This is a genomic window from Streptomyces sp. NPDC038213 (assembly GCF_055600495.1).
Genome location: NZ_JBVJYM010000017.1, coordinates 115,344 through 156,475 on the forward strand (window position 1 = coordinate 115,344; position 41,132 = coordinate 156,475).

The 41,132-nt window shown below is 74.5% G+C and carries 27 protein-coding genes (1 of these 27 only partly in view); 15 read left to right on the top strand and 12 right to left on the bottom strand.

Annotated elements, in window-relative coordinates:
- The 3 genes from ACZ7JZ_RS22835 to ACZ7JZ_RS22845 all read right to left on the bottom strand — a co-directional run.
- On the bottom strand, positions 1-626 hold the start of the coding sequence (locus ACZ7JZ_RS22835; RefSeq protein WP_470942137.1) for a pyruvate dehydrogenase. The gene continues 1,117 nt to the left of window position 1, outside the view; 626 of the gene's 1,743 nt are visible here — the first part of the coding sequence; it begins with the start codon at positions 624-626; its stop codon lies off the left edge, out of view.
- Positions 627-805: 179 nt separating this feature from the next.
- Positions 806-1,699 carry a protein phosphatase 2C domain-containing protein gene (locus ACZ7JZ_RS22840; protein ID WP_470942139.1) on the bottom strand — a complete coding sequence of 298 codons (894 nt, stop codon included), beginning with the start codon at positions 1,697-1,699 and terminating at the stop codon, positions 806-808.
- 1,585 nt (positions 1,700-3,284) lie between these two features.
- Positions 3,285-7,067: a S8 family peptidase gene (locus ACZ7JZ_RS22845; protein WP_470942141.1), complete on the bottom strand. Its 3,783-nt coding sequence runs from the start codon at positions 7,065-7,067 to the stop codon at positions 3,285-3,287.
- A 211-nt stretch (positions 7,068-7,278) separates the two neighbouring features.
- Between ACZ7JZ_RS22845 and ACZ7JZ_RS22850 the strand changes: the two genes are divergently transcribed.
- The gene (locus ACZ7JZ_RS22850; RefSeq protein ID WP_470942144.1) at positions 7,279-8,262 is read left to right on the top strand and encodes a helix-turn-helix domain-containing protein; all 984 of its coding nucleotides are present in this window, start codon (positions 7,279-7,281) and stop codon (positions 8,260-8,262) included.
- 93 nt (positions 8,263-8,355) lie between these two features.
- The gene (locus ACZ7JZ_RS22855; RefSeq protein WP_470942147.1) at positions 8,356-8,838 is read left to right on the top strand and encodes a DUF456 domain-containing protein; all 483 of its coding nucleotides are present in this window, start codon (positions 8,356-8,358) and stop codon (positions 8,836-8,838) included.
- Positions 8,839-9,200: 362 nt separating this feature from the next.
- Here the strand turns inward: ACZ7JZ_RS22855 and rsgA are convergent, their stop codons facing one another.
- The 7 genes from rsgA to ACZ7JZ_RS22890 form a co-directional block, all read right to left on the bottom strand.
- Complete coding sequence (rsgA, locus tag ACZ7JZ_RS22860) at positions 9,201-10,367, bottom strand: ribosome small subunit-dependent GTPase A (protein WP_470942149.1); 1,167 nt, start codon at positions 10,365-10,367, stop codon at positions 9,201-9,203.
- 293 nt (positions 10,368-10,660) lie between these two features.
- Positions 10,661-12,127, bottom strand: coding sequence for an NAD(P)/FAD-dependent oxidoreductase (locus ACZ7JZ_RS22865; protein WP_470942151.1), 1,467 nt, complete (start codon positions 12,125-12,127; stop codon positions 10,661-10,663).
- Between the two features lie 102 nt (positions 12,128-12,229).
- Positions 12,230-13,909: a helix-turn-helix domain-containing protein gene (locus ACZ7JZ_RS22870; RefSeq protein ID WP_470942153.1), complete on the bottom strand. Its 1,680-nt coding sequence runs from the start codon at positions 13,907-13,909 to the stop codon at positions 12,230-12,232.
- Positions 13,906-15,726 (bottom strand): phenylacetic acid degradation protein PaaN, encoded by a 1,821-nt coding sequence (gene paaN, locus ACZ7JZ_RS22875; protein WP_470942156.1) that lies wholly within the window; start codon positions 15,724-15,726, stop codon positions 13,906-13,908. Before paaN ends, ACZ7JZ_RS22870 begins: the two co-directional genes overlap by 4 nt.
- 572 nt (positions 15,727-16,298) lie before the next feature.
- Positions 16,299-17,210 (bottom strand): SDR family oxidoreductase, encoded by a 912-nt coding sequence (locus tag ACZ7JZ_RS22880; RefSeq protein ID WP_470942159.1) that lies wholly within the window; start codon positions 17,208-17,210, stop codon positions 16,299-16,301.
- Between the two features lie 106 nt (positions 17,211-17,316).
- On the bottom strand, positions 17,317-18,537 hold the full coding sequence (locus tag ACZ7JZ_RS22885; protein WP_470942162.1) for an FAD-dependent monooxygenase: 1,221 nt from the start codon (positions 18,535-18,537) through the stop codon (positions 17,317-17,319).
- Between the two features lies 1 nt (position 18,538).
- The gene (locus ACZ7JZ_RS22890; RefSeq protein WP_470942165.1) at positions 18,539-25,858 is read right to left on the bottom strand and encodes an amino acid adenylation domain-containing protein; all 7,320 of its coding nucleotides are present in this window, start codon (positions 25,856-25,858) and stop codon (positions 18,539-18,541) included.
- Positions 25,859-26,055: 197 nt separating this feature from the next.
- On the opposite strand from ACZ7JZ_RS22890, the gene ACZ7JZ_RS22895 reads away from it, so the two are divergent.
- A complete protein-coding gene (locus tag ACZ7JZ_RS22895) occupies positions 26,056-26,838 on the top strand; it encodes an alpha/beta fold hydrolase (protein WP_470942168.1) in 783 nt (260 codons plus the stop codon).
- A 148-nt stretch (positions 26,839-26,986) separates the two neighbouring features.
- Here ACZ7JZ_RS22895 and ACZ7JZ_RS22900 read toward each other — a convergent pair whose 3' ends face one another.
- Positions 26,987-28,195, bottom strand: a complete 1,209-nt coding sequence (locus ACZ7JZ_RS22900; RefSeq protein WP_470942171.1) for an MFS transporter — start codon at positions 28,193-28,195, stop codon at positions 26,987-26,989.
- A gap of 128 nt (positions 28,196-28,323) precedes the next feature.
- On the opposite strand from ACZ7JZ_RS22900, the gene ACZ7JZ_RS22905 reads away from it, so the two are divergent.
- Positions 28,324-29,217: a LysR family transcriptional regulator gene (locus ACZ7JZ_RS22905; RefSeq protein ID WP_470942174.1), complete on the top strand. Its 894-nt coding sequence runs from the start codon at positions 28,324-28,326 to the stop codon at positions 29,215-29,217.
- 88 nt (positions 29,218-29,305) lie between these two features.
- Here ACZ7JZ_RS22905 and ACZ7JZ_RS22910 read toward each other — a convergent pair whose 3' ends face one another.
- A complete protein-coding gene (locus ACZ7JZ_RS22910) occupies positions 29,306-30,439 on the bottom strand; it encodes a YihY/virulence factor BrkB family protein (protein ID WP_470942177.1) in 1,134 nt (377 codons plus the stop codon).
- A gap of 17 nt (positions 30,440-30,456) precedes the next feature.
- Here ACZ7JZ_RS22910 and ACZ7JZ_RS22915 point away from each other — a divergent pair, with 17 nt between their 5' ends.
- The 11 genes from ACZ7JZ_RS22915 to ACZ7JZ_RS22965 form a co-directional block, all read left to right on the top strand.
- Positions 30,457-32,136, top strand: coding sequence for an acyl-CoA dehydrogenase family protein (locus tag ACZ7JZ_RS22915; RefSeq protein WP_470942184.1), 1,680 nt, complete (start codon positions 30,457-30,459; stop codon positions 32,134-32,136).
- Between the two features lie 280 nt (positions 32,137-32,416).
- A complete protein-coding gene (locus ACZ7JZ_RS22920) occupies positions 32,417-33,709 on the top strand; it encodes a GAF domain-containing protein (protein WP_470942189.1) in 1,293 nt (430 codons plus the stop codon).
- A 13-nt stretch (positions 33,710-33,722) separates the two neighbouring features.
- Complete coding sequence (locus ACZ7JZ_RS22925) at positions 33,723-34,313, top strand: GNAT family N-acetyltransferase (protein WP_470942191.1); 591 nt, start codon at positions 33,723-33,725, stop codon at positions 34,311-34,313.
- Between the two features lie 92 nt (positions 34,314-34,405).
- Positions 34,406-34,489 carry a putative leader peptide gene (locus ACZ7JZ_RS22930; protein WP_470942214.1) on the top strand — a complete coding sequence of 28 codons (84 nt, stop codon included), beginning with the start codon at positions 34,406-34,408 and terminating at the stop codon, positions 34,487-34,489.
- Between the two features lie 200 nt (positions 34,490-34,689).
- Positions 34,690-36,384 (top strand): nitrite/sulfite reductase, encoded by a 1,695-nt coding sequence (locus tag ACZ7JZ_RS22935; protein WP_470942193.1) that lies wholly within the window; start codon positions 34,690-34,692, stop codon positions 36,382-36,384.
- Positions 36,381-36,560, top strand: coding sequence for a hypothetical protein (locus ACZ7JZ_RS22940; RefSeq protein ID WP_470942195.1), 180 nt, complete (start codon positions 36,381-36,383; stop codon positions 36,558-36,560). The genes ACZ7JZ_RS22935 and ACZ7JZ_RS22940 overlap by 4 nt, the downstream gene beginning before the upstream one ends.
- The gene (locus tag ACZ7JZ_RS22945; protein WP_470942198.1) at positions 36,557-37,264 is read left to right on the top strand and encodes a phosphoadenylyl-sulfate reductase; all 708 of its coding nucleotides are present in this window, start codon (positions 36,557-36,559) and stop codon (positions 37,262-37,264) included. Before ACZ7JZ_RS22940 ends, ACZ7JZ_RS22945 begins: the two co-directional genes overlap by 4 nt.
- Positions 37,265-37,299: 35 nt before the next feature.
- Positions 37,300-37,845 (top strand): adenylyl-sulfate kinase, encoded by a 546-nt coding sequence (cysC, locus tag ACZ7JZ_RS22950; protein ID WP_470942217.1) that lies wholly within the window; start codon positions 37,300-37,302, stop codon positions 37,843-37,845.
- Complete coding sequence (cysD, locus tag ACZ7JZ_RS22955) at positions 37,842-38,783, top strand: sulfate adenylyltransferase subunit CysD (RefSeq protein ID WP_470942200.1); 942 nt, start codon at positions 37,842-37,844, stop codon at positions 38,781-38,783. Before cysC ends, cysD begins: the two co-directional genes overlap by 4 nt.
- Before the next feature lie 2 nt (positions 38,784-38,785).
- Positions 38,786-40,123, top strand: coding sequence for a sulfate adenylyltransferase subunit 1 (locus ACZ7JZ_RS22960; protein WP_470942204.1), 1,338 nt, complete (start codon positions 38,786-38,788; stop codon positions 40,121-40,123).
- Positions 40,124-40,359: 236 nt separating this feature from the next.
- A partial coding sequence (locus ACZ7JZ_RS22965; protein ID WP_470942207.1) for an ABC transporter substrate-binding protein occupies positions 40,360-41,132 on the top strand: 773 nt, incomplete at its 3' end.

Here is a 41,132-nt window from a genome sequence, read left to right on the forward strand (position 1 = left end):
CAGAACAGCGTGACCCGCTCCGCCCCGTCGACCAGCCGGGCCAGCTCCTCGATCTCGGCGTCCCCGGGGCGCACCGAGGGCCGCGCCGTCACGAGGGCCGTGTCCACCGGCCCGTCGGGGGCGGGCTGGGCCGCGATATCGCCCGGCAGGGCGACCACGCTGACCCCGCTCCGGCCGATGGCGTGCTGGACGGCGGTCTGGAGCAGCCGGGGCATCTGGCGGGGGCTGGAGATCAGCTCGCTGTAGTGGCTGCACTCGCGGAACAGCTGGTCGGGGTGGGTCTCCTGGAAGTACCCGAGCCCGATCTCGCTCGACGGGATGTGGGAGGCGAGGGCCAGCACCGGGGCCATGGAGCGGTGGGCGTCGTACAGCCCGTTGATCAGGTGCAGGTTGCCCGGCCCGCAGGATCCCGCGCAGGCCGCGAGCCGACCGGTGACCTGCGCCTCCGCGCCCGCGGCGAAGGCCGCCGCCTCCTCGTGCCGCACCTGGATCCACTCGATGCCGCCGGTGCGGCGGATCGCGTCCACGACGGGGTTCAGGCTGTCCCCGACCACCCCGTAGAGCCTGCGCACGCCCGCGCGCACGAGGATGTCGACGAACTGCTCCGCCACGTTCTGCCTGCCCATGCGGGGCCCCTTCCGGTACGGGTCCCCGCGCCGGAGTCCGCCGGGACCGCGTCTCCCATCCACGCACGGGCCGCGCGGATGCGCCTGTCGGGAGGCGCGGGGGCGGGACCCGGGTACGGCGTACGGGTACGGGTCCCGCACGGGGGTCCCGCACCGGGGTCCGGCGTTCGGCGTCCGGCTCAGGTCTCCCAGACGGCGGCGGCCGTCCGGTCGTCCGCATACCCCTTGATCCGCAGGGTGGTGTCCGCGAGGAAGGCGGCGAGTCCGGGCGGCGGCTCCCCCGCGGCCCCCCAGCGGGCGGCCAGCGCCGCCGGGAGGGCCGGCTCCTCGCGCATCGGCCCGGCCAGTCCCCCGGTACACAGCAGCAGCGTGTCCCCGCTGCGGGCCACGGAGGCGCGGAAGCGGAAGCCGCTGGGGGGCTCGGCGGGGCCCTCCAGGTCCTGCCAGCTGCCGTCCCGCAGGCGGAACAGCCCGCCCTCGCCGGTGCCGAAGGCGATGCGGGTACGGCATTGCGGGTCCACCGGCAGCAGCAGGCAGCGCAGCCCGGCGGGCGGCGGGGCGTCGGTGGCGCGCAGCCGCCCGTACCCGCGGTCGGCCAGCCGCTGGAGCCCGGAGCGCAGGTCGTCGCGGCGCCCCGCCCGGATGTCCGCCCCCAGCCGCTCCTGGCTGCGGCCCACGGCCCCGGCGATCCACCGGCACAGCTCGGCGTCGGCCTCGCCCGCGCCCTCGGCGGCCCGGTGGCCGCCCGCGGCGGCGATCAGGACGAGGGCGTCGTCACCGGTACCGAAGCGGGCGGTGAGCAGGAAGTCCCGGCGCGGCTCGCCGCGGAAGCGGGCCGAGTCCCCGCGCACGGAGACCGTCCGCAGCGTGTACGCGCCGTGCCGGGCCCCGTCGAGCACGGTGTCGGGGACCAGCGCCTCCAGGTCGGCGGCGTCGGCGTACGGCAGGGGTCCGGGCTCGCCCTCGTAGGTGGGCGGCCGCGGCCCGAGGTACCCGACGTCGTACCGGTCCTCCCGCTCGGGCGGCACCGGCACCTCGGGCGGCCCGGCGGGCGGCGGCGGGGCCACGGTCACGTCCCCGAGCGCGTAGGCGGTCCCGCCTTCCCCGGGCCCGGCCTGCGCCGGAATCCGGATCCGCGCCCCGGCGACACCCGGCGGCGGCCCCGCGGGCGGCGGCGGGACGGAGGACGCGGCGGCTCCCCCGCCCGCGGAGCCCGTGACCGCCCCGGAGGGCGCAGGGGGCACGGCCGGGGGCGGCGGGGCCACAGGCGGGGCTGCGGGAGGAGCCACGGGCGGGGCCACGGGGTCCGCTCCGGCCCCGTCGGCCCCCTTCCGGACCCGCGCGTCCCCGAAGGCGGCCCCCAGATCGGGCAGGGTGGGCGGCCCCACGGCCCCGTACGCCCCGCCACTCCCGACGGGCGACACGGGCGGCCCCGGCGGGGGCGGCGGGGGCGGGGCGAGGGGGCGCTCCGGGCGCGCCGGGGAGTCAGGGGCGGAGGCGGAAGCAGGGCTCGGAGCGGGGGCAGGACTCGGGGCCGGGGCAGAGCCCGGAGCGGACGCGAAGTCCGGGGCCGACGCAGAGTCCGGAGCGGACACAGAGCCCGGAACGGGCGCGACATCCGGGGCCGACGCAGAGTCCGGGGCCGCGGACGGGGCGGGTGGTGTCGGCTGCCGCGGTTCCTCGCGCGGGGACGGCTGGGTGGGGACCGTCGGCGCGAGGTGCTCGGTGCGGGGCGTCGGGCGGGTGAGCGGGGCCGTGAGGCGGACCGCCGACTCGAAGCGGGCGTCCAGGGTGTCCGCGGCTTCGCGGGCGGGGCCGCCACCGTCCGCAGCACCGCTCGCACCACCGGGACCTGCGTCGTCCTCCGCGGCGGTTCCGCCGGCCGTTCCCCGGCCGGGGAACGCGGACGCGGGCGCTCGCGGGGCTTCCGCAGGACCCGGGCACCCGGGGGCGGGGGCCTGGGGCCCGGTCGCACCCCGCCCCGATCCACCTGAGCCGGTGTCCGCCGGGGCAACCGCTTCGTAACCGGTCCGCGAAAGGTCGGTCCCCTCCTCGCGGCCGGGTTGCTGCGGCGCGCTTGCCTTCGGGCCGGTGCTGCCCGGGCCGGTCCCGGACGGGCCACCCGTCCGCGGGTCGTCCCCGCGGGGGTCGGGCGCTGCGGAGCGGCCCGCTCCGACACCTCCCCCGGCTCCGCCGGACGCCCCTGCACCGCCGGAGTCGCCGAGGTCCCCGAAGTCCTCGAGGTAGGCCTCAAGGTAGGCGGGGTCCTCGCGGTCGGCCCCGCCGCGGTCGGGACCGCCGGGACCGGGGCGCCCCCGGCCCTCCGGGCCGCCGGGCCCCGAGGGGGGCGGGGGGTCGGGGAGGGGCCGGGGGGCACCCGGGGGTGGTTCCGGGGGCTGGTCCTCGTAGAGGCGCTGCCACCAGTCGTCCGCGTCCGCCTGCTGACTCATGCCCTTATTGTCGGCCGCAGAAGGCGGGTGAAAACGGGTCATCCGGAAAATCCGCGGCGGGCCCGCGGGACCGCTGGGGGCGCCGGGAGGGGGGCCCGCCATCGGAACCCGGAAAGCAGTGGTCCGCCGGGCAGCCCCACCCCCCACGGGAAGGTCGCCCGGCGGACCCGTCTGGGTGCGCCGCCTCCGGACCGGGGTCCGGGTGCCGTCAGCCGCGCACGTCGTAGGCGCGCTGGACCGTCTGGGTGACGGAGGCGCCCTTGGTGTCGGTCAGCTCCACGCGCAGCGACACCTGCCGGCCGGCCGCGCCCGCGTGGTCCACGACCGCCGTCCACGTGCCGTCCGGCCGGGCCGAGGTGCGCGCCCGGGTCCAGTTCTCACCGTCGTACGAGTACGAGAGCCTGGCCGACGCGAGCGAACCGGGGGTGTATCCCGCGTGGCCGCTCGCGCTCAGTGCGATGACCTGTCCGTCGGCCGCCGCGAGGGTCTTCAGGCCGTCCTCGGGGAGGCTGATCCCCGGGAACAGCACCGGCAGGCCCTGCGAGTACGCGGACTCGTCGAGCGCGGAGCGGAAGGCCCACGTGGTCTCGACGGCGGTGGACCGCTGCCACACCCGGGCCGGGGCGCCGAACTTCTGCACCGTCTGCGTCAGTTCGTACCGGCCCTCGGCCGCCGGGACCTCGAAGACGCCGGAGGGGTAGGGGCTGTCGCCGATCTGCTCGCCGTCGCGCTTGAGGACGAGGTTGCCGATGTCACCGAAGGAGCCCGGCTGGGCGTAGTGGCCGCTGTCGCCCCACATCGCGGAGGCGAAGCCGATCAGGTTGCCCTGCCGCTCGGCGGCGAGGACCCGCTTGCCGGAGCTGTCGCGGGGGGCGACCGGGCCGACGACCCCGTCGTACCAGCGCTCGGAGCGCACCGAGCCCTTCGCGTAAGTGCGCTGACGGTCCGTCATGAACTCTCCCCAGGGGAAGCTGGAGGAGACGAGGTGGTCCCAGGCGGTGTCGCCCGCGGTGTAGAACTCGGTGCGCCGCGAGGGGGCCCTGACCGTTTCGAGGGAGCCGAAGAAGGCGGCGTGGCCGAGCGGCCGGTAGGCGCCGGCCAGGTCGGGGTAGTCGGCCGCGACACCCATGGACCCGTACGAGGCGTGCACCGCGCCCAGGTCCCGGTCGCGCACCCGGTAGGTGCGGTCGGTGAGGACGGGGCCCTTCTCGACCTGGGCGAGGTTGTAGACGTACGGGCTGGCGGCGGTGGCCTTCCAGGCCAGGGTGACCGGCCCGCGGGCCAGCTTCGCGAGCAGGGCCGCGGCCTCGGTGTCCTCGATGGTCAGGGCGGGCAGGGAGCCGCCGCCGTACCCGGTGAACGCGGCCCAGCGGCCGGGCGCGTCCCGGTGGGCCAGCACGGCCTTCGCGCCGGCCGCACGGGCGTCGCGCGCCACCTCGTACAGCGAGCTGTCCGCGGCCTTCACCAGGACCACCGCGCCCGCGGCGCCGGCGGCGGCCAGCTCCTCGGGGCTGCCCGCCCCGGCGTCGACCAGCCGGGCGCTGCCGGTGCCGTCGAGGTTGTCGCTGGCCGTGGACGCGGTCAGCGGGTGCAGGACCGGTCCGCCGACGGCCTTCAGCTCGGAGACGAACGGGGCCCCGGCCCGCCAGTAGCTGCCGAACTCGAACTCCCCTTCCCGGGCCCGGCCTTCGACGGAGGCGTAGAAGCCGCGGATGGTGCGGCCGCCCATGGCGGTGCCGGCGTGCAGCCAGGTGTCGTCCCAGCTGCGGGCGAAGGAGAGGGTGGTGGAGCGGTGCTCGGCGGGCCGGTCGGCGGCGATCCGCAGCCGGGCGGCCCTGCGGGCGTCGAGCACGACGGTGGTGTCCCGGCGGACCTCCACCTGCGGGCGCCCCATGTACGTGAGCGAGTCGACCAGTTCGGCGCCCTCGCCCGCGTCAGGGGTGGCGACGAAGGCGGAGAGGAAGTAGGAGCCGGGGCGGATCCGGTAGACCTGGTCGGCGGCGCCCTCGTTGAAGCGGCGCTCGCCGCTCGCGTCGTCGGTGCCGATCACGTCGAGCGAGGAGGGCCCGGCGGCGGGCTTCCCGGCCCGGTCGAGGAGCTTGACGCGCAGGGTGACCGTCTCGGGCTGCACGTACAGGGAGAACGGGGTCGAGACGCTGAGGCCCGCGCCGGTGGCGAGGATCCGCCCGGTGACGTCCCCGTACTGGGAGCGGTCGAGCCGGGCCGCGGGGTCGAGGGCCAGCGGGACCTTCACGGTGGCCCCGGCCGGGACGGTGACCGCCGGGCGGTCGAGGCGGGCGATCCGGCTGCGGACGGCGGAGCCGTCGTTTCCGGTGACGCGCTCCACGGACAGGCGCAGGGTGACGGGCCGGGTGCCGTGGTTGGTGTACGGGACGGAGACGGCGGTCCGGTCGCTGCGGTCCTGCGGCCAGTGGTACGTGCCGCCCTGGACGGCGGGGGCGCTGGTGACGGTGGCGCCGAGGGCGGCCTTGACGTCGAGGCGCCCGGCCCCGGTCTCGCGCACGTCGCCGGGGACGGCCGGGTTCGCGGAGCCCGTCAGCGCGGCCTTGATCTGCGGGCCGGTCCAGTCGGGGTGGCGCTGCTTGAGGACGGCGGCGGCGCCCGCGACGTGCGGGGTGGCCATCGAGGTGCCGGACATGCCCTGGTAGGCGTACACGCCCCGGCCGCCCGCGGCGGCGGCCGAGATGCCGACTCCGGGGGCCGCGATCTCGGGCTTGAGGGTGTGGGCGAGTCCGGCGGGGCCGCGGCTGGAGAAGGGGGCCGTCGCATCGTCGCGGTCCACGGCGCCGACGGTCAGCGCGCTGGGCGCGCAGCCGGGGGCGGAGACGGTGTTGTGGCCGGGGCCGGAGTTGCCCGCGGCGATCACGAAGAGGGCGCCGGAGCTCTGCGAGAGCTGCTCGGCGGCGGCGCTCAGCGGGTCGGTGCAGTCGGTCTGCGAGGGGTCGCCGAGGCTCATGGAGACCACGTCGGCGCGCTGGGCGACGGCCCACTCCATGCCGGCGATGATCCAGGAGTCCAGCCCGTAGCCGTAGTCGTTGAGGACCTTGCCGCTCAGCAGCTCGGCGCCGGGGGCCACGCCCTTCTTCGCCCCGCCGCTCGCCGCTCCGGAGCCGCCGACGGTCGAGATGGTGTGGGTGCCGTGGCCCTGGCGGTCGTCGGCGGTGTCGGAGTCGGTGAAGTTCTCCGCGGCGGTGATGCGGCCCTTGAGGTCGGGGTGGCCCAGGTCGCTTCCCGTGTCGAGGACGGCGACGCGGGCGCCCCTGCCGTCGTAGCCCGCGGCCCAGGCGGCGGGGGCGTTGACCTGCCGGGTCGAGCGCTCCAGGGTGGCCTGCACCTTGCCGTCGAGCCACAGCTTGCGCAGCCCGCCGGCGGCCTTGGTCCGGGCGGCGCCCGGTCCGGCGACCTCCGCCCAGAACTCGGCGGCCCGGGACTTGTCCGCTGCCAGTGCCACGCCCCCGATGGAGTCCAGGACCAGCCCGCGCTCGGCCCCACGGGGCGCGGCGGGGGCCCGCCGGGAGACGTCCACCGAGCCGTCGTACACGGCGATCAGCGGCAGCTTGCGGGCGTGCGCGTCGTCGTAGCCCTGCCGGATCAGGCCGGTGACGTTGAAGAGCTCCTCGTCCACGCGGTCCGCCGCGAGCGCCGCGACGGCGCCCTGCGGGTACACGTACAGGTCCTTGCCCGCCTGCCGGGTCTGGACCAGCGGCTGGGAGCCGTCCGGACGGGGCATCGCCGTGGCGGCGGTCCGGCCGGAGGCGTCGGTGGCGACCAGGATCCGGTCCCCCGTGACGAGGGTCACGGTGACGGGCCCCGCGGGCTTTCCGGCCGCGGACCCGCCGGCGCCGCTTCCGACGAGCGGTCTCTTCCCGGACTCCCCGTCGCGCGGCTGTGCCGCCGATGGAACGGCAGCGGTGACGGCGAGGGCCACGGCTGCCGCCGCTCCCACTGCCGTACGCGATATCGGGCGCATCGCTCTCCCCAGGTCAATTCCGGCCAACTGCGGTATTGCACGGCAAAGCAGCCGCGTAAATGGCTTCTGGCCAGCGGATGTTGGTGCTGCGGTGGCGTCACCTTGGCAGAGGGGCGGGGGGTACGGTGATGATGTCCCGAGGCGGGTTTGCGCCGTGGCCGTTTCCCGCCAGGCGCCCGTCACGGGACAGCTGCGAAATGGGGTGGGCCGGATGTTGGGTGCGATAGGTCTGGACGAGGGGCAGGAGTCCGCCTACCGGGCGCTCGTGGCGCTGGGCGCGGCGGAGGTCCCCGACCTCGCCCACCGGCTGGCCCTGCCCGTACCGCAGACCGAGCGCGCCCTGCGCCACCTGGAGCGGCACGGCCTCGCCGCCCAGTCCTCCGCCCGCCCCGGCCGCTGGGTGGCCGCACCGCCCGGGGTCGCCCTGGGAGCCCTCCTCACCCAGCAGCGGCACGAACTGGAGCAGGCGGAGCTCACGGCCGCCCTGCTGGCCCAGGAGTACCGCGCGGAGGCCTCCGAGCCGGCCGTGCACGACCTGGTGGAGGTCGTCACCGGCGCCAGCGCCGTCGCCCACCGCTTCGTACAGCTCCAGCTGGGGGCCGCGGAGGAGGTCTGCGCCCTGGTCAGCGGCCCGCCGCAGGTGGTCTCCGGCACCGACAACGAGGCCGAGGAGCAGGCCGCGCACCGCGGGGTCGAGTACCGGGTCGTGATCGAACGCGAGGTCCTGTCCACCCCCACGGGCCTCACCGAGGCCTCCACGGCCCTCGGCCGCGGCGAACAGGTACGGGTCGCCGCTACCGTCCCCACCAAGCTCGTCATCGCCGACCGCTGCCTGGCCATGGTCCCGCTGACGGCCCGCGGCGCCCACGCCGAGCCGGCGGCCCTCGTCGTCCACGCCAGCGGGCTGCTGGAATCCCTGATGGGCCTCTTCGAGGCGGTCTGGCGGGAGTCCCTGCCGCTGCGCCTGGGCTCCGGCGGCGCGGTGGCCCCCGAGGAGGCCGCCCCGGACACCACCGACCTGGTGGTCCTCTCCCTCCTCCTGGCGGGCATGACGGACGCCAGCGTCGCCAAACACCTCGACCTGGGCCTGCGCACCGTCCAGCGCCGCGTCAAGGGCCTGATGGAACTCACGGGCGTCACGACCCGCATGCAGCTGGGCTGGCAGGCGTACGAACGGGGCTGGGTGGCCCGCTAGACAGGTCCCTCTGAGCCCTGCCGCACCCTGCCGGCCCCTCCCGAGCCCCGGCGCCCGGTCGCGGGCGGCGCGGCTCTACACAAAACTGGGCAGATGGATCTGCCTCAGCCATACCTGGTGGGTCTGGTGATGCTGTTCGGGGTCCTCGGCGTGATGGTGCCGGGTGTGCCGGGGACCTGGCTGGTCTGGGCGGGGCTGCTGTGGTGGGCCCTGCACGAGAACACGGGCCGGGCCTGGGCCCTCCTGGTGGGCGCGACGGCCCTGCTCCTGGTGGTCCAGGTCGTGAAGTGGCTCCTGCCGCCCCGGCGCCTGCGCGGCACGGCGGCCAGCCGCCGCATGGCCGTCTGCGCCTGCGCCGGCGCCCTGCTGGGCTTCGTCCTGGTCCCCGTCCTGGGCGCGGTTCCGGGCTTCATCGGCGGCATCTACCTCTGCGAACGCCTCCGCCTGGGCACCAGCGGCGAAGCCGCCGCCTCGACCCGCACGGTCATGCGCTCGGTGGGCACGAGCGTCCTGGTGGAACTCTTCGCCTGCATGCTGGTCACGGCCGCCTGGCTGGCGGTAACCCTCTGGGCCTGAGCCCGGCGCACTCCTGTGCCCCCAGCCCCGCCGAACGGCACACAGAACACGGCAACCAGCCCGGGGCACACCCGGCACACCACCCCACCACTCCACGCCCCACAGGCTCGCCGGACGGCCCGGAGGCCGCCGAGACACCCCCGCCACGTAGCGATCCGCCGCGGCCTGTCGCTAGTGGTCGTTGGTCCTTCCGCCCGGAGGGTGGGGGCCCAGGGGAACGGGATCAGCTGGGCCCCCACCCTCCGGCGACGGCTCCCGTCCCCCTGGGCGTTCCTTTTCGGGGGGGGCGTCCCGACAGGCAGTCATGCCGCCCCTGACAGGGCGCCCCGCCCCGCCCCACCCCGCATGGCCCCCCGACCCGCCTAAGCCGACGGTCCCCGCTTCGCGGCGTAGTTGGCGCGGCCCTCCGCGGACTTCTGCTTCCAGTCGCGGCGGATCTCCGACCTCAGTCGGGCGTCCGTCTTGGCGACGATGCGCTGGTTCTCGCGCAGCAGCTTGCGGTAGCTGTCCAGGCGGCGCTGCGGGAGTTCGCCGCTGTCCAGGGCGGCCAGGACCGCGCAGCCCGGTTCGCGCTCGTGTGCGCAGTCGTGGAAGCGGCACTGTCCGGCGTACTCCTCGATCTCGGAGAACACCTGCCCCACCCCGCTCTCCGCATCGAAGAGCCCGACCCCGCGCAGCCCCGGGGTGTCGATGAGCACTCCCCCGCCGGGCAGCAGGAGGAGGTTGCGGGTGGTGGTCGTGTGGCGGCCCTTGCCGTCGACGTCACGGGTGGCCTGTACGTCCATGACCTCCTCACCCAGCAGGGCGTTGGCGAGGGTGGACTTGCCGGCTCCGGAGATGCCGAGGAGCACGCTCGTGCCGCCCGCGACCACCGCGGAGAGCACGTCCATGCCCTCTCCCGTGTGGGAGGAGACCGTGAGGACGGTGACCCCGGGGGCGGAGCCCTCGACGTCCTCGACCAGGTGGGACAGCGTCACCGGGTCCGGGACCAGGTCCGCCTTGGTGAGGACCACGAGCGGCTGGGCGCCGGACTCCCAGGCCAGGGCGAGGAAGCGCTCGATCCGGCCGAGGTCGAGCTCGACGGCGAGCGAGACCGCGATGATCGCGTGGTCCACGTTGGCCGCGAGGATCTGGCCCTCGGAGCGCTGCGAGGAGGTGGACCGGACGAAGGCCGTGCGGCGCGGCAGGTAGACCCGTACGTACCGGGGGTCGCCGCCCGCCGGGTCGACTGCGGCCCAGTCGCCGGTGCAGACGACCCGCAGCGGGTCGTGCGGGGTGACGAAGGCGGTGTCGCCGCGGACGACGCCCTCCGGCGTGACCACGTCGCACTGGCCGCGGTCCACCCGGACCACGCGCCCGGGCAGCAGGCCCTGCGCGGCGTACGGGGCGAACTCGGCGTCCCACTGCTCATCCCAGCCGTAGGGGACGAGGGCAGCCGTGAGGACGGAGGAGCCGGGGGCACCGGAGGGGTCAGACGAAGAGGAGGACGAAGAGGAGAGAGGGGAAGACGGCAGCGTCTTGGAAGACAAGGGGAACCCTTCGGAGGGCGGCCCCGGCTTCGCGCAAGCGGTGTGTGGGTGTCAGCCGGAGACCACGGAGGTGGGGATGAAAGCTCGGATGCGGGCGGGGCCCTGCGTGGCGACAGTCATCGAAGTCCACCTCCTGGTTCGGGTTCGTGCGCCGCTGCGGCGTACGTCTCGGATGGTACGGGGACACGACGACCCGCCGCCAACTCTTTTTCCGACCACTCCACCCCAGCCCCACCCAGCCTCCAGCGTCGCTCTCCCCCTCAGCCCCAGCCCCAGCCTCTCCCCCCAGCCCCTCAAAGCCTCAGAAGCGACGGATCCGCCGACACCAGCTTCTTCACCAGCCCCGGAACCCGCAGCCCCCGGTCCTCGCGCCCTTCGACGGCCCGCAGCGCCGGGAGGGCCAGCCTGGCACCGGGGTAGCGCAGCGGCTCCGGCGGGATGACCCCGGCGGGCTTGCGGGTGAACGCCGACTGCGACCACTCGTCCTTCGTCCCGAGGACCATCGAGGCCAGGACCTTCGCCATCAGCCGGGAGGGCCCCACGCCGTCGCCGGAGTAGCCCGCGGCATAACAGGCGCCGGGTACGGACTTCAGCCGTCCGGCGAAGGGCAGGGAGGTGACGGAGTACTCGACGGGGGCCGTCCAGGCCGCGTCCACGGGTGCGGAGGCCAGCTCCGGGAGGATCCGCGCGAGCTGGCCGTGCAGCTCCCGGGGCCGCAGCGCATCACCCCACAGGGTGCTGGCCCCGCTGTTGCCGTACGCGACCCCCGAACCGCCCTTGCCGAAGACGAGCCGGCCGTCGAGGGTCGTGCGGTAGTAGTTCAGGCGGCGGCGGGCGTCGCAGACGGCGGTGGGGCCGGTCCAGCCGAGGGCGGCGAGGCGGTCGGGCACGGGGGCCGTGATCAGGGTGTCGCTGGCGACGGTGACCATGCGCCGCCCGAGGTCTTCGAGTTCGCCGGCCCAGGCGTTGACGGCGAGGACGACGTGGTCGGCGCGGATGCGCCCGTACGGGGTGGAGGCCAGGGTCCGGGTGCCGCGCGGGCCTTCGGCACGCAGGGCGGTGAGCGGGGTGTGCTCGTGGATGCGCACGCCGGAGTCGAGGGCGACGCGGCGCATCCCGCGGACCAGTTCGGCGGGTTGCAGGGTGGCGCAGCCGGGATCGACCACGGCTCCGTAGTGGCTGCGGGTGCCGATGGCGGCGCGGGACTCGGCGGCGGAGAGCTGGCGCAGGGGTTCGACTCCGGCGCGGTGGAGGTCTTCGAGGGTCTGCTGCCAGGACCCGCGCTGTGCGGGTGAGGAGGCCGCCCACATCCAGTCCCCGCGGCGGTGTCCGGCGTCGATGCCGTGGGTGTCGGCGAACTCCAGTATGTCGTCGACGGCTTGGGCGGAGGCCTCACCGATCCGGCGGGCCTCCTCGGGTCCGCCGAGGGCGACGAGGCTGCTGAAGCGGGCCCACATCGGCATCAGGTAGCCCGCGTTGGCCCCGCTCGCGCCGCCGCCGCAGATATCGGCATCGATGAGGACGATGTCGGTGCCGGGGGCGCGGCGGAGGATCTCCAGGGCCGTCCACAACCCGGTGTAGCCACCCCCGACGATGCAGACGTCGCAGGTGAGTTCGCCTCGGAGGTACGGGGTCGGCGAACCGTCGGCAGGCGAGTCGGCGCTTTCGCCGGCGAGTGCATCGCGCAGCCAGGGGGTGCGGCGGGCGGGCGGCGGGGCGGTGTGGTGGGGCCAACTGCGGGACAGGACGAGCTCGTTCACGGGTGTGCGCTCCGCTTTCGGGTCACGGGACGGGGTGGAGGAGATGAAGGGGACGGGGACGGAAGGACGGAAGAAGGCGAGAAGAAGAGGCCCCGTACCGGGTCAGGCCCGGCGGCGGCCCGCGGGCGGATGGGCCGGGGCACCGGGGGCCAGCCGCTGGGCGGCGGTGAGCAGGTCGATGCGCGAGCTCACGCCGAAGATCTTGAAGAGCTTGCGCAGGTGGTAGTTGACCGTGTGCGGGGAGAGCCCGAGGCGCCGGGCGATCTGCTGGTTCGTCAGACCGTCTGCCACCAGGTGCAGTACGGCGCTCTGCTGATCGCTGAGCCCTGCGGGCTCCGCCGGACGGCGGGCGGCCGGCGCCCCGGCCTCCGGCCCGGCCGGGACCTCCTGCGGGGGCTGGGGCTGGGGCTCCGGCTCCGGCTCCGGCTCCGGCTGGGACGGGCCCTGAAGCTGCGCCTGCGCCAGGCGCTGCGGCACCGTTACGTCGTACCCGGCCACCCACCCCGCCCCGGCACCGGCACCCGGACCCGCACCCGCACCCACACCCGCACCCGCACCCGCACCCCAACCCTCCCGCCTCGCCGCCCGGACCGCCGCAGCCTCGCGCTGGAGGGCCAGGCGGACGGAGGTGGGCACGGTCTCGACGATGAGGGTGCGGATCAGCGGGTTGAGGAACACCGCCCGGGTGCCGTCGTTGCGGACGACCCCGGTGGCGCCGACCTCCTCCAGGACGGGCAGCAGGGCGGAGACCGAGGTGCGGAGCATCAGTGCGAGCTCCTCGTAGAACACCTCGTCGCCCAGGACAGCTGCCACGCAGAGGAGTTGGCGGCAGCTGCCCGAGTAGCGGGCGAGGGTGGAGCGGACGCGGGCGGACAGGCGGGCGGGCAGCTGCCGGGTGAGCAGGAGGGCCTCACCGTCGGATATCCGTATCCCGCCCTCTTCCTGAAGACCCGTCAACAGCTCGATGAGCAGCCGGGGATGGCCCCCCACCCGGTCCACGAGCTGGACCAGCGAGGGGGACGGGGGCGCGCCCAGCACGTCCTGCGCCAGCCGCAGGGTGGGCGAAGGCTCCAGCGGTCCGAGGACCAGGTGCTCCTGCCGGACCGCGGCCGGATCGCCGCCCGGCCGCAGCTCGGGCAGCTCCGGCGCCTCACCCGGCCGGTGGGCGACGATCCAGACCGCGCGGCCGCCGCCGGGCGGCTCGCGCAGCATCCGCCGGGCGGGCTCGGTGCGCTCCGCCGGGTCGGCCGGGGAGCGCACGTCGTCGGCGAGGACGAGCAGGGGTCCGGGCGCGGCGGCGCAGCGGCCGGGGCGGACGGGGGCGCGGCCCCCGGTGCGGTGGGGGTGCCCGGTGCGCCGGTCGCGGGCCGCGGCGGCGGGGTGGGCGTACGGGTGGGCGGGGGCGTGCGGGGCCGCGGGGCCCGTCAGGTAGCCGAGCCGGGCCGCGAGGGCGGCCGCCTCGCGCAGCAGCCGGGTCTTCCCGGTGCCGGGCATCCCCTCGACGGTGAGGACGGCGCTGCCCGTGGTCCGCCCGTACTCCAGCACCTCGCGCACGAGCCGGAGCTCGCGGTCCCGGCCGCGCAGCGGCTGCCCGGCGCCGGGACCCGGTCGGGGGCCGGCGGCGCGGGCGGCACCGGGACCATCGGGAGCACCGAACCGCCCAGAAGTGCCAGGAGCACCGGAAGTACCGGACGTACCGCCGGTACGGAGCAAGGGGTACGGGACGGGATACGGGCCGGGGTCCCGGCGGGCGTACGGGCCGGGGTAGGGGCCGGGGTTCACCGTGTACCGCCGTAGCGCCGTACCGCCACCGTGCGGAAGCGTTCCGCCACGAAGGCCCCGTCGCAGTAGACCGCGTTGCCCGAGGGGTTCATGCCGGTCGCGTGCAGGTCGGAGTAGACGGCGGACTGGGAGACGTACCAGTCGCCGGTCAGGTTGAGGGAGAGCATCACCCCGGCTTCGGCGCAGGCGGCCGTGACCGCGGCCTCGACCGCGGGCGAGGTGGAGTACAGGCCCGCGGACAGCGATCCGCACTCCTGCGCGGTACGGGACAGCAGCGCGACGGCGTCGGAGGCCGAGTCCACCGCCACCGCGAAGGCCACCGGCCCGAGCCGTTCGGCGAGCAGCACCTCCCGGTCGGCGGGACGGCCGGCGTCGAGGCGGACCACCACCGGGGTGCGGACCACCGCCTGCGGGTACTGCGGGTGGCGGACCGGGCGGGAGGGCACAGCGACCGGTCCCAGCGCCCCCGAGCCGGCCTCCTCCACGCGGGCGAGCACGGCGGGGCCGAGGAGGGCGCCGAGGATCCCGCTCGCGGCCGCGTCGTCGGCGAGCAGCTCCGCCAGGGCCGCACCGAGGTCGGCGAGCACCTGGTCGAAGGACTTGTGGCCCTCGTCGGTGGCGATGCCGGTCCGGGGGATCAGCAGGTTCTGCGGGCTGGTGCACAGCTGGCCGCTGTAGAGGGCGAGGGAGAAGGCCAGGTTGGCGAGCACGTCCCGGTAGTCGGCGGCGGATTCGACGATCAGGGTGTTGACCGCGGAGGTGGCGGTGTGGACCCGGGCCTGCCGGGCGTGGGCGCGCAGCCAGTCCCCGAAGGCGGTGGTGCCGCTGTAGTCGACGATCCGCACCTCGGGGCGCAGCGCGAGCCGGGCGGCCAGCTGCTCCCCCGGGCGCTCGGCCGCGAGGCAGACCAGGTCGGCGGGCAGCCCGTACTCCGCGAGGACCTCGCGGACGGTGGAGACGGTCAGGGCGAGGGGCAGGACGGCGCGCGGGTGCGGTTTCACGAGGACGGCGTTCCCGGTGGCCAGGGAGGCGAAGAGGCCGGGGTAGCCGTTCCAGGTGGGGAAGATGCTGTTGGCGATGAGGAGGGAGACCCCGCGCGGGACGGGGGTGAACTCCTTCTCGATGCGGATGGCCGCGCCGTCCGCGCCACCCGTGGGCTTGGCCCACAGGGCGGTGGCGGGGATCCGGCACTGCTCCTCGTACGCGCAGGCCACGGCCTCCAGGCCGCGGTCCAGGGCGTGCACGGCCCCGGCGTGGAAGGCCATGAGGGGGCTGTGGCCGCTGGTGTGCACGGCCGCCTGGGTGAGCTCGTCGCGGCGGTCGTGGAGGCGGTGCAGGATCTCCAGGCAGACCGCGGCCCGCGCCTCGGGGCCGAGGTCGCGCCAGGCGGGCATCGCCGCGGCCATCGCGGGCAGCAGGACGTCGGGGTCGCTGTGGGGGTAGGCGGTGCCGAGCGGCCCGGCGTACGGCGATTCCTCGCCGCCGTCGGCGGGTGCGGGGCCGACGGTGCCGTCCCGGCCGGGCTGGCCGAAGTCCGTCGGGCGTGCGAGGAGGCGGCGGAGGGCGGCCGCGGCCTCCGCCGGCGCCTGCGGGGCGAGGAGGGCGGCCGGGTCGTCGGGGTACGGGGACCAGTGCCCGCGGGTCCGGACCGCCTCGCGGGCCCGGTCGAGCACGGGCCGGTGCCGGGAGATGAGGCGCGTGAACACGCCGCCTGCGCCATGGCCGCCGCCGCTGCCGTCGCCTCTGCCGCTGCCGCTGCCGTCCCGGCGGGCGGGGCTGGGGGTGGGGGCGGGAAGGGTCTGCTTCGTTCGTGCCATGGATCCTCATCCTGGTCGTAGGGGGGCACCCGAAACACAGCCACTCAAGTCATCGCCGCCGACTTGACGGAGTCTGGGCGGGCGGGCGCGGGCGGGCGGCCCGCCCGGGGGGTGCCGGACGGGCCGGCGGGGCGCAAAGGCCCTGCCGGGGCGGGGCGGACGGCGCCCCGGCCCGGGGTGCGGCGGGCCGTGTGACGGTGTGCACAGCAACGGCGGGCGGACGGCGTTTCGGCCAGGAAACTGACGCGAAGCGGTGGGGCGGGTGCGGGGGCACTCGGGGACGAATGGCCGGAACCCGCCGCCGGGCGGGCCGGGGGTCCGGGCGGTGGGGGCGGGGGTTCCGGGCGGTGGGGGCGGGGTTCCGGTCGGTGGGGGCGGGGTTCCGGTCGGCGGGGGCAGGGGTCCGGGCGCCAGGTGGGCGGGGGCGGAGGCGGCCCTCCCGGGCAGCCCGCCGCCTGTCGGGCACCCGGCAGACTCCCGCGCACCCGGCTGCCTGTCGGGCCAGGGCAGGGTCATACCCCGGCTCCGGTCGACCGCAGCCGCCGCGCGCCCCCACCCGCTCCCCTCCCCCGCTATTCCGTGATCGGACGCAGGTAGCGGTCCAGCGCCGTGTCGGGGAGGACGCGGGCGAGGATGCTGACCGTCCGGGCGTCCCGGCCCACGCGGTAGCGGGGGCGGGGGCGGCGGGCGGTGAGGATCCGGCTCACCGTGCGGGCGAAGTCCTCGGGGCTGGTCCGGCTCTCCCTCGCCTGCTGCTCGTTGTGCTGGAGGAAGCGGTTGAAGGGGGTCCGGTACAGCTCCGCGACCGGCTCCGGTACGCCGTCCATCGCGGCCCGCGCCACCTCCGAGACCTTGCCCCAGATCGGGGTCATGATGGCGCCGGGCTGGACCACGGACACGTCCACGCCCAGCGGCCGCAGCTCCCGCCGCAGCACGTCCGTCAGTGCCTCCTTCGCGAACTGGGCCGCCGCGTAGGCCCCGAGGAAGGGGATGGCGACGCTGCCCAGCCCGGAGGTCACGTTGACCACCCGGCCGCGGGTGCGCCGGAGCTGAGGCAACAGGGCCTGCGTGACCGCCAGTTGGCCGATCACATTGGTGTCGAGCTGGCGGCGCAGCTGCTCCGGGGTCACGCACTCCAGCGGTGCGGAGACGCAGATGCCCGCGTTGTTGACCAGTCCCCAGAGTCCCGCCTCGCCCGCGGCCTCCGCGATCTGTCCGGCGGCCCCGGCGATGCTCTTCTCCTCGGTCACGTCCAGCCGTATGGGCAGGACCCGGCCGGTGGCGGCGGCCGCGGCGAGTTCCAGGCCGTCGGCCTCCCTGCGCACCCCGGCGAACACCCGGAACCCGGATTCCGCCAGCTGGAGCGCGCAGACCCGGCCGAGGCCGGAGGAGGCCCCGGTCACGAGGACCGCCCGGCCCCGCGGGGACAGCCCACCGGGCGGCGTCCGGCCCGCGCCGACCGGCTCCGTCGCTTCGTCCGTCACGTGATCTCTCCCCTGCGCAGGCGTACTCGGCGGTCTGTAGCGGCCCTGGTGGCCCTGGTGGCCGTGACGGCCGTGACGGCAGTGGCGGCGCGCAGCGCGGACGCGGTCATGCGGCCGCACCCGCACCCGCACCCGCACCCGCACCCGCACCCGCACCCGCACCCGGGAACGTGAGCGAGTCCTCCAGGGTGCGGACCAGCCGCCGCCTCGGCAGGAAGCGGAAGTACGCGTCCCGTACCGGCCGGCGCACCGGGTCCTCCGACTGCTCGAAGGTGCTGATGCCGCGGGAGGCGGCCACCATGCCCCGGGTCCGCTCGCGCCGCTCGTCCTCGTACCGGCGCAGGGCCCGCGGCAGGTCCGCGGCGCCCTCCAGGGCCCGGCCGAGGACCACGGCGTCCTCGATGGCCATGCCCGAGCCCTGGCCCAGGCTGGTCAGCATGGGGTGGGCGGCGTCGCCGAGCAGGGTGACCGGGCCGCGGCCCCAGCGCTCCAGGAAGGCCCGGTCGCGGGAGGGCACGGCGATCACGGACTCCTCGGGGGTGACCCGGATGGCGTGCTGGACCTCGTCGGCCCAGCCGGCGTAGGTCTCCAGGATCTCCGCCTTGTCGCCCTTCCAGTCGGCGGAGCGCTCGGCGGGCATGTTCTTCGTACCCCACCAGTAGAGGAGGCCGCCCCCCATGTCGACGAGTCCGAAGCGGCGGCCGCTGCCCCAGTAGTGGGTGACCGAGCCGGGGGCGAACCGCGGATGCGAGTACGGGACCACCGCCAGCCAGCAGATGTAGCCGCTGTCCTGGGACTCCTCGGGGCCGACGAGCTGGCGGCGGACCACCGAGTGGAAGCCGTCCGCACCGATCAGGACGTCCCCGTGGGCCTCGGTGCCGTCCGCGAAGCGCACCCGCACCCCGTCGGCCGGGTCCCCGCCGGTCTCGAAGCCGGTGGCGGTGGCGCCGGTGAGCAGGGGGATGCCCTCGGCGGCGGCCAGCAGGGCCTGCTGGAGGGCGGAGCGGGTGATGAGCACGCTCGGCGCCCCGATCCGGCCGATGATCTCCGGGAAGGGGAACTCCCTGATGAGGCGGCCGGAAGCGGTGCGGACGTGGTACGACTCGAGGGCGCGGCCGTGCCGTTCGAGGTCGATGCCGAGTCCGAGGGAGTCGAGCGCAGCAACGGCGTTGCTCATGACGGACAGGCCGGAGCCGGCGGTGCGCAGTTCTGCGGCGCGCTCGTGGACCTCGACGTCGAGTCCGGCCCGGCGCAGGGCGATCGCGGCGGTGAGCCCGCCGATGCCGGCGCCGATGACGAGTGCCTTCTTGCGGGGTGCTGATGCCATGTCAGTGTCCGATCAGTTCGGTGACGACCCGGACCATGTGGGCCACGTGCGGCTCTTCCATGATCGTGAGGTGGTCGCCGGGTACGTCGACCACGTTGAGCCGGCCGCTGGTGCGCTCGCGCCAGCCGTTGGCGGGGTCCTGGTGCATGCTCTCGATGGCGGTGTGCATGGAATTGAGTACGCCGGGCAGGGGCTCGGAGGCGTGGATGAGGTCCATGTCCTGGTCGACCACCTCGGGCCGGTAGGCGAACGCCGCCTTCCAGTTGGCCTCGTAGACGTGGAAGAGCCTGCGGACCACGGCTCCGGTGGCGCCCGCGGGGAGTACCCCCTCGTCGATGGCGAGCTGGGCGATGAAGTCGAACTTCTCCTCCAGCGTGGTCAGTTCGGCGGGGATGAGCTCCAGCGGGGAGTCCCCGCCGCGCTGGAGCCACAGCAGCTCCCAGAAGAACCAGCCGAGCAGGGCCTCGTCCCCGGTGGTCAGCCGCCGCCCGGGGTTGAGGGCGGTGGTGTCGAGGAGGACGAGCCGGGCTATCTCCTCGCCCGCGGCCCGGAGTTGGCGGGCCATCTCGAAGGCGACGAACCCGCCGAAGGACCAGCCGCCGAGGACGTACGGCCCGCTGGGCTGGATCCGGCGCAGGGCGGCGATGTAGCTGGCGGCGATGTCCTCGACGCTGCGCAGGGGTTCGGTGCCGGGGTCGGATCCGGCGGCCTGGAGGGCGTAGAACGGCTGCCCCTCGTCGAGGTACTTGGCGAATCGGACGTAGCAGAGCACGTTCCCGCCCATGGGGTGGACGAAGAAGACCGGGCGCTTGTCGCCGGCGGGCCGGATGGGGACGAGCGGGTCGAAGGCGGTGCGGGCGCCGCCGGCCCGCAGGCGGGTGGCGAGTTCGGCGACGGTGGGTGCGGCGACGAACTCGGAGAGCGGGATGTGGATCCCGTACCGCTGCTCGATGAGGACGACGAGGCGCATCGCGGTGAGCGAGGTGCCGCCGAGGTCGAAGATGTTGTCGTGGACGCCGAGTGCGGGCAGCTGGAGGAGGTCGCCGAGGATCTCGGTGAGGGTCTGCTCGTAGCCGTCGCGCGGCGCCGCCGCCGCGGTGGCGGATCCGGTGCCGGTCAGGGGCCGGGCGCGCAGGGCCGCGTCGTCGCGCTTGCCGCTGGGGGTGCGGGGCAGGGCGTCGATCCACTCGATGTGCGAGGGCGCCATGTACTCGGGCAGGACCGTGCGCAGCTGTGTGCGCAGCAGCTTCAGGTCCGCCCCGGCCGGATCTCCGGTGAGGAAGGCGGCCAGGAAGGAGTCGCCGCCCTCGCGCCGCCGGGCCACGACGGCGGTCTCCGCGATCCCGGGGTGTCCGGCGGCGAAGCGGTCGATGGCGAGTTCGACCTCGGCGGGTTCGACGCGGTAGCCGCGCACCTTCACCTGGGAGTCGGCGCGCCCGAGGCAGACCACGTCCCCGCCGGGCAGGGCGAAGCCGAGGTCGCCGGTGCGGTAGAGGCGCTCGCCCGTGCCTGGCCGGAAGGGGTCGGGGAGGAAGCGCTCCTCGGTGAGGTCGGGGCGGCCCTCGTAGCCCTCGGCGAGGCAGGCGCCCGCGAGGTAGAGCTCTCCCTTGACCCCGGCCGGCACCGGCTGCATCCCCGCGTCCAGCACCAGGACGCGGGAGCCGGTGACGGGGCTGCCGATGGGCGGCAGGGCCGGGAAGCGGGCGGGGTCGCCCTGCATGGTGTGGGTGGTGACGACGTGGGACTCGGTGGGTCCGTACTGGTTCTCCAGGAGCACCCCGGGCAGAGCGGCGCACAGGGCCCGGATCTCCTCGGTGACGCGCAGCTGCTCCCCGGAGGACAGCAGGGCCTTCATCGCGCGGGGTACGAGCCCCAGGGCTGCCGAGGTCTCGGCGAGCTGCTGGAGGGCGACGTACGGCAGGCAGATCCGCTCGACGCGCTCGCGGTCGAGGAGGCGCAGCAGGGCGGGCATGTCGCGGCGCTCCTCCTCGGTGAGGACGAGGAGGGTGCCGCCGCCGCAGAGGGTGGAGAAGACCTCCTGGAAGGAGACGTCGAAGCTCAGCGGGGCGTACTGGGCGGTGGTGCCGCCGACGGCCCCGCTGGGTACGGAGTTCTGCCAGGCCACCAGGTGGGCGAGGGAGCGGTGGGGCATGGCGACGCCCTTGGGGGCGCCGGTGGATCCGGAGGTGAACAGGACGTAGGCGGTGCTGTCGGGGGTGATGTCGGCGGTGGCCTCGGCGGGGATCCGCGGCAGCCGGGGGGCGCCCGCGGGGCGTTCGGCCAGCAGCTCGCGGGCGGACAGCACGGTGGCGTGGGCGCCGAGTGCGCCGGCGGGGCCCCGGGCGCCGCCGGGTGCGGCGTCGGTGACGATCGCGAAGGGCCGGGCGGCGGCCACCATGGCGGCCAGCCGCTCGGCGGGGTAGCCCGGGTCCAGCGGCACGGTCGCGGCCCCGGCCCGCAGGACGCCGAGGAGGACGGCGACGGTCTCCGGGGAGCGCTCCATCGCGATCCCGATGCGGTCGCCGGGGCGGGAGCCGCGGTCGAGCAGTTCGCGGGCCACGCGGTCGGCGGCGCGGTCGAGTGCGGCGTACGTCCAGGCCGTGCCGGTGCCGGTGCCGGTGCGCAGGGCGGTGGCGCCGGGGGTGCGGGCGGCCTGCGCGGCGAAGGCGCGGACCACGTCGGGGGCGGGATCCGCGGCCGCGGCGGCCGCTGCGGTGCCGGGCTGCTCCCCGCCGGTCCGTGCGGCCGCCGTGAGGAATCCGAATCCGGCCTCCTCCGCGGGCCGTTCGGTCATGCGGCGCAGGATCGCGGTGAAGCGGTCGGCGTACAGGGCGGCCTGGGACTCGGTGAAGGTCTGGCCGTGGTGGTCCATGCGGAGCCGGATGCCGTGGTCCACGGGATCGGTGAACACGTTGACCAGCAGCTGGAAGTTGGTCTCCTCCCAGGTCTGGAAGGAGTGCAGCCGCACTCCGGGCAGCACCAGCACCTCGGCGAGCTGCCGGAAGTGGATGTAGTTGAACGCGGTCTCCAGTACGGCCGCGCCGCGGTCCTCCTGGATGGCGCTGAGGGGGTAGCGGCGGTGGGCGTGGCTCTGCTGCTCCTCGCGGAACGCGGCCCGGACCACGTCGGTCCAGCTGCCGGCGGCTGCATCGAGGCGGACCGGCATGGTGTTGAGGAAGAGGCCCGCGGTGCGGTCGGCGTGCTCGACTTCCGGGCGGCCGTGGGTGACCAGTCCGGTGGTGACGTCGGCGGTGCCCGAGAACAGCCTGAGGGTCAGGCAGTGCGCGGCGAAGAGCACCGATTTCAGAGGCAGTTTCTGCTCGCGCCCGAACTCGCGTACGGAGTGTGACAGTTCCTCCGGCAGGTCCACGATCCGGGTGATCTGGGCCTCGGGGGCGGGGGCCTCGTGGGGGCGGAACCCCTCCAGGCGCAGGAGCGGGGCGCCGTCGAGCCGTGCGCGCCAGAACTCCCGGTCCGCCGCGGACTCCAGGGCGGCGCGTTCGGCGCGCACGTGGTGCGCGGCCGTGGGCAGGGCGTGCTCCGGTACGGGGCCGATGGGCAGGCCGAGGGTGTGCAGGTAGTCCTGGAGGAGTTCGCGCACGAGGTTGGCGACGCTGCCGCCGTCGAGGATCGCGTGGTGGAAGCTGAGGACGAGTTCGACGGTGCCGTCGAGGACGTGGGCGCGCAGGTGGTGCAGCGGTGCCTGCTCGAACACGTAGCGGTGGTAGCGCCGTTCGTCGACGTGGGCGGCTATCGCGGCCTCCGCCTCGGCGGCGGGGCGGCCGCGCAGGTCGCTGACGGTGAGGGCCTGCGGTACGGCGGCGGCGGGGTCCACGATCTGGAGGGGTTCGGAGTACCCGCCGAGGTCGAAGGAGGAGCGCAGCGCCGGGTGGCGGGCGGTGAGCCGGCCGAAGGCGGCGCGGAAGCGGGGCTCGTCCCAGGGCAGGCTGAGCGAGTAGCGGAACACGTCGTGGTAGACGGCGGAGTGCTCCTCGGTGCGGCTGTGGTAGAGCAGTCCGAGCTGGAGCCGGGTGAGGGGGTGGGCGTCCTCGCGGCCCTCCAGGCGGGCCCGGTCCACGCCCGAGACCAGGGCGAAGGGCTCCAGGTCCGCGGCCGGGGCGCCGCCGGGCGCGGGGCCGGTGGCGGCGCGGGCGGCGAGGGCGGCCACGGTGGGGTGCTGGACCAGGTCGGTGGGCGAGAAGTGGATCCCGGCCTTCGCGGCGCGGGCGTGGACCCGCAGGAGGGTGATGGAGTCGCCGCCGAGGGCGTAGTAGTCCTCGTCGGTGCCGACGGTGTCGCGTCCGGTTTCGAGGACCTCGGCCCAGATCCGGGCGAGGGCGGCCTCGGCGGGGGTGCGGGGGGCGGCTCCGGTCCCCTGCGGGGCGGCGGCCGCGGGGTCGGGCAGGGCGCGGCGGTCGGCCTTGCCGTTGGGGGTGAGCGGCACCCGGTCGATCCGCAGGAAGTACGTGGGCACCATGAACTCGGGCAGGACCGAGGCGAGTTCGGTGCGCAGGCGGGCGGCCCCCGGGTCCTCTTCGGGGTCACAGGCGTAGTAGCCGACGAGGACGGCGCCGCGGCCCGCGGTGTGCCGGTCGACGACGACGGCGTCCCGGATGCCGGGTACGGAGGCCAGGCGGTTCTGCACCTCGCCGAGTTCGACGCGGTTGCCCCGGATCTTGACCTGTCCGTCGATCCGGCCGAGGTATTCGAGGCTGCCGTCGGCGAGCCAGCGGGCGAGGTCCCCGGTGCGGTAGAGGCGTCCGCCGGGGTGGTGGGGGTCCTCGGTGAACTTCTCGGCGGTCAGTCCGGGCCGGTCGAGGTAGCCGCGGGCGACCTGGACGCCTCCGATGCACAGTTCGCCGGGGACGCCGACGGGCTGCAGCAGGCCCTGGGTGTCGACCACGTACAGGCGGGTGTTGTCGACGGGCCGGCCGATGGGCACCCGGCGGACGGGTCCGGCGGTGCCGGGCGGCGGGCAGTCGTGGTACGTGACGTCGACGGTGGCCTCGGTGGGCCCGTACAGGTTGACGAGCCGGGGCGCGGGCCGGCTGCCGGTGCCGGCGAAGACCCGGTTGAACTGCTCGACGCGGGCGGCCGGGAGGGCCTCGCCGCTGCAGAACACGCTGCGCAGGGAGGCGGCTTCGGCCAGCAGCTCGGGCCGGTCCTCCAGCAGGTCCAGGAAGGGGCCGAGCATGGAGGGGACGAAGTGCAGCGTGGAGACGCCCTGTTGGGCGATGGCGTCGAGGATGGTGCGGGGTTCGCGCTGCCCGCCGGGGGCGAGCAGGCTCAGTGAGGCGCCCTCCACGGCCCACCAGAACAGCTCCCAGACGGACACGTCGAAGGAGATCGGCGTCTTCTGGAGGATGACGTCGCCCTCGCCGACGGGGTAGCGCTTCTGCATCCAGGCCAGCCGGTTGACCACGGAGTGGTGCTCGACCATGACGCCCTTGGGGCGGCCGGTGGAGCCCGAGGTGTAGATGACGTACGCGAGGTCGCGGGGGCCGGAGGTCTCGGCGGGCGGACCGTCGGGGCCGGTGAGCAGCGACTGCGGGTCCAGGACGGGCACGTCGGCGCCGGCCGGGACGGGGGCGCCGGGGTCGGCGAGGACCACGCGGGCGCGGCTGTCCTCCAGCAGGAAGGCGATGCGGTCGGCGGGGTAGCCGGGGTCCACGGGCACGTAGGCGCCGCCGGCCTTGAGCACCCCGAGGAGGGCGGTGATCAGCAGCGGTGAGCGCTCCATGAGGACGGCCACGCGGTCGCCGGTACCGACCCCGTGTCCGCGCAGGGCGTGGGCGATCTGGTTGGAGCGGGCGTCGAGTTCGGCGTACGTGAGGCTGTCGGGGCCTGCGCCGCCGGGGCCGGCCGGTCCGGTGACGGCGGTCCGCCCGGGGGTGCGGGCGGCCTGCTCGGAGATCAGCCCGTGCAGGGTGCGGTGTGCGGCGTACGGGGTGTCGGGGCCCTGGCGGACCCGGGTCAGGTCCTTGTACTCGGCCTCGTCGAGCATCGGCAGGGTCAGGGCGGCGGCCGCGGGCTCCTCGACCCCGCCGCGCAGCAGGGCCAGCAGGTGGCCGGCGACGGAGGTGACGGGGTAGTCCTCGTCGAAGACGTCGAGGGCGTAGTCGAGGTCGATGCGCAGTTCGCCGTCGTCGCCGTCGGCGTGGACCATCACGGCGAGGGCGTCGGGGCGGTGCACGGGGGCCATGACCACGCACTCGCGGACCAGCCCGGCGGGCAGCTCGGGGCGCGGGTGGCGCAGGTAGGACAGGGTGACGTCGAAGAGGCGGCGGGAGTCGGCGCCGCCCGCGGGCAGTTCGCGCAGCAGGTCGCCGAGGGCGAGCCGCTCGTGGGGGCGGTGCGCGTCGGTGGTGCGGCGGATCCCGGCGGCGATCTCGTGGAGGGAGGCCCCGGCGGGTACGGGGACCCGCACCGGGAGGTTGTTCGCGGCCTGTCCGACGACGGCCCGCTCCTCCTCGCCGCGCCGGTTGAGGAAGGGCACGCCGAGCACGGCCTCCCCGCTGCGGTGGACCCGGGCGAGGTAGGTGGCGAAGGCGGCGGCGAGGTACGCGAAGGGGGAGCTGCCCTGGCTGCGGACCCGGCGGACCAGTTCGGCGTCCACGGTGAAGGTGTGCCGGGCCCGGCGGGGTGCGCCGGGGGCGGTCTGCGGGGCACCGCGGGTGAACAGGGCGGGGGCCGCGCCGTCGAGGGCGGCGCGGTGGTGGGCGCGGTCCGCGGCATGGGCCTCGCCCCCGCGGTAGGCGGCCTCGGCCCGGGCGAGCACGGTGGAGGACGCGGGTCCGGGGGCCGTGGGCGGGGCGGCGGCGCCCGTGGTGCGGCGGGCGTACTCGGCCCACACCTGGAGGGAGACCTGGTTGAGCGCCCAGGCGTCGGCGATCAGGTGGTGCGCGTTGAGGTGCAGGTGGACCACGGACGCGCTCTCGCGCAGCACCGCGGCCGTGAACAGTCGCGAACGCCGCAGGGGGAAGGGCCGGTTGAAGGACTCCTCCTGCCAGGCGGCGCAGGCCTGCACGGGATCGGGGGCACCCGTGCGGTCCAGGTACTGCACCCAGGGGCCCGCGTCCTGTCCGCCGGTTCCGGCGGCCCACTGCACGGGCAGTCCGTCCGGGTCGTCGAAGCGCAGCGAAAAGGCGTCGTTGCTTTTCAGAACGTGTTCAAGGGACTCCCTCAGGGCGTGCGCATCCAGATCACCGGACAGCCTCTCGTGAAGGACCACATTGAACTGCGGATCGTTCGCGGAGGTGGTTTCGGCGGCCCAGATGTCCCGCTGATAGGAGGACAGGGGGAGCTGGCGTGAGGCGAGCATCGGCCTTCCTTCGTCGATTCGGTCGCAGAGAATTTCTGCGGCCCGATGCCCGCCGAGCCTACGTTTCCGCCGTTCAAGGGCACCACTACCTGTCCGAGTAGTGCTCCACCACTCGTTCAAGTAGTCATCGCGGGGAATATGTGAATTTCCGCATCCGGCCCCGGGGAATTCTCGATCAGCTCGCTAACATCACTCCCATGACCTCTCTTCCCTCTCCGCTGGTCCGCGGAGACGGTCCCGGATTACTGCTGGCACACGGCGCGGGCAGCGATATCGAGGACAGTTACGGACCGGTGATCGAATCGCTCGCCCGGCACCGGACGGTGATCGGGCCCGATTTCCCCGGCTCGGGCCGGACCCCGCTGCCGCGGGACGGGCTGACCCTCGACCGCCTCGCGGACCACATTGTCGAGAGCGCCGTGCAATCGGGCGTTCATTGTTTTGCAATTTCTGGTTTCTCGATGGGCACGGCAGTGGCGGTACGGGCTGCCGTACGGCATCCGGACCGGGTGACCGCACTGGTTCTCTCGGCCGGTTTCGCACATCCCACCGCGCGCCTCCGGATGGCGGTCGACACCTGGCGCGCACTGGCCCGGGAAAACGGGCCCTCCAGCCGCGCACTGGCCGCTTACCTTTCCCTGGTCGTCGGAAGTCCGCAGTGGCTGGACGAAAGGTCGGGGCCGGAGATCGAGGAGCAGCTCGGCCTGTTCTCGGCCGGAATGCCGCCGGGTGCGGACGAGCAGCTCGCGCTGTTCGAGCACCTCGACGTACGGGCGGACCTGCCGCGGGTCTCCGTGCCCGCGCTGGTGATCGGCGCCCGCCACGACCTGCTCACCACGCCCGTTCACTCCCGCCAACTCGCGCAGGGGATTCCCGGTGCGCGGCGGGCCGAGCTGGACTGCGGGCACGCCATCGCGGCGGAGCGGCCGGCCGAATGGGCCGCGCTGATCACGGAGTTCCTCGCCGCCGTGGACCCCTGACCGGCGGCCGGGGTGCCGCGGTCCGGATCCGGCTGCCCCCTCGGCAGCCGGATCCGGGCGGCGGGTACGGCGCGCCGGGACGGGGGAGGCCCGGCGCGCCGCGTTCTCGGGGGCCGTCCGCAAGGCAGGCGGCCCGTACGGGACCGGCTCAGCCGGCCGGTTCGGCGCCGGGGGCCCGGCCCGCGGCCACCGCGAGCAGGGCGCCGAGCGCCAGGGCCCCGCCCAGCCACATCACCGAGGTGACGCCGGCGCCGTCGGCGGCCAGCCCGCCGACCAGGGCGCCGAGGGCGATGGCCCCGTTGAACACGCCGACGTACAGCGAGGACACCCCCTCGGGTGACCGGGGGGCGGAGGCAAGCAGCCAGGTCTGCGTACTGACGGACACCCCGCCGTACGACAGCCCCCACACCACCAGCAGGGCCCCGGCGGCCGGTACGGAGCCGCCGAGCACGGGCACCAGGGCCACGGTGGCGGCCAGGACCGTGCTGATGACGAGCAGGGTGCGGCGCGGGGAGCGGGCGGCGCCCGAACCGGCGGCGAAGTTGCCCGCGACACCGGCGAGTCCGTACACCAGCAGCAGGGTGCCGACGGTGCCGGCCGAGGCCCCGGAGACCTCCTCCAGGACGGGCCGCACGTACGTGTAGGCGGCGAAGTGGCCGGTGACCAGAAGGGCGACGACGAGCAGCCCGGTGCGCACCTGCGGTACGGCGGCCAGGCGCAGCACCCCGCCCAGCCGGACGGCCTCCTGGGCGGGCAGCTTCGGCAGCAGGAGGGCCAGGGCGAGGAGCACCGCGAGGGCGAGTCCCGCCGCGGCGGCGAACGCCGTCCGCCAGTCGGCGAGTTCACCGATGTAGGTCCCGGCGGGGACACCGAGCACCGAGGCCACGGCGATCCCGCTGAAGATCAGCGAGGTGGCCGGGGCCACCGACTTCCCCGGCACCAGGCGGGGCGCCAGCCCCGCCGCGATCGCCCACACACCGCCCATGCCGATGCCCACGAGGACGCGGGCGCCCACCATCACGCCGAAGTTCGGGGCCCAGGCCGCGAGCAGGTTCCCGGCCGTCAGGACCGCCATCAGCGCGCACAGCACCAGCTTCCGGTCGAAGCGGCCGAGCGCGGGGGTGAGCAGCGGGGCGGACAGCGCCCCGACCAGTCCGGTGATCGTCAGGGTCAGGCCCGCGGTCCCCTCGGACACGCCGAGGGCGTCGCCGAGGGGCGTGAGCAGGCCCACGGGCAGCATCTCGGAGGTGACCACGGTGAAGGTCGCGCCGGCGACCGCCGCCACGCCCGCCCAGCCGCGGGCACCCGCCTCTTCCGGCACCTGTGCCGTGCCTGCAACTTCCTCTGTCTGTGCCATGCGGCCAGCCAACCGGCTGCCGCAGGAGGGAACAACGGCCAATCCCTCATCCTTCTATGAGCAGGGCTCATAGATCCGTGCGGCGCTCCCCCGGGCCCGCACCCCGTCCGACGAAAGGAGACCGGCCCATGAGCGGTCTGGAGGTCCGCGAGCTGGAGGCCTTCCTGGTCCTCGCGGAGGAGCTGCACTTCGGCCGGGCGGGCGAGCGCCTGTACGTCTCGCAGAGCCGGGTCAGCCAGCTGCTGCGCTCCCTGGAGGGCCGGATCGGCGCTCCCCTGGTCGAGCGGACCAGCAGGCGGGTGGCGCTGACCCCGCTGGGCGAGGGCTTCGCCGCCTCGCTGCGGCCCGCGTACGAGGCGCTGCGCGCCACCGTGGACGAGGCGCGGGCGGCGGCCCGCGGGATCGGCTCCACCCTGCGCGTGGGCTTCCAGGGCACGGTGGACGACTACCTGGCCCGGGCGCTCGCCCTCTTCGGGGAGCGGCGCCCGGAGTGCGCGATCGACCTGGTGGAGGTCCCGCTCTCGGACCCGTTCGGGCCGGTGCGGCGCCGTGAGGTGGACTGCGCGGTGGTGCTGCTGCCGGTGGCGGAGGAGGACCTCGTCCTCGGCCCGGTGTTCTCGCGGCAGCCGCAGACCCTGGCGGTGTCGGTGCGCCATCCGTTCGCGGCCCGGGAGTCCGTGGACGTGGAGGAGCTGGCGCAGTGCACCCTGATCGGGATCCACGGCCCGGCGCCGGAGTACTGGCGGGGTGCGCAGGCGCCGGCGCTGACCCCGGGCGGGCTGGCGGTGCCGGCGGGCCCCGCGGTGAACACCCTCCAGGAGGGGCTGAGCCTGACGGCGGCGGACCGCGGGGCGATGCTGCTGTGCCGGTCCACGGCGGACTACCACGGGCGCCGCAGCTCGATCGCGTTCGTACCGGTCGAGGGGCTGCCGGACTCGGAGCTGGGGCTCGTCCGGCCGCGCAGCCGGCCCGCGGAGGGGGCGGCGGACTTCGCCCGCGCGGTGGCCGAGACCCTGGCCTGACCGGCCGGGCCCGTACGCCCGCCGAGCCGGTACGCCCCCTCAGCCCGCGACCAGGACCGGCCCGTACGGCCTCAGCCCGTACGCCGCCTCAGCGCGGGTGGCGTTCCGTGTGCTTGCGCAGCCGGGACTGGTAGTCGTCGGGGGGCAGGAAGTTCGACCAGCGCTCGGGGAACTCCGAGGGGATCCCGGTGTCCTCGTCGTCCTCGGACTCCCCCTCGGCCAGCGCCCGCCAGGCGGCGGCCCGGGCCACGAGCTGGGCCGCCTCGGCCTCCCGTACCCGCTCGTTGGCCTCGCGGGCCGCGGCGGTGGCCACCGAGGGCCAGACCCGGTCGATGGCGGCGTTGACGGCCGCGCCGACGAGCACCGCGAAGGCGGAGATGCCGATCCACAGCAGCACGGCCACGGGGGCGGCCAGCGAGCCGTAGATGGTGGGCCCCTCCACGGTGTTGGTGAGGTAGATGCGCAGCAGGAAGCTGCCCAGCACCCACATGCCGAGGGCGACCAGGGCCCCGGGCACGTCCTCGATCCACGGGGAGCGCACGGGCACCGACACGTGGTACAGCGTGGTCAGGAAGGCGATGGACAGCAGGGTGACGGTGGGCCAGTAGAGGACCGCGATGACCTCGGTGCCCCAGGGCACCAGCTGCACGACCGCGTCGGGGCCCACCACCATCAGCGGCAGCACCACCGCGCCGATCAGGAGGGCGACGATGTAGAGGAGGAAGGCGAGCAGCCGGGTCTTGACGATCCCGCGGTGCCCGTCGAGCCCGTACATGACGGTGATGGTGTCGATGAAGACGTTCACGGCGCGCGAGCCGGACCACAGGGCGAAGGCGAAGCCGAGGGAGATGATGTCGGGCCGGCCGCGGCTGGTGACGTCGTCCAGGAGGGGTTTGGCGATCTGGTTGACGCCCCGGTCGGACAGGACCGTGCCGGCGGCCCGCAGGATGTTCTCCTCGATGCTGGCGACGGTCGTGGTGTCGGTCCAGCTGTCGACGTAGCCCAGCAGGCCGAGCAGGCCGAGGAAGAGCGGCGGCAGCGACAGCAGGGTGAAGAAGGCGGCCTCCGCGGCGAGGCCGAGGATGCGGTACTCGATGCACGAGTTGACCGTGTCCTTGAGGAGCAGCCAGGCCATCTTGCGCTTGGAGACGTTGCGGTACAGGGCCCTGGCCCGGTGGAGCATCCCCGGAGGACGCTCGGGTGTTTCATTTGCTGGCTGCACGTCTTTACCGTATCGGCATGGCAGCCACCACCCACACCGTGAGCAACCAGGCGCCGCCCCTGGTGGGCTACGACGTCTACGGTACCGACCGCGCCCTCGTCGAGGGGATGGAGCGTCACCTGCCCGCGGAGCTGCGGGCGCAGGCCGCGCAGGAGCTCGGCGAGCTGGGCCGGGCGGCGGGTTCCGCACAGGTCCAGGAGTGGGCGGCGCAGGCCGACGCGAACCCCCCGCGGCTGCGCACGCACGACCGCTACGGGCACCGGATCGACGAGGTCGACTTCCACCCGGCCTGGCACCGGCTGCTCGGCAAGGCGGTCTCCGCGGGCCTCACGGACGCCTGGCGCCGGCCCGGCGGGCACCTGCGGCGGGCCGCCGGCTTCTACGTGTGGTCGCAGGCGGAGGCCGGTACGGGCTGCCCGGTGTCGATGACGCACGCGGCCGTGCCGGCCCTGCGGGCGGACCCGCAGGCCGCGGCGCTCTGGGGGCCGCTGCTGGCCTCGCGCGTGTACGAGCGGGGGCTGCGCCCGCCGCTGGAGAAGGCCGGGGTCCTGTTCGGCATGGGGATGACGGAGAAGCAGGGCGGCAGCGACGTACGGGCGAACACGACGGCGGCCCGGCCGCTGGACGCGCCGGGCGAGTACCTGCTGACCGGCCACAAGTGGTTCTGCTCGGCGCCGATGAGCGACGCCTTCCTGGTCCTGGCGCAGGCCCTGCCGCCCGGCGCGGGAGCGGACGCCGGGCCGGACGCGGCGGCCGGGGACCGGCTGACGTGCTTCCTGGTCCCGCGGGTGCTCCCGGACGGCTCCCGCAACCCCTTCGCCCTCCAGCGGCTGAAGGACAAGCTGGGCAACCGCTCGAACGCATCCGCGGAGGTGGAGTTCGACGGCACCTGGGCCCGCCGGGTCGGCGGGGAGGGCCGCGGGGTGCGGACCATCCTCGGGATGGTCGCCGCCACCCGGCTGGACTGCGTGCTCGGCTCGGCGGCGCTGATGCGCCAGGCGCTGGTGCAGGCCGTCCACCACACGGAGCACCGCAGCGCCTTCGGCGGGCTGCTGGCCGACAAGCCGCTGATGCGCAACGTGCTCGCGGACCTGGCGGTGGAGTCGGAGGCGGCGACCGTGCTGGCGCTGCGGCTGGCGGCGGCCTGCGACGCGGACACCGACGCGGAGCGGGCGCTGCTGCGGATCGCGGTGCCCGTGGCGAAGTACTGGGTGGCCAAGCGGTGCACGCCGGTGGTGGCGGAGGCGCTGGAGTGCCTGGGCGGCAACGGGTACGTGGAGGAGTCGGGGATGCCCCGGCTGCTGCGCGAGTCCCCGCTGAACTCGATCTGGGAGGGCTCGGGCAACGTCCAGGCCCTCGACGTGCTGCGGGCGCTGCGCCAGGAGCCGGCGGCCTTCCACGCCTTCCTCCAGGAGGTCGGCGCGGGCCGCGGCGCGGACCACCGGCTCGATGCGGCCATCCGGGACCTGCTCACGGAGCTGGCCGATCTGGAGGGGATCGAGGCGCGGGCCCGGCGGGTCACCGGGAAGATGGCGCTGGTGCTCCAGGGCTCGCTGCTGGTGCGCTGGGCGCCGCCCGCGGTGGCGGACGCGTTCTGCGCCTCGCGGCTGGGCGGGGACGGGGGTGCGGCCTTCGGCACGCTGCCGCACACGCTGGACCTGGGTGCAGTGGTGGAACGGGCGCGGATCCCCGCCTGACGGCCCCAACCGCCGGCACCGGATCCGGGCCCGTCGTACGGAGGGGGTGGCACCGCGCCGACTCGGCACCACCCCTGCCGCGTGAAGCCCCCGAGGAGGAGCTGCAACGCCGCGGAGCGGCGTTGCGCAAAGTTTCGGTCGGCCGATCGGGACTTGGCGAGAGTTGCATACCGTTGCAACTCTGTGGGGCGGAACGGTCCGCGCGAGGCGCCAGGGGAACGGGCACCGCCGGTGGGACGGTCCGGCTGCCAGCACGTCCGGTTCATACGGGGAGGATCCGGTGACCAGCACCACACTCGATCTGGCGCGGCTTTCGGCCATGGACAGGCGCCAGGCGGCCCTGCTCCTCAAAGGGGTGCGGGAGGCGGCCCTGTCGGGGCAGCGGCTGCCGGCCTCGCCCCGCCCGGAGATCGCGGCGTCCTGGCGGCGCATGATGGCGGGCGGGGTGCACCCGGAGCGGGACGCCCGGTCCCGGATGCTGTCGGCGGCGGAGACCGAGCAGCGGCGGCAGGACTCGCCGCTGCGGGAGCTGCTGCCGGTGCTGCGCGAGGAGCTGCTGCCGGCGCTGGACGGGGCCCTGCACATCATGGTGGTCGCCGACGCCGAGGGGCGGCTGCTGTGGCGCGAGGGGCACTCCTCGATCCTGCGCAAGGCCGACCGGCTGGGCTTCGAGGTGGGGGCCGACTGGGACGAGTCGGTGGTGGGCACGAACGGCGTGGGGACGGCCCTGGTCAGCCGGCGCCCGGTGCAGGTGTTCTCGGCGGAGCACTTCGTCAGCAGCCACCACGACTGGACCTGCGCGGGGGCCCCGCTGCACGATCCGCGCGACGGCCGGCTGATCGGGGTGATCGACGTGAGCGGCCCGCTGGCCACGATGCACCCGGCGACCCTGTCGTGGGTGACCTCCGTGGCCCGGCTGGCCGAGACCGAGCTGCGGGTGCGGCACCTGGGCTCCCTGGAGGGGCTGCGGGCGGTGGCGGCCCCGCTGCTGGCCCGGCTGCCCGGGCGGGCGCTGGCCGTGGACCGGCACGGCTGGACGGCCGCGGTGACGGGGATGGCCCCGGTGGACCGGGTGGGACTGCCGCAGGACCTGGGCGCGGGCCCGGTCTGGCTGCCGAGCCTGGGCCACTGCGTGGCGGAGCCGCTGCCGGGCGGCTGGCTGCTGCGGGTGGACCAGGCCCGTACGGGCGGGCAGGTCAGCCGGGTGGTGCTGGACCTGAGCCGGGACCGGCAGTGGTCGGCGACGGTCGTGGGGGCGGCGGGCAGCTGGAGCCAGGAGCTCAGCCCCCGCCATGCGGAGCTGCTGTTCCTGCTGGCGCGGCGGCCGGGCGGGCTGAGCGCCGCGGAGCTGGCCGGGGAGGTGTTCGGGGATCCGACGCGCACCGTGACGGTGCGGGCCGAGATGTCGCGGGTGCGGCGGCACCTGGCGGGGGTGCTGGCGCACCGGCCGTACCGTTTCGCCGAGGGGATCGAGGTGAGCGTGCGGGTCCCGCAGGACCCGCACGGGCTGCTCCCCCACTCGCACGCGCCGTCCGTGATCGCGTCCCGGTTGGGCCGCGGCGGCCCGGCGTGATTCCCTGAGCTGCATGGACACCAATCTCACCACGTGGTCGCTGGAGCAGACCTCTCCCGCCGACCTGCGCCCGGCCGCCATACCCGGCGGCGACGGCATCCGGATCGAGCGCGCGGAGGTCCCGTCGCCCGAGTTCAGCCGCTTCCTGTACGCCTCGGTGGGCCAGGACATCCACTGGACGGACCGGCTGGGGCTCTCGTACCGGGAGTGGCAGGAGATCCTCGAGCGGCCGGGGGTGGAGACCTGGGTGGCGTACGACCACGGGACCCCGGCCGGGTACGTGGAGCTCGACCCGCAGCCGGAGGGCACGGTGGAGATCATGTACTTCGGCCTGCTGCCGGCCTTCCGCGGCCGCCGGATCGGCGGGCACCTGCTGTCGGTGGGCACCGCGCGGGCCTGGGACCTGGCCGAGCGCTGGCCGGAGCGCGAGGCGACGAAGCGGGTGTGGGTGCACACGTGCAGCTGGGACGGGCCCACGGCCATGGCCAACTACGAGAAGCGCGGCTTCCGGCTCTTCAAGACGGAGACCGAGGAGAAGGAGCAGGGCCCGACCCCCGGCCCCTGGCCGGGCTCAGAGGGGTCCGCGAGCGCCCCCTCCGAGTGACCCAGCCCACAGCATCCCACAAAGCGAGACGCTTTAGTCCGCATAATGGACACTAGTGGACTCCTCCAAGACGCGCATGCCACGCTTCGGCCATGGATGGAGCTGGAATTGCCTTGGTGAGTCGGCGGCACGTCGACCTCGGCCGCATGGCCAGCGCCATCTGTCCGGTGCGCTGACGAAAGCCAGCACCGCCGCATTTCCACCGTCCCCGCCGTCGCGGACGCGTCGAAATCCCCGAGGCCGTACGGGCCCCCCACCACCTGCCGGGGGTCCCTCCTTGCCGCATCTGCGTAGATTTCCGCAGGTCAACGGCCTCTGGGTGGTACGCCGCCGCCCACAGCCCCTGCCCTGAGCCGCCACAGAAGGACGTATCGCCATGGCCGCCACCCCGGAGAAGCCCGCCGCCGCAGCGCGCCGCAAGACCACGCGTCACCGCGGCGAAGGCCAGTGGGCCGTAGGCCACTTCACGCCCCTCAACGGCAACGAGCAGTTCAAGAAGGACGACGACGGTCTCAATGTGCGGACGCGCATTGAGACGATCTACTCCAAGGCCGGGTTCGACTCGATCGACCCCAACGACCTGCGCGGACGGATGCGCTGGTGGGGCCTGTACACCCAGCGCAGGCCCGGGATCGACGGCGGCAAGACCGCGATCCTGGAGCCGGAGGAACTGGACGACGAGTACTTCATGCTCCGCGTCCGCATCGACGGCGGGCGCCTGACCACCGAGCAGCTGCGCGTGATCGGCGAGATCTCGCAGGAGTTCGCCCGCGGCACCGCCGACATCACCGACCGCCAGAACGTCCAGTACCACTGGATCCGGATCGAGGACGTCCCGGAGATCTGGAACCGCCTGGAGGCGGTCGGCCTGTCCACCACCGAGGCCTGCGGCGACACCCCGCGCGTCATCCTCGGCTCGCCGGTCGCCGGCATCGCCGAGGACGAGATCATCGACGGCACCCCCGCCATCGACGAGATCTACCGCCGCATCGTCGGCAACAAGGACTTCTCGAACCTGCCCCGCAAGTTCAAGTCCGCGATCTCCGGCTCCCCGCTGCTGGACGTGGCCCACGAGATCAACGACATCGCGTTCGTCGGCGTGGAGCACCCCGAGCACGGCCCCGGCTTCGACGTGTGGGTGGGCGGCGGCCTGTCCACGAACCCGAAGCTCGGCGTCCGCCTGGGCACCTGGGTCTCCCTGGAGGAGGTCCCCGACATCTACACCGGGGTCATCTCGATCTTCCGCGACTACGGCTACCGCCGGCTGCGCAACCGCGCCCGCCTGAAGTTCCTCGTCGCCGACTGGGGCCCCGAGAAGTTCCGGCAGGTCCTGGAGGACGAGTACCTCAAGCGCAAGCTGACCGACGGCCCCGCGCCGGCGCAGCCCGTGCAGACCTGGCGCGACCACGTCGGCGTGCACCGCCAGAAGGACGGCCGCTTCTACGTGGGCTTCGCCCCGCGGGTCGGCCGGGTCGACGGCGCCACGCTCACGAAGATCGCCGAGATCGCCGAGAGCCACGGCTCGGGCCGCCTGCGCACCACCGCCGAGCAGAAGATGATCGTGCTCGACGTCGAGGAGCCGCAGGTCGCATCGCTGGTCGGCGCCCTGGAGGCGCTGGACCTGCGGGTCACCCCGTCCCCGTTCCGGCGCGGCACGATGGCCTGCACCGGCATCGAGTTCTGCAAGCTCGCCATCGTGGACACCAAGCAGCGCGGCCAGACCCTCATCGAGGAGCTGGAGCGCCGCCTGCCGGACTTCGACCAGCCGCTCACCATCAACATCAACGGCTGCCCGAACGCCTGCGCCCGCATCCAGGTCGCCGACATCGGCCTCAAGGGCCAGCTGGTCCTCGACGAGGACGGCCGGCAGGTCGAGGGCTTCCAGGTGCACCTCGGCGGCGCCCTGGGCCTGGAGGCCGGGTTCGGCCGCAAGGTCCGCGGCCTGAAGGTCACCTCGGCCGGACTCCCCGACTACGTGGAGCGGGTCGTCAAGCGCTTCGAGGAGCAGCGCGGCGACGGCGAGCGGTTCGCCGCGTGGGTGGCCCGCGCCGACGAGGAGAGCCTGTCGTGAGCGAGCGCGCCGCACCGTTCTACTGCCCGTACTGCGGCGACGAGGACCTGTTCCCCGGGGAGCAGGGCCACGGCGCCTGGGAATGCCGGGCCTGCAACCGCGCCTTCCAGCTGAAGTACCTCGGGCTGCTGGCCCGCGGTTTTCAGGGCAACGACGCGGGAGGGGACGAGATATGACGACGGTTCAGGAGACCGGCCGGCAGGACCTGAAGGAGCTGGCCGAGCGGGCCGGGCGCGAGCTGGAGGACGCCTCCCCGCTGGAGATCCTCCGCTGGGCGGCCGAGACCTTCGGCAAGCGCTTCTGCGTGACCTCCTCCATGGAGGACGCGGTGGTCGCCCACCTCGCCTCCCGCGCCCTCCCCGGCGTGGACGTGGTCTTCCTCGACACGGGCTACCACTTCGAGGAGACCATCGGCACCCGCGACGCGGTCGAGGCCGTGATGGACGTCAGGGTCATCACCCTCACCCCGCGGCAGACCGTCGCCGAGCAGGACGCCGAGCACGGTCCGAAGCTGCACGACCGCGACCCGGACCTGTGCTGCGCCCTGCGCAAGGTCAAGCCCCTCGAAGAGGGCCTGACGGCGTACGCGGCCTGGGCCACCGGCCTGCGCCGCGACGAGTCCCCCACCCGGGCGAACACCCCGGTGGTCGGCTGGGACGAGAAGCGGCAGAAGGTCAAGGTCTCCCCCATCGCCCGCTGGACCCAGGACGACGTGGACGCGTACGTCGCCGAGCACGGGGTGCTGACCAACCCGCTGCTCACGGACGGCTACGCCTCCGTCGGCTGCGCCCCCTGCACCCGCCGGGTCGCGGAGGGCGAGGACGCCCGGGCGGGCCGCTGGGCGGGCCGGAACAAGACCGAATGCGGGCTGCACGGCTGATGACGACGGACGTTACGGACACCACGGAGAACCAGATGAGCGTGACCGGCCAGGGAGCCACGGTGTGGCTGACCGGTCTGCCCAGCGCGGGCAAGACCACCATCGCGTACGCGCTGGCCGAGCGGCTGCGCGCCGAGGGCCACCGGGTGGAGGTCCTCGACGGGGACGAGATCCGCGAGTTCCTCTCCGCCGGCCTCGGCTTCACCCGCGGGGACCGCCACACCAACGTGCAGCGGATCGGCTTCGTCGCCGAACTCCTCGCGAGCAACGGGGTCAAGGCGCTCGTCCCGGTCATCGCCCCGTACGCCGACAGCCGCGAGGCCGTGGCGAAGCGGCACGCCGCCGCCGGCACCGAGTACCTCGAAGTGCACGTGGCCACCCCGGTCGAGGTGTGCTCCGAGCGCGACGTGAAGGGCCTGTACGCCAAGCAGGCCGCGGGCGAGATCTCCGGGCTCACCGGGGTCGACGACCCGTACGAGGCCCCGCAGTCCCCGGACCTGCGCATCGAGTCGCACACCCAGTCCGTCCGGCAGTCGGCCGATTCGCTGCACGCTCTGCTCACCGAGAGGGGTCTGGCATGACCACCGCCGCGCACCTGCACACGGAGTCCGACGCGGACGCCCCGTACGCGCTGTCGCACCTCGACTCCCTGGAGTCGGAGGCCGTGCACATCTTCCGCGAGGTGGCGGGCGAGTTCGAGAAGCCGGTGATCCTCTTCTCCGGCGGCAAGGACTCCATCGTCATGCTGCACCTGGCGCTGAAGGCCTTCGCCCCGGCGCCGGTCCCCTTCACGCTGCTGCACGTGGACACCGGGCACAACTTCCCCGAGGTCATCGAGTACCGCGACCGCACGGTCGCCCGGCACGGGCTGCGGCTGCACGTGGCCTCCGTGCAGGAGTACATCGACGCCGGGAAGCTGCGCGAGCGCCCGGACGGCACCCGCAACCCGCTGCAGACCGTCCCGCTGACCGAGGCGATCCAGCAGCACAAGTTCGACGCCGTCTTCGGCGGCGGCCGCCGCGACGAGGAGAAGGCCCGCGCCAAGGAGCGGGTGTTCAGCCTCCGCGACGAGTTCTCCCAGTGGGACCCGCGCCGCCAGCGCCCCGAGCTGTGGCAGCTCTACAACGGCCGGCACGCCCCCGGCGAGCACGTGCGCGTGTTCCCGCTGTCCAACTGGACCGAGCTGGACGTCTGGCAGTACATCTCCCGCGAGGGCATCGAGCTCCCCGAGATCTACTTCGCACACGAGCGGGACGTCTTCCTGCGCAGCGGCATGTGGCTGACCGCCGGCGAGTGGGGCGGCCCGAAGGACACCGAGGCGGTGGAGAAGCGGCTGATCCGCTACCGCACCGTCGGCGACATGTCCTGCACCGGCGCCGTCGACTCCGACGCCACCACGCTCGACGCGGTGATCGCCGAGATCGCCGTCTCCCGCCTCACCGAGCGGGGCGCCACCCGCGCCGACGACAAGCTGTCCGAGGCCGCGATGGAAGACCGCAAGCGCGAAGGGTACTTCTAGCCATGACCAGCACCACCGAGCAGCTGAGCGCGACCACGCTGCTGCGCTTCGCCACCGCGGGTTCCGTCGACGACGGCAAGTCCACCCTGGTGGGCCGGCTGCTGCACGACTCCAAGTCGGTCCTGGAGGACCAGCTGGAGGCCGTGGAGCGGGTGTCCGCCGACCGCGGGCAGGACGCCCCCGACCTGGCGCTGCTGACCGACGGCCTGCGGGCCGAGCGGGAGCAGGGCATCACGATCGACGTGGCGTACCGCTACTTCGCTACCGCGCGCCGCCGGTTCATCCTGGCCGACACCCCCGGGCACGTGCAGTACACCCGGAACATGGTGACCGGCGCGTCCACCGCCGAGCTGGCCGTGGTCCTCGTCGACGCCCGCAACGGGGTCGTCGAGCAGACCCGCCGGCACGCGGCCGTGGCCGCCCTGCTGCGCGTGCCGCACGTGGTCCTCGCCGTCAACAAGATGGACCTGGTCGACTACGCGGAGCCCGTCTTCGCGAAGATCGCCGAGGAGTTCACCGCGTACGCCTCCGAGCTGGGCGTCCCGGAGATCACCGCGATCCCGATCTCGGCGCTGGCCGGGGACAACGTGGTCGAGCCCTCCGCGAACATGGACTGGTACGGCGGCCCGACGGTCCTGGAGCACCTGGAGACCGTCCCGGTCAGCCACGACCTGACGGCCTGCCCGGCCCGCTTCCCGGTGCAGTACGTGATCCGCCCGCAGACCGCCGAGCACCCCGACTACCGCGGGTACGCCGGCCAGATCGCCTCCGGCGTACTGCGCGTCGGCGAGGCCGTGACCGTCCTGCCCTCCGGGAAGACCTCGGTCATCGAGGGGATCGACGCACTCGGCGGGAGCGTGGACATCGCCTGGGCCCCCCAGTCGGTGACCCTGCGCCTGGCGGACGACATCGACATCTCGCGCGGCGACCTGATCGCGCCCTCCGCGAGCGCCCCGGCCACCACGCAGGACGTGGTCGCGACGGTCTGCCACGTGGCCGACCAGCCGCTGGCCGTCGGCGCGCGGGTGCTGCTGAAGCACACCACGCGGACCGTGAAGGCGATCGTCAGGGAGATCCCCTCGCGGCTGACGCTGGACGACCTGTCCCAGCACCCGGAGCCCGGGCGCCTGGTGGCCAACGACATCGGCCGCGTCGTCGTGCGCACCGCCGAGCCGCTCGCCCTCGACGCGTACGCCGACTCCCGCCGCACCGGCTCCTTCCTGCTGATCGACCCGGCGGACGGGACCACCCTGGCGGCGGGCATGGCGGGCGAGGCCTTCGCCTCGCGCACCCCGGCGGCCGGCCCGGACGCCGCGGACGACGAGGGCTGGGACTTCTGACCATGGGCGGCGACTTCTACTCGTCCTTCGCCAAGGAGGGCGGCCGCGTGGGCAGCGGCTTCCTCGGCAGCGGCCAGGGAGGGGTGGCGCGATGTGCGCGCTGACGTACGCGCACCGCATGCGCGCCCGCACCCCCCACGCGCCGCACCGACGAAGACGAACAGCCCGCCCGGCCGCGTCTCCGGATCAAGGGATCCGGAGCACGTAGAACCGGGCCTCCGAGAGGACCGCCTCCCGTGCCTGCCACACCCCGCACCGCCCGCCGCCGCACCCTGCTCACCGCGGCCGCCCTCCCCGTCCTGCTGACCTCCCTCGCCGCCTGCGGCTACGGTTCGCAGTCCGCGGAGGCCGGCAACGAGAAGGCGAACGTCGCCGCGACCGGCAAGAAGCTCTCCGCCGACACCGTCCGCGTCGGCTACTTCCCCAACCTGACCCACGCCACCGCGCTGGTCGGCGTCCAGGAAGGCCTCATCGCCAAGGAGCTCGGCGGCACGAAGCTCGCCACCCAGACCTTCAACGCCGGCCCCTCCGAGATCGAGGCCCTCAACGGCGGCTCCCTCGACATCGGCTTCATCGGCCCCTCCCCCTCCCTCAACGCCTACGTCAAGTCCAAGGGCAAGAACCTCCGCATCGTCTCCGGCTCCGCCTCCGGCGGCGTCAAGCTCGTCGTCAACCCCGCGAAGATCAAGACCCTCGACGACCTCAAGGGCAAGAACATCGCCACCCCCCAGAAGGGCAACACCCAGGACGTCGCCTTCCTCAACTGGATCTCCGAGAAGGGCTGGAAGGTCGACCCCGAAAGCGGCAAGGGCGACGTCTCCGTCGTCCGCACCGACAACAAGGTCGCCCCCGACGCCTACAAGTCCGGCTCCATCGACGGCGCCTGGGTCCCCGAACCCACCGCCTCCAAGCTGGTCTCCGAAGGCGCCAAGGTCCTCCTCGACGAAACCGCCCTGTGGCCCGACAAGAAGTTCGTCATCACGAACATCATCGTGTCCCAGAAGTTCCT

What these genes read in the sequence shown, in the direction of transcription:
- ACZ7JZ_RS22945 (WP_470942198.1), top strand. Translation starts at nt 36,557, where the DNA reads ATGACGACGGTTCAGGAGACCGGCCGGCAGGACCTGAAGGAGCTGGCC.
- ACZ7JZ_RS22930 (WP_470942214.1), top strand. Translation starts at nt 34,406, where the DNA reads ATGGATGGAGCTGGAATTGCCTTGGTGAGTCGGCGGCACGTCGACCTC.
- ACZ7JZ_RS22855 (WP_470942147.1), top strand. Translation starts at nt 8,356, where the DNA reads ATGGATCTGCCTCAGCCATACCTGGTGGGTCTGGTGATGCTGTTCGGG.
- ACZ7JZ_RS22890 (WP_470942165.1), bottom strand. Translation starts at nt 25,858, where the DNA reads ATGCTCGCCTCACGCCAGCTCCCCCTGTCCTCCTATCAGCGGGACATC.
- ACZ7JZ_RS22935 (WP_470942193.1), top strand. Translation starts at nt 34,690, where the DNA reads ATGGCCGCCACCCCGGAGAAGCCCGCCGCCGCAGCGCGCCGCAAGACC.
- ACZ7JZ_RS22905 (WP_470942174.1), top strand. Translation starts at nt 28,324, where the DNA reads ATGAGCGGTCTGGAGGTCCGCGAGCTGGAGGCCTTCCTGGTCCTCGCG.
- paaN (WP_470942156.1), bottom strand. Translation starts at nt 15,726, where the DNA reads ATGGCACGAACGAAGCAGACCCTTCCCGCCCCCACCCCCAGCCCCGCC.
- cysD (WP_470942200.1), top strand. Translation starts at nt 37,842, where the DNA reads ATGACCACCGCCGCGCACCTGCACACGGAGTCCGACGCGGACGCCCCG.
- ACZ7JZ_RS22895 (WP_470942168.1), top strand. Translation starts at nt 26,056, where the DNA reads ATGACCTCTCTTCCCTCTCCGCTGGTCCGCGGAGACGGTCCCGGATTA.
- cysC (WP_470942217.1), top strand. Translation starts at nt 37,300, where the DNA reads ATGAGCGTGACCGGCCAGGGAGCCACGGTGTGGCTGACCGGTCTGCCC.
- ACZ7JZ_RS22845 (WP_470942141.1), bottom strand. Translation starts at nt 7,067, where the DNA reads ATGCGCCCGATATCGCGTACGGCAGTGGGAGCGGCGGCAGCCGTGGCC.
- ACZ7JZ_RS22925 (WP_470942191.1), top strand. Translation starts at nt 33,723, where the DNA reads ATGGACACCAATCTCACCACGTGGTCGCTGGAGCAGACCTCTCCCGCC.
- ACZ7JZ_RS22900 (WP_470942171.1), bottom strand. Translation starts at nt 28,195, where the DNA reads ATGGCACAGACAGAGGAAGTTGCAGGCACGGCACAGGTGCCGGAAGAG.
- ACZ7JZ_RS22915 (WP_470942184.1), top strand. Translation starts at nt 30,457, where the DNA reads ATGGCAGCCACCACCCACACCGTGAGCAACCAGGCGCCGCCCCTGGTG.
- ACZ7JZ_RS22885 (WP_470942162.1), bottom strand. Translation starts at nt 18,537, where the DNA reads ATGGCATCAGCACCCCGCAAGAAGGCACTCGTCATCGGCGCCGGCATC.
- ACZ7JZ_RS22850 (WP_470942144.1), top strand. Translation starts at nt 7,279, where the DNA reads ATGTTGGGTGCGATAGGTCTGGACGAGGGGCAGGAGTCCGCCTACCGG.
- ACZ7JZ_RS22960 (WP_470942204.1), top strand. Translation starts at nt 38,786, where the DNA reads ATGACCAGCACCACCGAGCAGCTGAGCGCGACCACGCTGCTGCGCTTC.